This window comes from Rhizobium sp. NZLR11 (assembly GCF_019685115.1).
In the GTDB taxonomy this organism is placed as follows: domain Bacteria; phylum Pseudomonadota; class Alphaproteobacteria; order Rhizobiales; family Rhizobiaceae; genus Rhizobium.
Genome location: NZ_JABDWD010000006.1, coordinates 171,299 through 228,473 on the forward strand (window position 1 = coordinate 171,299; position 57,175 = coordinate 228,473).

A 57,175-nucleotide genomic window follows, 5' to 3' on the forward strand; every position below is an offset into this window, starting at 1 on the left:
TCATTCCGGATTACGGCCGCATCACCGCCTATCGCTCGGCGTCGGGTTTCGGCATCCGTCTCGACGGCGGCACCTCCTATTCGGGCGCTATCATCACCCGCTATTATGATCCGCTGCTCGTCAAGGTCACGGCCTGGGCGCCGAACCCGTCCGAAGCGATCAGCCGCATGGACCGGGCGCTGCGCGAGTTCCGTATTCGCGGCGTCGCTACCAACCTGACCTTCCTCGAAGCGATCATCGGCCATCCGAAGTTCCGCGACAACAGCTACACGACACGTTTCATCGACACGACGCCGGAACTCTTCCAGCAGGTCAAGCGCCAGGACCGCGCGACGAAGCTCTTGACCTATCTGGCCGACGTCACCGTCAACGGTCATCCCGAGGCCAAGGACAGGCCAAGGCCGCTTGATAACGCTGCCCAGCCGGTGGTTCCCTACGCCAATGGCAACACGGTCAAGGATGGAACGAAGCAACTGCTCGACACGCTCGGTCCGAAGAAATTCGGCGAATGGATGCGCAATGAAAAACGCGTGCTTCTGACCGACACGACGATGCGCGACGGCCACCAGTCATTGCTCGCCACCCGCATGCGCACCTATGACATCGCCCGCATCGCCGGCACCTATGCGCATGCACTGCCGAGCCTTTTGTCGCTCGAATGCTGGGGTGGCGCCACCTTCGACGTCTCGATGCGCTTTCTGACGGAGGATCCGTGGGAACGCCTGGCGCTGATCCGCGAGGGCGCGCCGAACCTTCTGTTGCAGATGCTTTTGCGCGGCGCCAACGGCGTCGGCTACACCAACTATCCCGACAATGTCGTCAAATACTTCGTCCGCCAGGCAGCCAAGGGCGGCATCGATCTCTTCCGCGTCTTCGATTGCCTGAACTGGGTCGAGAACATGCGGGTGTCGATGGATGCCATTGCCGAGGAGAACAAGCTCTGCGAGGCGGCGATCTGCTATACCGGCGATATCCTGAACTCGGCCCGTCCGAAATACGATCTGAAATACTATACCGACCTTGCGGTCGAGCTTGAAAAGGCCGGCGCGCATATCATCGCGCTCAAGGATATGGCCGGCCTCCTCAAGCCTGCGGCTGCGAAGGTTCTGTTCAAGGCGCTGCGTGAAGCGACCAGCCTGCCGATCCATTTCCATACGCATGATACATCAGGTATTGCGGCCGCGACCGTGCTTGCCGCCGTCGATGCCGGCGTCGATGCGGTCGATGCGGCGATGGATGCGCTATCCGGCAACACCTCGCAGCCCTGTCTCGGCTCGATCGTCGAGGCGCTGCGCGGTACGGAGCGCGATCCGGGCCTCGATCCGGAGTGGATCCGCCGCGTCTCCTTCTATTGGGAAGCGGCGCGTAACCAATATGCCGCCTTCGAAAGCGACCTCAAAGGCCCGGCCTCGGAAGTCTATCTACATGAAATGCCGGGCGGCCAGTTCACCAACCTCAAGGAACAGGCCCGCTCACTCGGCCTCGAGACCCGCTGGCATCTGGTGGCGCAGGCCTATGCCGATGCCAATCAGATGTTCGGCGATATCGTCAAGGTGACGCCGTCCTCCAAGGTGGTCGGCGACATGGCGCTGATGATGGTCTCCCAGGACCTGACAGTTGCCGATGTCGTCAGCGCCGACAAGGAAGTCTCCTTCCCGGAATCGGTGGTGTCGATGCTGAAGGGTGATCTCGGTCAGCCGCCCTCAGGCTGGCCGAAAACGCTGCAGAAGAAGGCCCTGAAGGGCGACAAGCCCTATACCGTGCGGCCCGGCTCCTTGCTCAAGGAGGCCGACCTCGATGCTGAGCGCAAGGTCATCGAGACGAAGCTGGAACGTGAGGTCAGCGATTTCGAATTCGCCTCCTACCTGATGTACCCGAAAGTGTTCACCGACTTCGCGCTTGCCTCCGATACCTACGGCCCGGTTTCGGTGCTGCCGACGCCGGCCTATTTCTACGGGCTTGGAGATGGCGAGGAACTGTTTGCCGATATCGAACGCGGCAAGACGCTGGTCATCGTCAACCAGGCGATGAGCGCGACTGACAGCCAGGGCATGGTGACCATCTTCTTCGAACTCAACGGCCAGCCGCGCCGCATCAAGGTGCCGGACCGGGCCCATGGGGCAACAGGTGCAGCCGTCCGCCGCAAGGCGGAACCGGGCAATGCCGTCCATGTCGGTGCGCCCATGCCGGGCGTCATCAGCCGTGTCTTCGTCTCTCCAGGTCAGGCGGTCAGTGCCGGCGACGTGCTCGTCTCCATCGAGGCCATGAAGATGGAAACGGCGCTGCATGCGGAAAAGGACGGGACGATCTCGGAGGTGCTGGTGCGGGCCGGCGATCAGATCGACGCCAAGGACCTGCTCGTCGTCTATGGCGCTTGAGCAACGGGCGGGCGATCGTCGCCGAGAGGCTTCGTTCTGCTGTCCAACGACTGCGGCCAATCACCCGATTGTGTATGATCGGGCGGTGAAAAGCAGATTTTTCGACGAGTTGGCAGTCTCCTTGCCTTGCCCGGCGAGGAGACTTTCTCATAGACTTGCGCTCCCACCATCCGCCCCCAAGACCCATCAGGAAATCATCTCCATGAGCAAGTTGAAGATTGCCGTCATTGTCGGCAGCACGCGTATTGGCCGTTTCGCCGAACATCCGGCCAAGTGGATTGCCGAGCTGGTCGGCCAGCGCTCCGATCTGGAAGTCGAAGTTCTCGATCTTATCGACTATCCCATGCATTTCTTCGGCGAAGCGCGCGCCACCACAGCGGAAAGCGACTCCGCCGAGCGCTGGAAGAAGAAGCTGCGCGAATTCGACGGCTTCATCTTCACCGCCGCCGAGTACAATCATGCTCCGACGGCCGTTCTGAAAAACGCGATCGATCTCGGCGAATTCATCCAGAAGCCGGTCGGTTTTGTCGGTTACGGCGGCGTCGGCGGCGCACGTGCGGTCGAGCAACTGCGTTTGATCTTCGTGGAAATGGGCGCTGCTTCCGTCAAGACCGGTGTCCACATCGCATTCAGCGAATATCTTGCCGTTCTCAAGGAAGGCAAGAGCCTTGGCGATTACGCCCATCTCAACGAGGCTGCCAAGAACCTGCTCGATCAGATCACATGGTGGGGCAATGCGCTGAAGGCTGCGCGCGCCGTCGTCACGGCCTCCTGATTGGAGTTCCAGCAATGCCGGGATGGCCGCATCCCGGCATTGCTTCAAATGTCGTAGGTATGCGCCGCGTTGATCGTCGAGATGAAGCGCTTGGTGCGTTCGCGCTCCGGCGCAGTGAAGATCGCCCTGGCGCTACCCGTTTCCACCACGCTTCCGGCTTCCAGAAAGACGACGTCATTGGCGATCTTCGAGGCAAGCCTGAGATCATGAGTCGCCATCACCATGGTCGTGCCTTCGCGGGCAAGCTGACCCAGCACATCGACCACTTCTGCCGAGAGTTCCGGATCGAGCGCCGAGGTCGGTTCGTCACAGAGAAGCACGCGCGGCGACGGCGCCAAGGCGCGAGCGATCGCCACACGCTGCTGCTGACCGCCCGAGAGCGTCGAAGGCCATGCATCGGCCTTGTGGGTCATGCCGACCTTGGTCAGCAACTCCATCGCCCGCTCGCGCGCCCTTTCCCTCGGCCATTTCAGGACTGTCACCAGGCCCTCCATAACATTCTCAATCGCGGTCTGATGCGGGAAGAGCTGGAAGTTCTGGAAGACCATGCCGGTCTGGCGGCGGATCTTCTGGATCGCCTGCCAGCTCGTTCGTTTGCCCGGCGCAAAGGCCAGCGTTTCCTCTCCGAGGCGGATGGAACCGGCGGTCGGAATTTCGAGCAGGTTGATGCAGCGCAGCAGCGTGCTCTTGCCGCCGCCCGAAGGCCCGACCAGGGCGGTGACGCTGCCTTCGGGAATGCGGATGCTGATATCCTTGAGGATGACGGCGTCGCCGAAGCGCTTTTCGATGTTGGAAAGCTCGATCATGCATTTGCCTCCAGCATGCCGCCATAACGCGCGAAGCGGCGTTCCAGCCGCACCTGCAGCTGCGAGAGGACGGAGCTTAGGGCAAGATAGATCAGCGCCGCCTCGATATAGAGGATCAGCGGCTCATAGGTGGTGGCCACGATGCGCTGCGCCGCCTGGAAGAGCTCCGGCACGGTGATTGCGGCGGCAAGCGAGGTGTCCTTGACCAGCGAAATGAAGGTGTTCGACAGAGGCGGCACGGCGACGCGGGCGGCCTGCGGCAGGATGGTGCGGCTCATCGCCTGGCGCCAGCTCATGCCGATCGAATAGGCGGCTTCCCACTGGCCCTTCGGCACCGAGGAAATGACGGCGCGGATGATCTCGGAACTATAGGCGCCGATATTCAGCGTGAAGCCGATCAGGGCGGCTGGAAAGGCGTCAAGCAGGATGCCGAGGCTCGGCAAGCCGTAGAAGATGACGAAGAGCTGAACGAGCAGCGGCGTGCCGCGGATGACCCATACATAGAAACGAGCGATGGCGGAAAGCGGCGCCGGCCCGAAGAGTCGGGCGATTGCGGTGGCGAGCCCGAGGGCCAGGCCGAAGACGAAGGACAGCAGCGTCAGCGGAATGGTGAAGATCAGCCCCGCCCAGAGGAGCGAGGGCAGCGAATCCGCCATGAGTTGGAGCCAGTGCGGCAAGGGGCGTTCCCTCTCGTCAGTTGGGTGGTGATATCTCGAATACCCCTCCCCAACCCCTCCCCACAAGGGGGGAGGGCCATTCTTGAGTGGGACTTACTTCGAAACGTCCTGGCCGAAATACTTGTCGGCGATTTTCTTGTAAGTGCCGTCGGCCTTGATGTCGGCAAGCGCCTTGTTGATTTCGGCAAGAAGCTCCGGCTCGTTCTTGCGGATGATGATGCCGGAATAATCGGCATTTTCCTGCTCTGCGGCGATCTTCACCGGCGCGTCCGGCTTGTGCTTCTTGAAATCAAGGAAGGAGAGGCTGTCGTTGATCGTGGCGTCGGCGCGCTTGGTCAGCACGAGCTGGATCGATTGATCGAAACCGTCGGTGCCGACGAGTTCGGCACCGGCTTCGGTTGCGATCTTGCCGAAATTGCTGGTCAGCGATTGGGCGGATTTCTTGCCCTTCAGATCGGTGAAGGTCTTGATGCTGTCGTCGCCGTCGCGGATGATCAGCACGGCCTTGGAAGCGATATAGGGTTCGGAGAAATCATATTTCTGTTTGCGGGCTTCGGTGATGCCGACCTGGTTGATGACGGTGTCGTAGCGCTTGGCGTCGAGGCCGGCGATCAGGCCATCCCACTTGCCCTCGACGAACTCGGCCTTGACGCCGAGTTTGGCAGCGATCGCTTCGCCGATCTCGACGTCGAAGCCGACGAGCTTGCCGCTTTCGTCATGAAAGGTGAAGGGCGCGTAAGTGCCTTCGGTGCCGATCTTGAAGACGCCGGCCGATTTGATGGCGGCGAGGTTCTCGCCGGCATGGGCAGGCAGGAGGGCAGCAGCATGAATGAGGGCAGCGGCGGCGACGGTTTTCAACCAGTTCATTGTTTTATCCATCCTTGGGAGGTTGTCATCGGATGAGCGATAGTTCGCAGAAAATTAGGGCGTCGGAAGCGTAAAAAACTGCGAATAAAAGCAGCAACTGCAAATATTTTTCTCAAGCGGCCGGTTAAACCGTGAATCCTGTAGAAACCGGCTCCATCCGCCAACCAGGCTGTCCGGATTCCACTCTGGTCGGAGAGCTTTGTTTCAGACCGTCAGGAAACGTGTGTTTATGCATGTTGTGCGCATGATCATAAGTGTTTATGCACGTTTCTGGTTCCAATGATTTCGACCCGGTAAAAACATGCAGGATTTCCTATTGCGCGAGCGCCAAGGCGTGATTTCCGACAGGCTGCGGATCAACGGCCGCGTCCTGGCGACGGAACTTGCCCTCGAATTCGGCGTCTCCGAGGATACGGTGCGCCGCGATCTGCGGGAGATGGCCGCTGCAGGGCTCTGCGAGCGGGTCTATGGCGGCGCACTGCCGGTCTCGCCGGCGCACGGGAACCTGACGCAGCGGATGGGTTTTGCGGCTGACCGGAAACAGGCATTGGCGCGCGCTGCGGCACAGCAGATTGCCGCCGGTTCGACTGTGTTTTTCGATGCCGGCAGCACCAATCTGGCGATTGCCAACGCATTGCCGGCCGAACTGGCGCTGACGGCTGCGACGAATGCGCCGGCGATTGCCGCCGAGCTGATCGATAAGCCTGCCGTCAACGTCATCCTGATCGGCGGAATGGTGGACCGGCAGACGGGCGGTTCGCTCGGCGCCAAAGCCTTGCGGGATATGGAACAGCTTGCGCCCGATCTCTGTATTCTTGGTGCCTGCGGCGTCGATCTTGAGGCCGGCATCACGGTGTTCGGTTTCGAAGATGCCGAGTTCAAGCGGTATGCGGCGTCGAGAAGCAGAAAAGTGCTGGTGGCGGCAACTTCGGAGAAGTTCGGCACGGCTGCCCCGCACAGCATCCTGCCGGTTGCTCATTGTGACTGCCTGGTCGTCGAGCACGATGCCGATCCGGCCATACTCGCCGGTTATCGCGAGCGCGGATGCAGAACTGTTATCGCCGAGAAAACGAACTAGGCGGTTGTCATAGAGTTTAGGGAAACCGGGCGCGTATAAGCCCGGCAATGAGGAAGACCGAGAAATGGATAGTCATGTGAATGCGTCGCCGGGAGCGCGGAGCGGCTTCGTTACCAAAAGCAGGGCGGCGGTTTCCCTGCTTTTTCTGATGAACGGCTTCGTCGTCGGCTGCTGGGCGCCGAAGATCCCGGATTTTGCCGAGCGCCTGGCGCTCTCCAAGTTCGAACTTGGGCTGATGATCCTGGTCTTCGGCGTCGGCTCGCTGGTGATGATGCCGATCGCCGGGGCGCAGATTGCCAAACACGGCTCGCGTGTCGTCGTTCAGGTCCTGGCTGTCTGCGTGCTGCCATTGCTGCTGGCATTGACGCTGGCGCCAAATGTCGTCACCGCGGCAATTTCGCTCTTCCTGTTCGGCGGCTTCATCGGTGCCATGGATGTGGCGATGAACGCCAATGCGGTGTCGGTGGAGAAATCCATGCGCCGCTCCATCATGTCGTCCTGCCACGCTTTCTGGAGCCTTGGCGGGCTGATCGGCTCAGGCCTCGGCGGCATCGCGATCTCCAAGCTCGGCATTCTCGGTCATGCCGAACTGGCGACGGTGCTGGCGGCGATCTTCCTGGCTATCTCCTGGCCTATGATCCTTGCTGATCCGCCGCATCCCGACACAAGGAACGAAAAGACAAGACTGCCGATGGTGCCGCTGCCGTGGCTGCTCGGTTTGATGGCCTTGTTCAGCATGGTGCCGGAAGGCGCGGTACTGGACTGGGGTGCGCTCTATCTCCGGCAGGAAATGGATGCATCCGTGGCGCTTTCCGGCCTTGGTTTCGCAGCCTTTTCGGCGACGATGGCGATTATGCGCTTTGCCGGCGACCTGGTGCGCGACCGCCTGGGCGGCGTCAAGACGCTGCGGATCTGCACCTTGTTTGCCATCGTCGGCATGCTGTTTGCAGGCCTGGCACCCAACGCCGAGATCGCCATTCTGGGCTTTGCCTTTTGCGGCATCGGCATTTCCAACATGGTGCCGATCGCTTTCTCGGCGGCGGGCAACATTCCCGGCCTCAAGCCCGGCATCGGCATCTCTGTCGTGACCACCATGGGCTATTCCGGCATGCTGGTTGCGCCGTCCTTGATCGGCTTCGTCGCCGAGCATATCGGTTTCGCCATCGTTTTCATGGCGCTGCCGGTGCTGCTCCTTGTTGTTCTCCTGCTTTCTAACCTGGCCCATTATGCCGATGGAGTCTCCGGAAGCGGCCACTAGACCAGAATGATTTTAGGTCGGGACGGCCTAAAATCTGAATCCTGTTCTGAGCCGCCTCCCAACAAAAGTGATATCAAGGGCGGTTGACAAGAAAGCGGTCATGATCCACCTGAAAGACACTGTTTCTAAAGCGCGTCGCAATCTCTCGGATTCGCTTCTTGCGCTTTAGGTTCTTATTTTTACGCATGTCGTTATCGCAAAACCGCTGCACACTTTTGCGCGACATGCTTTAGGGGTGCAAAAACTCTTCATGTCCTCAGCCGCCGATTTTGATCCGAAACCGCGCCGCGCTTCTATTGCCGTCGATGTCGGCGGCATCATCGTCGGCGGCGGGGCGCCGGTCGTCGTGCAATCGATGACGAACACCGATACGGCCGATATCGATTCGACCGTTGCCCAGGTCGCTGCCCTCCACCGGGCGGGCTCGGAACTGGTGCGCATCACCGTCGACCGTGACGAGAGTGCGGCCGCCGTGCCGAAGATCCGCGAGCGGCTGTTGCGGCTTGGCATGGACGTGCCGTTGATCGGCGACTTCCATTATATCGGCCACAAACTGCTTGCCGATCATCCTGATTGTGCCGAGGCGCTGGCGAAATACCGCATCAACCCCGGCAATGTCGGCTTCAAGGACAAGAAGGACAAGCAATTCGCCGAGATCATCGAGATGGCGATCCGCTACGACAAGCCGGTGCGCATCGGCGTCAACTGGGGCTCGCTCGATCAGGATCTCTTGACGGCGCTGATGGACAGGAATGCCGAAGCCGGTTCGCCGCTTTCGGCCCGGCAGGTGACCCGCGAGGCGATCGTGCAATCGGCACTGCTTTCGGCAGCCCTTGCCGAAGAGATCGGCCTGCCGCGCAACCGCATCATCCTGTCGGCCAAGGTCAGCCAGGTCCAGGACCTGATCGCCGTCAATTCCATGCTCGCCGAACGCTCCAATCATGCTTTGCATCTCGGTCTGACCGAAGCCGGCATGGGCACCAAGGGTATCGTCGCCTCGTCGGCGGCGATGGGCTTCGTACTGCAGCACGGCATCGGCGATACGATCCGCGTGTCGCTGACGCCGGAGCCGAACGGCGACCGCACGCGTGAAGTCCAGGTGGCGCAGGAGATCCTGCAGGTCATGGGCTTCCGCCAGTTCATTCCTGTCGTTGCCGCCTGTCCCGGCTGTGGACGCACGACGTCGACGGTGTTCCAGGAGCTTGCCCAGAACATCCAGAACGACATCCGCAAGAACATGCCGATCTGGCGCGAGAAATATCCTGGCGTCGAGGCGCTGAACGTCGCCGTCATGGGCTGCATCGTCAACGGTCCCGGCGAAAGCAAACATGCCGATATCGGCATTTCGCTTCCGGGCACCGGCGAGACGCCAGCGGCGCCCGTCTTCATCGACGGCCGGAAGGCTCTGACGCTGCGTGGCCCCCATATCGTTGCCGATTTCGAGGCGCTTGTCGTCGACTATATCGAGAAGCGTTTCGGTCAGCGGACGGCGGCGGAATGAGCGACCGCAAGTTCGGATGAGCCGGTACTGGTCGCCAATCGTCAGCAAGCTGCAGCCCTACGTCGCGGGGGAGCAGCCCCGTATTCCCGGACTGGTCAAGCTCAACACCAATGAAAATCCCTATGGGCCGTCTCCAACGGCGCTCGAGGCGATCCGGCAAGCTGCGGACGATCGTCTGCGGCTCTATCCGGACCCCGCCGCCACGGAATTGCGCCAGACGATCGCCGCCCGTCACGGTTTGACGGCGGAAGAAGTCTTCGTCGGCAACGGTTCCGACGAGGTTCTCGCCCACGCGTTTCAGGCGCTGTTGAAACACGAGCGGCCGCTTCTCTATCCAGATGTGACCTACAGCTTCTATCCGACCTATAGCCTGCTATACGGCGTCGAGACGGTCGAAGTGTCTGTCGATGACAGGTTTCAGATCCGGCTGGCAGATTACGACAGGCCGTGCGGTGCGATCATCATCGCCAATCCGAACGCGCCGACCGGCATCGGCCTGCCGCTTGCCGACATAGAGGCGCTTATCGCCGCCCATCCGGATGCGGTCGTCGCGATAGACGAGGCCTATATCGATTTCGGCGGTGACAGCGCTATCCCGCTCATTTGCAAATATCCCAATCTGCTTGTCGTTCAGACCTTGTCCAAATCGCGCTCGCTTGCGGGTCTGCGCGTCGGCTTTGCGCTGGGGCGGCGGGAACTGATCGAGGCGCTGGAGCGCGTCAAGGACAGCTTCAATTCCTATCCGCTCGATCGCCTGGCGCAGGTTGCCGCGACGGCGGCAATCAAGGACGAGGCGTGGTTCGAGACATGCCGAAAGATGCTCATTGCCAGCCGGGACGGTCTCGTCCGGGAACTCGAAGCGCTGGATTTCGAAGTGCTGCCGTCTCAAGCAAATTTCGTTTTTGCAAAGCATGAGAGCCAGTCGGGTGCAGCGCTTCAAGCTGCTCTGCGGGAGCGTGGTGTTCTCGTCCGGCATTTCGCCAAACCGCGTATTTCGGAGTTTCTGCGCATCAGCATCGGCACGGATGAGGAATGCGCGCGCCTGGTTTCGGCTTTCAAGGAAATATTGTCGGCGTGATCCGACGATTCAGCTCTTCCGGTCGGCGATGAAATGCGCGGTGGCGATGAGGGTCGAGGCGCGGGCGCCGTAGGGGGCAAGCAGTGTCTCGGCATCGCGGACATGCTGATGGAGTTGGGCTTCGGCCCATTCCATGCCGCGTAGCGCTACAAGCGTTCCCTTGCCGCGGGCTGCATCTTTGCCGGTCGCCTTGCCCATGGTTGCAGTGTCCGAGGTCAGGTCGAGGATGTCGTCAGCCAGTTGGAATGCAAGTCCGATCTTTTCGCCGAAGGCGCGCAGGCGGCGGCGATCGTCCGGCGGGCTGGCCGAGATGAGGGCGCCGGCTTCGCAGGCAAAGCGGATCAGCGCGCCTGTTTTCATCGCCTGCAGGCGGATGATGCCGGCCTCGTCAGGCGCTTGTCTTTCTGCCGCGAGATCGAGCGCCTGGCCACCGGCCATGCCGCCGAGACCGGCGGCGCGAGCAAGAGCCAGCACCAGCGATGCCTTGCTCGTTTCGGGAAGGGCTGTTTCCGGCGTGGCGATAATGTCGAAGGCGTAGGTCAGCAGGCTGTCGCCTGCGAGGATCGCGGTGGCTACGTCGAATTTTTTGTGTACCGTCGGTTTGCCGCGGCGGAGATCATCATCATCCATGGCCGGCAGGTCGTCATGCACGAGCGAATAGCAGTGAACGCATTCGAGTGCAGCGCCGACGCGAAGCGCCGCCGCGGCGTCACCGCCGAGAAGGGCGGCACTTTCGACGACGAGGAACGGGCGCAGTCGCTTGCCACCGTTCAGCACGGCATAATGCATGGCGTCGCGCAGCGTCTCAGGTCTGACGATTTCATCGGAGAGAGGGCTCGGTGACAGCAATGCGTCGAGCAGCGCCTCGATCTCGCGGGCGTTGTTCTTCAGCCTCGTCTCGAAAGTGTCCCGGTTCGCGTCCATGGGCGCTGTTTGGCATGAGCGCCCCGGGGCTTGCAACGGAATTGTCGATGGCGCAGCAAGATTTGCCACGCACTCTGGCATAAGCTCCGTACAGGCGCTATGACAACGACAGGGGCGAAATCGGACTGGGGAACATTGGATATAGCGCCGGAGAGAGAGGACAGCGTCGACATGCCGGCTCGTCGGCAATGGTTCGGAGACCGGCGTCTATTGAAACGCATTGTTCTTTCCGTGCTGATCGTGCTGATCCTTCCCTATGCCCTGATCTTTTTCTATCTGCTGCCGTTCATTCACCCGGTCTCGACGTTGATGCTGCGCGATCTCGTGCTGCTGCGCGGTTACGACAGGCAATGGGTGTCGCTTGATGACGTCGCCCCGGCTCTGGTGCAGTCGGTGATGATGTCAGAGGACGGGCAATATTGCTTTCACGGCGGCGTCGACTGGGCGGAAATGCGGATGCTGGTCGAGGATACGCTGAAAGGTCAGGCGACGCGCGGCGGCAGCACCATCCCGATGCAGACGGCTAAGAACCTCTTTCTCTGGAACGGCCGCTCCTTCGTGCGCAAGGCGATGGAGCTTCCGCTCGCTGTCTCCACGGATTTCGTCCTGTCGAAACGGCGGCTGATGGAAATCTATCTGAACATCGCCGAATGGGGTCCCGGCATTTACGGCATCGAGGCTGCGGCCCAGCATCATTTCAAGGTGCCGGCGTCGAAACTGACGCGACGCCAGGCATCGCTGCTTGCCGTTTCATTGCCGAACCCGATCGACCGCAATGCCGGCAAACCAGGACGAGGCCTTCGTCGGCTTGCCGGCGTGAACGAGAGGCGCGCACAGGGCTCGGGCGATTACATCAAGTGCATCTATAGGTGAGATCGGAGCTTATGGTTACAGCGCCGCGCGTCCTTCAGACGCGTACAAGGGCGCTTTAAAGCCTTGAATTGCTGCATAAGTTTGTCCTTGAATCGATCACGCTTTAAGGAATTATGCAGGAGAAGGACCAAACGTCATCTGACATTCTTGGTTCTGCCATATGGGCGAATGCAGTCCAACTGGAGCCCCTGAGTCGCCCATGACCATTACGACGCTTTCGCAAGAGCTTCTCTGTTACTCGAAGACACACAATCCGAACCCGCCTGCGCACCTCGGCAGCCGCTATCGCAAGGTCGGCGGTTTTCTGCCGGAAGCCGGCAATACCATCGTCTGCCATCTCGACAAGGGCTCGCAGACGCAGGCGGCGTTGATCGAGGCGCGTGAGAGATATCTGGCGATGCCCGAAGCTCCACAGTTCCTGTTCACGCCGATCTCCAGCCTTCACATGACGCTGTTCGAAGGGATCATCGAGACCAGGCGCCGGCAGGATTGCTGGCCGGGCGATCTCCCTCTCGAGACGCCGATAGACGACATGACGGAACTGCTGGCGGCGCGGCTTGAGGGTTTTTCGATGGCCGAGCCCTTCAAGGTGGCGATCGTCGAAGCTCGCCCGTCGGGCCTGCTCGTCGACGGGGTGACGGAGAACGACCGCAAGGTCATGCGCGCCTGGCGCAACGCGTTTGCTGATCTTCTGGGCTACCGCCAGCCGAACCAGGAGGACTACAAGTTCCACGTGACATTCGCCTATGCGATCGAACGGCTGGAGGATGAAGCCTTGCCGCGCTGGCAGGCAATGCTCGACGAGGTCGCCGACGATATCCGCCGCAAGGCCCCTGTTTTAGAACTGGCACCGCCGGCATTCTGCGTGTTCGAAGACATGAACCATTTCCACGAATTGCTGATTTTCGATTTCGACGCCTGAACGGGAGAGGCTCATGACTAGACCGACGCTCTACATCGCCAACAAGAATTATTCCTCCTGGTCGTTCCGACCCTGGATGGCGCTGACGGGCGTCGGCATCGATTTCGAGGAGGTGCTGATCCCTTTCGACGACGCGGGCGGCAATCCGAATATCAAGGCGGTCTCTCCGACCGGGCGCGTGCCGCTTCTGCAGCATGGCGCATTGAAGGTCTGGGAATCGCTGGCGATCATCGAATATGCCGCCGAGCTTTATCCGGACGCCGGTCTTCTGCCCGCGGATCGCGCCCAGCGGGCGCTCGCCCGTTCGGTTTCGATGGAAATGCTCTCAAGCTTCCGGGCTCTGCGCGGCGCCTGCCCGATGAATATCCGCCGGCCGAAGGCCAGGATCGCGCTGCCGGATGGGGTCGAGGCCGACATCAGCCGCATCGAGACGATCTGGCGGGATCTGTTACAGCAATCCGGCGGGCCGTTTCTCTTCGGCGCGTTCGGGGCCGCGGATGCGATGTTTGCGCCTGTCGTCAACCGGTTCGAGATCTATGACCTGGTCAGCGGGGACGACACGCTGGCCTATATGGCGACCATGAAGGCGCATCCGGCCTGGCGCAAATGGGAAGAGGCAGCCCGCGCCGAGGCTTGGATCGTGCCGGAAGACGAAGTCTGATACGGAATCATCGGCTTCGCAAAAAATACGCATGGGGACTGGTCAAGGCCACCCCTTGCATGTATAAGCGCGCGAAATTCCGAAATCGCGACATGTCCGTTTCGGCCGCCGGTGTGGCCGTGGGAATGTTTTGCCCGCAAGTGGAGTAAGAGAAATGGCTGTACCGAAGAGAAAAACAAGCCCGTCTAAGCGCGGTATGCGCCGTTCGGCAGACGCCCTTAAGGCTCCGACCTACGTCGAAGACAAGAACTCCGGCGAACTGCGCCGCCCGCACCATATCGACCTGAAGACCGGCATGTATCGCGGCCGCCAGGTTCTGACGCCGAAGGAAAGCGCATAATTTCCGATCCGGCTTGTCCGATCGAAGTTGCAAGGCCGGCCTCAAGCCGGCCTTTTGCTTTTCGGCGATATGATATTTGCAATGACTTGCAGTGTGGCAGCGGTTTGCGGCAGTATTCTTCCAGCCCGCTACAGCGCCGTGCGTCTTTTCAGGCGCGCAAAGGACGCTGTAGCACTTTGAATCGACGCAATATGCTTTGCGAAAATCGAATCTGATTTGCGCAAAGCATATTGCGCTGGGAGATTGCCGATGATCGCCGCCATGCCTCTGATGATTATCCCGTTTATTCTCTACAATCTGGCGATGCTGGGCCTGATGGGCGATGGCGGCATTCCTGCCCTGCAGCATGATATCATCGTGCTGTCGATGATCTCGGGCGCGATATGGAGCATGGCGCTCGGCGATCTCATTATCGTCATAGCGCTTGTCGTGCTGTTCTTCGAAATCCTGAAGGCAACCAGAACCGGGCCTGGCAACCTTATCAACCACATGCTGTCGATGCTGGTTTTCATCGCCTTCCTGGTCGAGTTTCTACTCGTCCGGGACGCTGCGACGCAGGTATTCTTCATTTTGATGACGATCGCTTTGATCGATGTGATCGGCGGCTTTGCCGTCTCGATCCGGAGCGCCGGGCGAGATGTTTCTATCGGCTTATAGGTTGTCGAGCTTGTTCTGAAGGGCGCGGAGCTGTTCCTTCAGCTCATCGATATCCTTAGCCTCGGCCTTGCGGCTTTCCTTGGCGGGTGGCGTCATGAAGGGCGAGAACATCTGCATGGCCTGCTGAAACAGCTCGGTGTTGCGGCGAACCTGGTCCTCGACCATCTGCATCGGCAGTTGCAGGTTCTTGCCGAGAGGTGTTTCGCCCAAGGCGCGGTTCACCTGCTCGCGCATCTGAGACTGCTGTTCGGCGAAGGCGCGCATCGAATGTTCGAGAAAGCTCGGCACGACCATCTGCATCTGGTCGCCGTAATAGGTGATGAGCTGGCGCAGGAAGGAGATCGGGAGCAAGGTGTTGCCGGTCTTCGATTCCTGTTCGAAGATGATCTGGGTCAGCACCGAATGGGTGATGTCATCTCCGCTTTTTGCATCCTGGACGGTAAAATCTTCGCCCTTCTTCACCATCTCCGCCAGGTCTTCCAGCGTGACGTAAGTGCTGGTGCCCGTATTGTATAGCCGGCGATTGGCGTATTTCTTGATTACGATCTGACCCTCATGCTTCGCCATATCAGTCTCCTGGACCCCCGTCTGAATTATGGATATTCCTCCACTTCAGACTGTAAACGCAAAAGAAGGCCGGTGACAATCTCTTTGTGCGATGCGGCAAACCTTTAACAGAGCAGATGAATCGGGCTTTCGCAGGCTCTGCCGAAAAATGACCGCAGCCGGTCTTCGCGTTTGACTTGCGCTCCAAGCTTTGCCAGTTTCCTCTTATGTAAGTGAGACGAAAACGAGGAGCGTCCCCATGAGCAATTCATCCATCGTCATCGCCAGCGCAGGTCGAACAGCAGTCGGCTCGTTCAACGGCGCTTTCGCAACGGTTCCCGCGCATGAGCTCGGGGCGGCCGTCATCAAGGGTGCGCTCGCGCGCGCCGGCGTCGATGCCGGCGAAGTGGATGAGGTGATCCTCGGCCAGGTTCTCGCTGCCGGGGAGGGCCAGAACCCGGCTCGCCAGGCGGCGATTAAGGCCGGAATTCCGAATGAAGCGACGGCCTGGGGCGTCAATCAGCTCTGCGGTTCGGGTCTGCGCGCCGTCGCGCTCGGCATGCAACAGATCGCCAACGGCGACGCCAAGATCATCGTTGCCGGCGGCCAGGAATCCATGTCGATGGCGCCGCATGCCATGCATTTGCGCGGCGGCGTCAAGATGGGCGACGCGAAGATGATCGACACGATGATCAAGGACGGCCTGACCGATGCCTTCCATGGCTACCACATGGGGATCACCGCCGAAAATGTCGCGCGTCAGTGGCAGCTTTCGCGCGACGAGCAGGATCGGTTCGCCGTCGCCTCGCAGAACAAGGCGGAGGCGGCGCAGAAGGCCGGCCGCTTTGCCGACGAGATCATCCCCTACATCATCCAGACGCGTAAGGGCGACGTTACGGTCGATGCCGACGAATATATCCGCCACGGCGCTACGCTGGAGGCGATGGGCAAGCTGCGCCCGGCCTTCGATAAGGAGGGCACCGTTACGGCCGCGAATGCGTCCGGCCTCAATGACGGTGCGGCCGCAGCGGTGCTGATGAGCGAAGCGGAGGCGGTCCGGCGCGGCATCCAGCCGCTCGCCCGCATCGTTTCCTGGGCAACGGCGGGCGTCGATCCGCAGATCATGGGCACTGGCCCGATCCCGGCTTCCCGCAAGGCGCTCGAAAAGGCCGGCTGGTCGGTCGGCGATCTCGATCTCGTCGAGGCCAATGAGGCTTTTGCAGCGCAAGCCTGCGCCGTCACCAAGGATCTCGGATGGGATCCTGCGATCGTCAACGTCAACGGCGGGGCGATCGCCATCGGCCATCCGATCGGCGCTTCCGGCGCGCGCGTTCTCAATACGCTGTTGTTCGAAATGAAGCGCCGCGGCGCCAAGAAGGGCCTTGCAACTCTTTGCATCGGCGGCGGCATGGGCGTCGCCATGTGCTTCGAAGCGCTTTAAAGTAGCATACGATCCGTCATTGATTGAAAATCTCGCCACAAGGCGGGGCAAAAACAAAAAGGGAGCGGAACATGAGCAGAGTGGCTGTGGTCACCGGGGGTACGCGTGGAATCGGCGCGGCCATATCCATGGCGTTGAAAAATGCCGGATACAGGGTTGCTGCCAATTATGCCGGCAACGACGAGAAGGCCAAAGCCTTCCATGACGTTACCGGCGTCCCGGTGTTCAAATGGGATGTTTCGGATTACCTCGCTTGCGGCGAGGGGATTGCCAGGATCGAAAGCGAGATCGGGCCGGTCGAAATCCTCGTCAACAATGCCGGCATTACCCGTGACGCGATGTTCCACAAGATGACGCCGCAGCAATGGCACGAGGTGATCAATACCAACCTCACCGGTCTGTTCAACATGACGCATCAGGTCTGGACCGGCATGCGCGACCGCAGCTTCGGCCGGATCGTCAACATCTCCTCGATCAACGGCCAGAAAGGCCAGATGGGTCAGGTGAATTATTCGGCAGCCAAGGCGGGCGATCTTGGCTTCACCAAGGCGCTGGCCCAGGAAGGCGCGGCCAAGAACATCACCGTCAACGCCATCTGTCCCGGTTATATCGGAACGGAAATGGTGCTTGCCGTGCCGGAAAAGGTGCTGAACGAACGCATCATCCCGCAGATCCCCGTCGGCCGTCTCGGCGAGCCGGAAGAGATCGCGCGATGCGTCACCTTCCTCGCCTCCGACGATGCCGGCTTCATCACAGGTTCGACGCTGACGGCCAATGGCGGGCAGTTCTTCGCCTAAAGTACATCTCGCAAAACTGTATTGTCGTTTGCGATTACGACATGCGTGACTTTCCGAGTAGATCAGCGGTGGATTGAAGCAAGAGCGCGTCCCGTCGGATGCGCTCTTGCTTATTTCATGCCCCATGCCCGCGCGAGCAGCAAAGAAAAACGGGCGCCGAAGCGCCCGTTGGGAGTCCGATATGCTTTTTGCCGATCAGCAACGGGCCTCGTAGCGGCGGCCGTAACGGTCGCGATAGACGCAGTAGCCGCGGCGTTCGACCGAGTGGCCGATGAGAGCGCCGGTCAGACCGCCGGCAACGGCGCCGACCGCAGCACCACCCCAGCTGTTGGTGACAACACCGCCGATGACCGCACCGGTGCCGGCGCCGATCGCGGTACCTTGCTCGGTCGCTGTGCAGGATGCCAGAGCGCCAACGAGCGCACCAATAAGAACAATCTTCTTCATCATGTCGTAACTCCCCAGGTTTGTTGGCCTTTAGACGCGGCCCATGAGTACAAGAATAATGATAATCACGAGAACTAGCCCCAAACCGCCGGAAGGTCCATAGCCCCAGCCACGGCTATAACCCCAATTCGGCAATGCTCCGATCAAGAGCAGAATGAGGATAACAAGAAGTATTGTGCCAAGCATGGTGTGTTTCCTTCATTTCATCGGCAATTTGAATGGACGAGAAACACGTATTGGCGATTTTTGTTCCCGGTTAAGCCAGGAAATGTCATGCGTCCTGACCTCCGCCTATCGTAAATTTGCTCGTATGGTTAAAAAGGCGTTTAAATACAATATGTTGCGGTGAACAAAGCGAGAAAGTCCCGATGTCGCCGATTCGTCAGCGATTCGTTCCGTTTTTGATCGGTGCGCCGCCATTGACCATCCCGAGTTAACCGCATCTGAATCCGCCTTGCTAAAGCTTAACGCCAACACGACGAGGCGGAACGGGACATCCGCTACCGATCCGCATCTAGCGCGCCGATTGAAATCCGGCCACCAGATATTGCCGTGAACAGAAGGCGAAACCAATACAGTCGGCGATTCGTCGCCGATTTGTTCGGGCTTTGGTCGACAGGTTAATTACGGGCGCAATTTTCGATTGTTCGTCGCAGGACAGACTCGTCTTCTACGACAGCGAAATACAAAAGGGGAGGGAGTCCAGCGATTCAGCATCTAGTGGGAAAAACTGATTCAAAATCAATACTTAGCCGTGAACAAAAGCTGAATCAGCGCGAGTCAGCGATTCGTCGCTGATTCGTTCTCACGCTGTTCCGAATCGGAAATTCGGGTGTTCCGCAAGACTCGCAAAGGTCGTAATCCCAGAAGCAATTTGAAATCTGCCCTTGCGTTTGCGGTGACAGCTGTCCATGTGTTCTCTAGCTTCCATGAGAAGCCGAGATTTTCCTGGGGGCGCCCGCCCTCATTTGCATGGACCCATGATTCTGACTTCGCAGCCGACTATTCTGAGTGGACGCGGTGTGAGCGCGGTGCTCGGGCCGACCAATACCGGCAAGACCCATTATGCCATCGAGCGCATGGTCGCGCATGGGAGCGGCGTGATCGGCCTGCCGCTCAGGCTGCTGGCGCGCGAGGTCTATACGCGGGTGGTGGAGAAGGTCGGCGTCCAGAATGTGGCGCTGGTTACCGGCGAGGAAAAGATTTCGCCGCCCAATGCGCGTTTTTCGGTCTGCACCGTTGAGGCGATGCCGCGCGAGACCAAGGCCGCCTTCGTCGCGATCGACGAGGTGCAGCTCGCCGGCGATCTCGAACGCGGCCATATCTTCACCGACCGCATCCTGCATCTTCGCGGCCGTGAGGAAACGCTGCTGCTCGGCGCGGCGACGATGCGGCCGATCCTGCTGCAGCTTCTGCCCGGCATCAATATCGTCGAGCGGCCGCGGCTTTCGCATCTTTTTTACGCCGGGCAGAAGAAAATCACTCGGTTGCCGCAGCGCTCGGCCATCGTTGCCTTCTCGGCCGACGAGGTCTATGCCATCGCCGAGCTCATACGCCGGCAGCGCGGCGGTGCGGCCGTCGTGCTTGGCGCGCTCAGCCCGCGCACCCGCAACGCGCAGGTGGCACTTTATCAGGCGGGCGATGTCGAATATCTGGTGGCGACCGATGCGATCGGCATGGGCCTCAACCTCGATGTCGATCACGTTGCCTTCGCCCAGGACCGGAAATTCGACGGCTACCAGTTCCGCAATCTCAATCCGGGTGAACTCGGTCAGGTCGCTGGGCGCGCCGGGCGGCACGTGCGAGACGGTACCTTCGGCGTCACCGGACAGGTTTCGCCGTTCGACGAAGAGCTGGTGCAGCGCATCGAGGGGCATGAATTCGACAACGTCAAGGTTTTGCAGTGGCGGACGACCGAGATGGACTTCTCCTCGATTCCATCGCTGCGCGCCAGCCTCGAGGCAGGGCCGCGCGTGCCGGGGCTGACGCGGGCGCTGCCTGCGGTCGACCAGCAGGCGCTCGAACAGCTTTCGCGCTACCCCGAGATCGTCGGTCTTGCCGACAGGCCTGCCCGCGTCGAAAAACTCTGGGAGGCTTGCGCGCTTCCCGACTATAGGCGTATCACCCCGGCACAACATGCCGATCTTATCTCGACCCTCTTTTCCGATCTCGTCCGCTATGGCACGGTGAACGAGCAGTTTCTCGCGGAGCAGGTTCATCGCTCCGATCGGACAGATGGGGAAATTGACACGCTTTCGGCGCGAATCGCGCAGATAAGAACCTGGACCTATGTTTCGAATCGGCCGGGTTGGCTTGCCGATCCGACACACTGGCAGGAAAAGACGCGGGAAATCGAAGATCGATTGTCCGACGCGTTACATGAAAGGTTGACGAAACGCTTTGTTGATCGCAGGACATCTGTGCTCATGAAGCGCCTGAGAGAGAATGCGATGCTGGAAGCTGAAATCAGTGTGAATGGCGATGTCTTCGTTGAAGGACATCATGTAGGGCAATTGAGCGGATTCCGTTTCACGCCGGTGACGGGAACGGACGGGCCGGACGCCAAGGCGGTTCAGGCTGCGTCGCAGAAAGCGCTCGCGCTCGAATTCGAGGCCCGTGCGGCTCGAATCCATGCCGCGGGCAACAGCGACCTGGCGATCGGCTCGGATGGGTTGATCCGTTGGATCGGCGACCCGGTGGCGCGGCTTTCGGGCAGCGATCACATCATGCGTCCGCGCGTGATTCTGTTGGCCGACGAGCAGTTGACGGGCAATGCCCGCGATCATGTCGCCGCCCGGATCGAGCGCTTCGTCAATCATCATATTAGCACGGTGCTGAAGCCGCTCGATGATCTGTCGCGCGCCGAGGACCTGCAGGGTCTTGCCAAGGGGCTGGCCTTCCAGCTCGTGGAGAATCTCGGCGTGCTGTTCCGCCGCGACGTGACCGAGGAAGTGAAGTCACTCGACCAGGAGGCGCGAGCCTCCATGCGCCGTTACGGCGTGCGTTTCGGGGCTTATCATATTTTCGTTCCGGCACTTCTGAAGCCGGCGCCGGCCGAGCTCATCACCCTGCTCTGGGCGCTGAAGAACGACGGTTTGGACAAACCGGGCTACGGCGATCTCATTCCGGTGCTTGCCGCCGGCCGTACCTCCGTCGTCACCGATCCGAGTTTCGAGCGGATGTTCTACAAGCTTGCCGGCTTCCGGTTCCTCGGCAAGCGTGCCGTGCGCATCGACATCCTCGAACGGCTTGCCGATATCATCCGTCCGCTGCTGCAGTGGAAGCCGGGTCAGAACAACCGTCCGGAAGGCGCCTATGACGGCCGCCGCTTCACGACGACGACAGCCATGCTGTCGATCCTCGGTGCGACGCTCGAAGACATGGAAGAAATCCTCAAGGGCCTCGGTTATCGCGCCGATGCCGTGAAGGCGGAAGAGGCATCGGCACATCTTGCGACGCAGGATGCGGTTTCGGCACCGGCTGCCGCCGCCGAAACGCCCGCGGACGAGGCGGAAAAGGCCGATCACGACGACGCCGACGGGGCAGCGGACGAGATTGCCGCCGAGCCATCGGCAACCGAGGCGGTTTCGGCTGACGTCGACACGGCTGTGGCAGAAGCGGTCGAAACCCCCGCTCCTGATGAAGCGATCGAGACGTCCGCTCTGGCGGAAGCCTCCGTTCCCACAGATGCGGCTTCCGCGTCTGTGGAAGCGGTATTGACTCCCGAGGAAGCGGCATCCGCTTCCGGGGAAGCCGGCGAGCCGGCGGAACCGAAGCCGGTTCTTCTGTGGCGCCTCGGCGGCCGCAACGACAATCAGCGCCAGGCGCGCGGCGGGCATGGCGAACGCCGTGGCGGCCAGGGCCAGGAGCGCGGTCAGAACCAGGAGCGCGGCGACCGCAATCGCCGGCCGGGCGGTGGTGAAGGCGGCGAAAGCCGCGACAACAATCGTCAAAACCGCGGCAAGGACGGCGGCAATCGCGATGGCGGCCGGCCGCAGCAGGCAAGAGGCGATCGCAACCAACCACGGGGCGACCAGCCGCGCAGCGACCGGCAGGACCGCAAGGATCGCGGCGAGCGAAATGACCGCAACGATCGCAACAACAATCGCGGCGGTTCGCAGCCGTTGCGCTTCGAGGCCAAGCCGCCGCGCAAGGAAAAGCCGATCGATCCGGATTCACCTTTCGCCAAGCTCGCGGCTCTCAAGGAGCAGATGAAGAAGTAGTCATGAGCGGGGAGACCCAGCCGACAAGCGGTTCGCGCCAGCGCATCGATAAGTGGCTGTTCTTCGCGCGCATGGCGAAGTCGCGCTCGCTGGCGCAGAGCCACATCCAATCGGGCCACGTGCGCATCAACGGCGAGCGCTGCAAGCATCCGAGCCAGATGGTCAAGCCGGGCGACCGTATCGAGATGACGCTGGAGCGGCGCGATCTCGTTCTTCTCGTGCGCCTCGCCGGCGAGCGGCGAGGGCCCTACGAGGAGGCACGACTGCTTTACGAAGACCTGTCGCCGCCGCCCGATGAGGCAAAACGTCTCACGCCCTACGAGCAGGCGATCCGGGCGACCGGCACCGGCCGTCCGACCAAAAAGGAAAGACGGGCAATCGACAGGCTGATGTCGGACGAGGATTAGAAAACTCTGTCTGCGGCGGCGGCTTTTGCAGGTCGTTTATCCTTGAAATCCGGCGTTAAAGCCGATACGTCACTGACAACCTGCCGGAAGCGTGCTTGCCTCCCAAGCCTGCCCACGATTTTCCTCCGGCACGGGGATAGGCGCGACGTTCCAGGTTGCCCGGCCCCATTCGCATGGAATCCTGGAGTTCTTCATGACCTATGTCGTGACCGACAATTGCATCAAGTGCAAATACACCGATTGCGTGGAAGTCTGCCCTGTCGACTGCTTCTACGAGGGCGAGAATTTCCTCGTCATCCATCCTGACGAATGCATCGATTGCGGCGTCTGCGAGCCTGAATGTCCCGCCGAGGCAATCAAGCCCGACACCGAGCCGGGCCTCGACAAATGGCTGAAGATCAATACCGAATATGCCACCATCTGGCCGAACATCACGGTCAAGAAGGACCCATTGCCCGAGGCCAAGGACATGGATGGCGAGACCGGAAAGTTCGAGAAATATTTCTCCGAGAAACCCGGTTCCGGCGATTGAGACGGCGGCCATATTCGGTCGCCGGATTCGGGCGGCCGCGGGGCGAAACGTTTTAAAAGCTGCGGGAGGCATATGGGTGACATGTGTTGCCCGCATGACTCAAGCGAAGCAAATTATTGATTTCCTCATATTTTTATGATAGGTTTTGGCTACTGTTCCATTTGTGGCATGACGCATGCCCAAAACCATCACGAAAGCAAAACCAATCCGCACGCGGTTTCCGTGACATATCAACGCTTTGAGCGCCGGGTCCCAAGATCGTGCGCAAGAAGTTCTTTGCTTTTGCCCGATGGGACCAGAGTGAAGTCACCCGACGGATACTACCGTCTCACCCGGGCCTGACTGACCCGGCTCCGGCCGCCGCCGGGAGCGTAACAGGGAGTTTTTGAATAGAATGACGACTCAGCAGAAAAAGCCTTCCATCGCACGCCATGGCTTCAAGACCGGTGAATCGATCGTCTACCCCGCCCACGGCGTCGGTACCATCACCGCTATCGAAGAGCAAGAAGTTGCCGGCATGAAGCTCGAACTTTTCGTTATCGATTTCGAAAAGGACAAGATGCGGCTGAAGGTTCCGGTCGCCAAGGCGATGAGCATCGGCATGCGCAAGCTTTCGGAAACGGATTTCGTCGAGCGTGCATTGAAGGTCGTGCAGGGTAAAGCGCGCGTCAAGCGCACCATGTGGTCGCGCCGTGCCCAGGAATATGATGCCAAGATCAATTCCGGCGACCTGATTTCCATCGCTGAAGTCGTGCGCGATCTCTATCGTGCCGAAAACCAGCCCGAACAGTCCTATTCCGAGCGTCAGCTTTATGAGGCTGCGCTCGACCGCATGGCGCGCGAAATCGCCGCCGTCAACAAGATGTCGGAAACTGAAGCCGTCCGCCTGGTCGAGACCAATCTCAACAAGGGTCCGAAACGCGGCAAGGCGATAGAAGAAGACGACTCACAGGACGAAGCCGCATAAGGCGACCCTGTTTTTCCCCTATCAAAAAACCCGGCTTGCGCCGGGTTTTTTTTGGAACTTTTTTTCGACTGCCGCGTTTAACACACGTAATTGCGGACTGCTCGCAGGGCAAGGGGCCTCGACGGGCGAACTGTCATTCCGTCAATGTTCGATGAGGAGCGGATCATGCCTTTTCAATATTGCCCATCCGGCAACGTGAAGAAACAGGTCCGGCCCGGCCGTCTTAACGGTACATGATGAGAAATAGGGCCTCCCCCTGAAAAGTCCAGGGGCGAGGCCTTCATGCATTCAGAACCCCATTCAGTCCGGACAGCGATGTTCCGGAAGGTGCGTTTTATTGTTCATTTAGGGCGAGAGGCCTGTTTCAGGAGATCGAAATGAAGAACATGTCTGCAGATCGGCGCATGATCAAAATCGCGATGGCCGCCCCCTATCTCGCCCGTCAGGAAGAGCACGATCTCGCCATTCGTTGGAAGGATCACGATGATCGCGGCGCGCGCAACCAGATCGCCATGGCCCATATGCGCCTCGTCATATCCATGGCGGGTAAGTTCCGCAATTTCGGCCTGCCGATGAGCGATCTCGTGCAGGAGGGCTATGTCGGCCTTCTGGAGGCTGCCGCTCGCTTCGAGCCGGAACGCGACGTACGTTTTTCCACTTATGCGAGCTGGTGGATCAGGGCTTCGATCCAGGATTATATCCTGCGCAACTGGTCGATCGTGCGCGGCGGCACGAGTTCGGCACAGAAGGCGCTTTTCTTCAATCTGCGTCGTCTGCGCGCCAAGCTCGCCAAGGGTGACACGCAGCTGACTCTGCAATCCATTCACCAGGAAATCGCCGCGGCGCTCGGCGTCAGCCTCTCCGATGTGCAGACCATGGACGCCAGGCTTTCCGGCAATGATGCCTCGCTGCAGGCGCCTTCGGTCTCCGGCGATGCCGAGAGTGCGGAGAAGATGGACTTCCTCGTCAGCGATGATCCCCTACCGGACGAGCAGGTTTCCAACATGATCGACGGAGAGCGGCGCCGCGTCTGGCTCGCCTCGGCGCTGACACATCTCAACGAACGCGAAATGAAGATCATCAGCGCCCGGCGTCTGGCGGAAGACGGTGCCACGCTCGAAGAACTCGGCGCCGATCTCGGCATTTCCAAGGAACGTGTGCGGCAGATCGAAAGCCGGGCGATGGAGAAGCTCCGCAGCGCGCTTGTCAGCGCCGATCCGCATATGGCGGCTTACGCCTGAACCGAAACTATTCCCTGCAGCAGCACAGACTGGCCCGGCGCAAGCCGGGCTATTTTTTTACTCGGCGATGATCTTGACGCGATCGCCTGGTGAAACGGCTGCACCCGTGGGCAGGGCGTTGATGAGTTTGAAGAGATCGAGCTTGCGGTCGGTACCCATCATGCGGGCGGCGAGCGTCGAGATGTTTTCACCCAGACGGACGGTGACGACGCGGATGCGCAGCGGCTTGAGCGAGGCTGCCTCTGCCGGCGTCATGCGTCGGAAACTCGCACGCAGGACATTGGCCGTTGGCTCAAGGGCGTCGCTGCCTTTCGGCACGGCGGTGAGGAAGCGGAAGATCTGCGAATTGTTGCGGATCACGGTGACATCGAAATCCCAGCGGTCGGCGCTTGCCCGCGCTGTGGCTGCTTCCATTCCGTTGATGGTGACCGGCTGGATGGTCGACGGGTCGAGGCCGGTCACCCAGCCGCTGGAGATATAGTTGGTGAGGCTCTGGTTCTGATTGTCGGCGACGCCGTCGAAGCGGACGGCGATGTCGTTCGGGCCGGTGGCCATTACGGCTTCGACCTTGTTGTCGATGTGGAAGTCCGGCGGCACGTCGAAGCGGATGCCGAGGCCGCCGTGCAGGAAGGTCTGGCCGCGCACGTAGCCTTCCTCAGGGCTGTCGCCATAGAGCAGGCCGTCGATGCCGTCGAGATAATAGTCGCGGCCCTTGTCCCCGACCGAACCCTCCTGGCCGAAGGCCCGGGCATGGGTGCGGGCAAGCTCGATGCGCTGCGCCGAATTCGGATGGCTCGACAGGAAGTCTAGGCTCTGGTCGGCTTCGGGATCGACCGACATGAAGCGACTGTAAGCCGCCATGGAATCGAGGAAACGCGCAGCGGAATAGGGGTCGTAGCCGGCTTCGCCAAGCATGCGCACGCCGATGACATCGGCCTGCAGTTCCTGCTGGCGTGAGAAGGCGGCGAGCCGCAGCTTGCCGCGGGCCAGCGCCTGCTTGCCGGCGATATCGCTGGAGAGAACCTCGGCGACGACGCGGCTGGCGATGACCTCAGCCTCCTCGCGCTTCTGCCGCTCGATGCCGTGGTTCGCCGTCACGTGGCCCATCTCGTGCGATAGCACGGCGGCGACTTCCGAAGCGTCGTTGGCAAGGGCAAGCAGGCCGCGGGTGACGTAGAGATAACCGCCGGGCAGCGCAAACGCGTTGATCGCCGGCGAATTCAGGATGGTAATGCGGTAGGATTGGCTCGGATTTTCCGACACCGCCGTCAGCGCGCCGGCGATGCGGGCGACGAGGCGCTCGGTCTTGGCGTCCTTGTATTCGCCGCCGTAGCTTGCGACGATGCGTGGATGCTCACGGGCGCCCATCGCCGCGCGCGGATCGTTCTTCTGCACCTCGTCGACGATCTGCGGATTGGAAGAAGGCGAGACGCTCGGCTGGTAGGATTGGTCGATCAGCGTTTGACAGCCATTCAGCGCCATTGCGACGGCCGAAAGCAGCATCAGGCGACGCGCGAAACGCCGCGGCGCGGAGATGGCATCACTGGAAAGCGCGGGCGATTTCCACGTCGTCAAGCTGTCCAGTCTGGTTCTCCGCATCATGTCGCTGTCTTGCCGGTTTGCCGCAGATTGGCACCGACCGTGGCAAGGGGAATTCAACAGGTGCGCACCCCTGATCTCGCGCTGCACAATCGGCCGATACAAGTCCTTGCTGTAGCTGATTTATGCATCGGTTGCATAGCGAGACTCTGTTTAAATGTGGCGCCGTTGCATTTTAGCCAGCCTCGATCGTGAGGCCTTCCCTTCGCTCGGATGAAATTATGGCGAAAGTTCCGTCACAACGCGGAGATTCGTCGGTGGCGAAGAAAAAGAACGGGCCGATTGAAGTAACCGAGCTGATAGCGACAGCGATGCGAGAAAATTGCAACCACCGATAATATCATCGCGGAAGGAACTCCTCCCGATGAGGTATTCTGCGGGGTCGATCCGGTTACTCCGCCGCATTCGCCGTCGTCGGTTGCGGCATCTTCGCTTCACCGGCGCGGGGCAGCTGCACAGGTTTCAGCATGATGGCCGCCACAAGGCCGATCAGGGCAATAGCACAGGAGGTCATGAAGAGCGGAGAGAAGGCGGCGGCATAGACATCGGCGACAGCCTGGCGGCTTGCTTCGGGAAGGGCGGCCATCATCTTCGGCGTCAGCTGCTCGATATCGATAACACCGGGAATGGAGACGCCGACCTTGTCGAGCTGAGAGGCGATGATGGCGCCATAGATGGAAATGGCGATCGATGCACCTCCCATGCGCGACAGCGTCACCGAACCGGTGGCGGCGCCGACATCGCGGGCCGGCGCTGCATTCTGTACGCCGATGATGGGAACCTGCTGGGCAAGGCCGATGCCGATGCCATGCAGCATCATGATCGCCCCGATGAAGGCGATCGGCGTTCCCGCGTGGATCTGCGACATCAGCGCAAAGGCGATGGCGCTGCAGGTCAGGCTTGCGATGGCAAAGGGCTTGTAACGCCCCGTTTTTGAGATGATGCGGCCTGCGGACAGCGATCCGCAGACGAGGCCGCCCGTCAGAAGAATGAAGAGCGCGCCGGCGGCAGAGGGCGAAAGGCCGGTGGTGGTCTGCAGGAAGAGGGCGAGATAGTTGACCATGCCGATGGCGATGGCGCCGCCCATGATCGACATCACCAGGAGCAGGCTGAATGTCGAATTGCGAAAGAGCTGTAGGGGAACGATCGGTTCCGGCGCGCGGCGTTCGACGAGCACCCAGGCGACGGCGCAAACGATACCGAAGGCGATGATGACGATGCTCTGTGGCGAGACCAATGCGCCGAAGAGTTCGCTGCTGTCGGTGGCAAGCACGATGCTGGTCGTCGTCAGGGCGAGAAGCAGCGCACCGGCATAATCGATCTTGGGCCGGCGATGCGGTTTGCGATAGGGCAGCATCACGGCAAGGCCGGCAAGTGCGATTAAGCCGATCGGCACGTTGACGAGGAAAATCGAGCGCCAGCCGAAAAGGTCGCTCATCGTGCCGCCAAGCACCGGTCCGATCGCACCTGACGCCATCAACACGAGGCTGGAATAGCTTTGGTAGCGGGCCCGCTCGCGCGGCTCGAACAGATCGGCATTGACGGAGAAGATCGACACCATGATGCCGCCGCCGCCAAGGCCCTGTAGCACGCGGGCGGCGATCAGCGTGTTCATGGAGACCGCAAGGCCGCAGACCGCCGAGCCGACAGTGAAGATCATGATCGCCGTCATCATCACGTATTTGCGCCCGAAGAGATCGCCAAGCTTGCCATAAACCGGCATGACGGCGCTCAGCGACAGCAGATAGGCCGAGCCGATCCAGCCGAAGCGCTCCAGATGGCCGAACTCGCCGACGATCGTTGGCAGCGCCGTGGAAACGATCTGATTATCTAGTGTCGCCATGAACATGGCCGTCATCAGGAAGAAGAAGAGGATGAGCCGGCGACGAGGATCCGTCACGAGCGGCGCAGGCGCGAGTTGCATATCCATGGAGCATCATTCCGGGTTGGGTAGATTTTTATGTGCTAACAGCATGTATTTGTCAATGGCACATTAATGACATCGGCATATTCAAATTCCGCCGCGGCTCTGTTATGGTCCCGGCATGAACGAAGTGCTGACCAAGACCATTTCCACCGAGCCAGAGCCGGTTGAGGAAAACGTGCCTCGCATCGGCCGGAGCATGGGGCGCATGCGGTTGATGACCGGGCGGCGATTGATCGGCCGGCTGGCGATCCAGAGTGCTGCACCGGGCCTTGAACTTTCGCATCTCGACGTGCTCGATGCGGTGCGGAGGGCAAAGCCTGCCGGCGAGGTCACCGTCGGCATGATCGCGGAGATGCTGCGCATCGATCCGTCACGGGCTAGCCGGGTGGTGGCCGACATGGTCGGGCGGAACGTGCTGCGCCGCGAAGCTTCGCAGGCCGATGCGCGACGGATTGTCGTTGTCATGACCGAGGTCGGCCAGAATCTGCTGGCCGAGATCGTCGCGCAGAAACTCGCGATCATCTCCGAGATCGTCTCCGACTGGCCTGAGCAGGATGTCGCTCGTTTCGCAATGCTTTTCGAGCGTTTCATCGGCGGTTACGAGGCGGTCTTCCGGTCGCGCGACAAGGATACGCCGGGCTAGAGCATGATGCCGAAAAGTGTGTGCGGTTTTCGGGCGACATCCTGTTCTAGTGGCGCTCGAAGGGAAATGGCGCCGATCCGCCGGCGCCCCTTCCCCTCGACCCCCGGTTTGCGCTAAGGGCAATGCCCATGAGCCCATCCACCTTCACCATTCTCCTCGGCGGCGAACTCAGCCTGACGGAGCGCCTGCGCCAAGCCATCGGCGGCAGCCGTTCCATCGCGGCCGATGGCGGCATGCGGCATGCGGTGGCACTCGGTATCGAGCCGGAGCTCTGGGTCGGCGATTTCGATTCGACGCCTGATGATCTCGAGGGTGCCTTTCCCGATGTGCCGAAACAGCCCTATCCCGCGGCAAAGGCGGCGACGGATGGCGAAATCGCCGTGTCGGAAGCGATCGCGCGGGGTGCGCGGCGGCTGATTCTGGCCGGTGCGCTTGGCGGCGAACGCTCGGACCACGCGCTTCAGCATCTGCTGTCGGCCGTCAGTCTGGCGGAGGAGGGTTTCGACGTGCTGCTGACCTCGGGCAAGGAAGAGGCTGTGCCGCTGCTTGCCGGGACGGTCGAGCTGGATCTTCCCAAGGGCAGCCTGTTTTCCGTGCTCGGGTTCAGCGAGCTGACCGGGCTTTCCATCGAGAATGCGCGTTATCCGCTGGCCGATTTCCATCTGCCTTTCGGCTCGTCGCGCACCATTTCCAATGTTGCGGAAAGCAAGATTCGCTTTTCGCTCCGCAGCGGCCGGGCGATCGTGCTCGCCAGGCCCTATGATCTTTCCGGAGTCTGATTTTTGGCCCCTCCCATTCTGAAACTCGACGATATCTTCCTGAGCTTCGGCGGCGCACCGCTGCTGGCGGGTGCTAGCCTGCAGATCGAGCCCGGGGACAAAATCTGCCTGGTCGGGCGCAACGGCTCGGGAAAATCGACGCTGCTGAAGATCGCCGCCGGCCTGGTCGAGGCGCAGTCTGGCGAAGTCTTCCGTCATCCTTCCTCGACGGTGCGCTATCTCGAACAGGCGCCGGATTTTGCCGGCTTCAACACCGTCCAGGCCTATGCCGAAGCCGGTCTCGGGCCGGGCGACGACCCTTATCGCGTCACCTATCTGCTGTCGCATCTCGGGCTGACCGGCGAGGAACATCCGAGCATGCTGTCCGGCGGCGAATCGCGCCGGGCCGCCCTTGCCCGCGTGCTGGCGCCGGAGCCCGATATTCTCCTGCTCGACGAGCCGACCAACCATCTCGACCTGCCGACCATCGAATGGCTGGAAGGCGAGTTGCAGAAGACGCGCAGCGCCCTGGTGCTGATCTCGCACGACCGACGTTTTCTCGAAAAGGTCTCGACGGCAACCGTCTGGCTCGACCGCGGCACCTCGCGCCGGCTCGACAGGGGATTTTCGCATTTCGAGGCCTGGCGCGACCAGGTGCTGGAGGCCGAGGAGCTGGAGCAGCATAAACTCGGCAAGGCGATCGAGCGCGAGGAGCACTGGCTGCGTTATGGAGTCACGGCGCGGCGCAAGCGCAACATGCGCCGCCTCGGCGAGTTGCAGACGATGCGCTCGAATTATCGCGGCCATAAGGGGCCGCAGGGCTCGGTGCAGGCGACGGCTTCGGACGCGCAGGAATCCGGCAAGCTGGTGATCGAAGCTCACAAGATCACCAAAAGCTTCGGCGACCGGGCAATCGTCACGCCCTTCTCGATCCGCGTGCACCGCGGCGATTGCATCGGTCTGGTTGGGCCGAATGGTGCCGGCAAGACGACGCTCTTGAAGATGTTGACAGGTCAGCTTTCCCCGGATAGCGGCACGATTAAGCTCGGCACCAATCTGGAGATCGCCACACTCGACCAGAAACGCGAGGATCTCGATCCCGAGGATACGCTCGCCAACTACCTGACGGATGGGCGCGGCGAAAACCTGCTCGTCAACGGCGAACAGCGTCATGTCACCGGCTACATGAAGGAGTTCCTGTTCCAGCCGGAACAGGCGCGGACCCCGATCAGAAGCCTTTCCGGCGGCGAGCGCGCCCGGCTGATGCTGGCGCGGATTCTCTCGCGCCCTACGAACCTGTTGATCCTCGACGAACCGACCAACGATCTCGATATCGAGACGCTCGACCTGCTGCAGGAAATCGTCGCCGGTTTTCCCGGCACCGTCATTCTCGTCAGCCATGACCGCGATTTCCTCGACCGCACCGTGACCTCGACGATCGCACCTGCCATGGCGGACGCACCTGACGGCCGCTGGATCGAATATGCCGGCGGCTATTCGGACATGCTTGCGCAGCGCAAGGGCGCAATCGAGGAGCGCAGGCGGGCCGAGAAGGCGGCGGAGAGGCCGAAGACCCAGGAGGCAGCGTCTTCTGCTGGAAGTTCGAGGGGCAAGCTTTCCTTCAAGCAGAAATTCGCGCTGGAAAACCTGCCGAAGGACATGGCGAAAGCCGAAGCCGAGATCGCCAAGCGCGAACAGGTGATGGCCGATCCCAATCTTTTCACGCGCGATCCCGCAGCTTTCAACCGGCTTGCCGTCGAGATGGAAAAACTACGCGCCGGCCTGATGAAAATGGAGGAGGAGTGGCTGGAGCTCGAAATGCTGCGCGAAGAGCTGGAAGGCTGAGGCTTCGCAAACTCGCAGTCTCACCTTTCCTTGATTGGCCAGTGTATCGACGCGCGGCATAGAGTGTCGCCCGGCAGCTGGGGATAGCGCCGATAGCAATGGCGACAAGGAAAAGTCATATGTCTCGCAAGGCCTATTCCAAGATTTTCACAGCACTTGCCGCCGGCGGTCTTGTCGCGATTGCGCTATCGCAGGCCGCACAGGCGCAGGATGGCAACCGCGTTCGCGTTCGTGGCACCATCGAAAGCCTCAGTGGCGATAGTCTCGTCGTCAAGACGCGCGAAGGCAGCGATGCGATAATTACGCTGAAAGCCGGCTGGAAAGTCGGCGGTATCAAAAAAGCCTCGGTCGAGGATATCAAGCCCGGCGATTTCGTCGGGGTCGCCTCGTTTCCGAAGGGCGCCGGCCCTGACGGGGCGATCGAGGTACTAATCTTTCCGGCGTCGATGAAGGGGACCGGCGAGGGCAACCGTCCCTGGGATGCTCAGCCGAACAGCCAGATGACCAATGCGACCGTCAGCAATGCCGTCAAATCCGTCGACGGCCACACGATCACCCTGACCTATCAAAGCAAGGAAAAAACCATCACGATTGCCGACGGCACGCCGATCGTGACCTTGGCGCCGGCGACCAAGGACGATCTGAAGGCCGGCGCCAGCGTCATCGTCACCGGCGAGAAGGCGGCAGACGGCAGCATCTCGGCCAGCCAGGTGGCCGTCGGCCTGAATGGCATCACGCCGCCGATGTGACCAGCGTGAAATTCAAAGTGATATAGTGTCTATCGGACGCACGGCGCTCTACAGCGCCGGCGCGGGCATGGCGGCAGCGCCGGTACTGGCGCTGGTGCCGGTCTGAGCGAATTGCTGTTGCTGCTGCGGTTCCTCAGATCTTGCCGGCAGCGCCTGCAGATGCAGCACGCGCGGCTTGAGCGCCTCGAGATAGGCCTCGGAGCGGCCGATGTAAATCATGCCGCTTTCCGGCATGGAGGTCAGCAGTTTGGCCATCATCTCCTGCCATTCCGGCTCCATGCCTTCCAGCACTTCGTCGAAGATGATCCAGCGCGGGCGCACAAGAAGCAGACGGGCAAAGCCGATCGCCTTCTGTTCATCGCTGTCGAGCAGCTTGTCCCAACGGGCGCGGGTATCGAGCCTTGCGATCAGCGAATGCAGGCCGGCTCTGTCGAGGGCCGTCTCGACAGCGGCTCGCTCGTAGGCATCAGGACTTGCGGGAAAGGCCAGCGCCTCGCGCAGCGTGCCGCCGGGAACATAAGCGATCTGCGGGACGAACAGCATGTCGTCGATCGGCGGCAGGCCCATCGTGCCGCTGCCGCACGGCCAGAGGCCGGCCATCGCCTGGAAGAGTAGCTTGCGGTTGACGCTGTGATCGCCGTTGATCATGATTTTTTCGCCGGCCTTGATCACGACATCGGTTTCACGCAGGCGGAAACCGCCGCATTCGTCGATCTCTTCACCGATCTTGGCAACGATCACCACATCCTTCAACGTCAGCGTGTCGGGCGCGGTGTTTTCATAGGCGATGCCGTCCTTCTGGGCGAATTCCTCCTCCATGTCGAGCAGCGCCTGGCGGAAATCGGTGACGCGCATCAGTGTCGCGCGCCATTCGGCGATCGGGCCAAAATTGGCGACATACCAGCGCAGCGCCGTGTTGACCTGATTGAAGGCGCCGACCGACATCATCAGCTGGCCGAGGGTGAGGCCGCCGGAGAAATAGGCGGGGGCGGCGACGATGATCGGGATGACGATCACCAGCCAGCCGTAGCCGGCCGAAACCCAGGTGAGGTTGGTATTGGCCATGGCGAGCCGCTTGACGACCCTCAGTACCGAGCTGATATCGGTGTTGATGCGCCGGCGCTCATTCTCCTCGCCGCGGGCAACGGTGATTGCCGGCATGTTCTCGTTGGCGTGCATCAGCGTGAAGCGAAGCTCGGCCTCCTTCGAGAAGCGGTCGGCATTCAGCTTGACCAGTTTGCGGCCGACGACCTGGCTCAGCACCGAGGCGGAGGCGGCGTAGAAAATCGCCGCCCAGACCATGTAGCCGGGAATGGAGAAGCTGTGGCCGCTGATGTGGAAGATGAAGCCGCTGGAAAGCTCCCAGAGCACGCCGATGAAGCTCACCAGAAGAATGGTCGACTGCAGCAGGCCGAGAACGAGCCCTGTCGTGCTTTCGGCGAGGTTGCGGGAATCCTCATGCAGGCGCTGGTCCGGATTGACGCCGATCAGACCGCTCGAAGCAAGCCGCAGTGCCCGCTTGCGCTTCAGCCACTGATCGACGAGGTCGCGCGACAGGCCCTCGCGCATATAGAGCGCGGTCATCTGATTCAGCCATGCCTGCAGCACGTTGAGCAGCAGCAGCGTGCCGGCGATCATCGCGAAGATTTCGAGCTGGTGGAAGAATTCACCGAGATCGCGGCGCTCCAGCGAGTCGTAGAAGGGAGCATTCCACTGATTGAGGATGACCTGGCCGTAGGACGTCAACAGGATGACGAGGATCAGCACGGTCGCCAGAAACAGCACCTTGCCACGCACTTGCGAATTCCAGAATGCGGAGAACATAACCCCGAGGCGATTCGTCAGGCTGAGATCATACCCCACCCTATCGTGCCTTCGGATGCCCGGCCTCCCCTCGATCTTATCTGCCATTACGCTTTTCCAACATCGCCCATGCTTACCATTATTAACATGGTGGCGTTACCGGTCTATCAACAGATTCTATCAGTCATTAAACTGTGATGATGCTTGCATGCATCGCTCCTGCGTGCATTCGGCAGTTGATTCGCGGTCCGACTGGGGCTAATTAAAGCTCCGTGGTGATTTGGCCGGCCGGCTTGCAGCCACGTTAAAAAAGTCGCTAAAGGGCCGCGTGCGGACCGGTAGCGATTTTTTTCGCCGCCGGTTTTTTGTTTTTTTGATCGAGTGACCGCAATGCCCATCAAGATCCCCGATACGCTGCCCGCCTTCGAAACCCTGGTTCAAGAGGGTGTGCGGGTGATGACCGAGACGTTGGCGATCCGTCAGGATATCCGACCGCTGCAGATCGGGCTGCTCAACCTTATGCCGAACAAGATCAAGACCGAACTACAGATAGCCCGACTCGTCGGCGCCTCGCCACTGCAGGTCGAGCTGTCGCTGATCCGCATCGGCGGCCACAAGGCGAAGAACACGTCCGAAGATCATCTGCTCGCCTTCTACCAGACCTGGGAGGAAGTGAAGCACCGCAAGTTCGACGGTTTCATCATCACCGGGGCGCCGATCGAGCTTTTGCCCTATGAAGACGTCACCTATTGGCCGGAAATGCAGCAGATTCTCGACTGGACGGAAACGAACGTGCATTCGACGATGAACGTCTGCTGGGGCGCGATGGCGGCGATCTATCATTTCCACGGTGTTCCGAAATACGAGTTGAAAGAAAAGGCCTTCGGCATCTACCGCCACCGGAACCTGAAGCCATCCTCCATCTATCTCAACGGCTTTTCCGACAATTTCGAGGTGCCAGTGTCGCGTTGGACCGAGGTGCGCCGCGCCGATATCGAGCCATCCGAAAGCCTGGAGATCCTGATGGAATCAGGCGAGATGGGTGTCTGCCTCGTGCACGAAAGGAGGGGGCGGCGGCTCTACATGTTCAATCATGTCGAATATGATTCCACATCGCTTTCCGACGAGTATTTCCGCGACGTCAACGCCGGCGTGCCGATCAAGATGCCGCACAACTACTTCCCGCATAATGATCCGGCGCTGACGCCGCAGAACCGCTGGCGCAGCCATGCGCATCTCCTGTTCGGCAACTGGATCAACGAGATCTACCAGACGACCCCCTTTGATGTGGAGGAGATCGGCACGGACCTCTGAAGCGTCGGACTGCGCCTCGGCCGATGCCGGGGCGTTTCTTCTGATCCGACCGGTTGCGGTTTGGAGCAAATGCGGGCAGGTTCCGCTCCTGAAACCGAAAGCGTTGTGGGTCTTTGTGACGCACAACGCTGAAAAACTTTGAATGAGAATGGACGGTCGATCATGTCGGATAAGTTGGAGCGGGAAGTTTTCGGGCAGACGAAGGCAGGCGAGACCGTCTATCGCGTCGAGATCAAGGGCGGCGGGCTGACGGCCAAGATCATCACCTGGGGCGCGGTCATCCAGGATCTGCGTCTTAAGGGACATGAGGCCCCACTGCAGCTCGGTTTCGACGATTTTGACAGCTACCCGCTCCATTCGGCCTATTTTGGCGCGACGCCGGGCCGCTGCGCCAACCGTGTCGGTGGCGGCGCCTTCACGCTCGACGGCAAGGACTGCCAGCTCGAGCTGAACGAAAATGGCGTCACCCATCTGCATGGCGGCAGCGACAATATCGCCAAACGCAACTGGACGGTCGTCGAGCATGAGGTCGACCGGGTGGTGCTGAAGATTGTCGATCCCGATGGCCGCGCCGGCTATCCCGGCAATTGCACCATCCAGGCAACCTTCTGGGTGCACGGCAACGGCGAACTGTCGGTGATCTATGAATCGACCAGCGACCAGCCGACGCTCGCCAATGTCTGCCAGCACGCCTATTTCAATCTCGACGGCCGTGAAGATGCGCTTGGCCACGACATCATGATCGCTGCCGACCACTATCTGCCGACCGACGAGAAACAGGTGCCGACCGGCGAGATCCGTTCCGTCGAGGGCACGGAATTCGATTTCCGCGAGATGGCGCCGATGAAGCGTTTCGTCGGCAGCGAACAGGCCTTGTACGACCATAATTTTTGCCTGTCCGGCGAGCGCACCGCCAAGCGCAGCGTCGCGCTTGCCCGCAGCCTGTATTCCGGTGTGTCGCTGGAAGTGCGCAGCACCGAGCCGGGCGTGCAGTTCTATGCCGGTTTCAAACTGGATACCGGCGCTCCCGGCATCGGCGGGCGCAAGTACGGCCCGTTTGCTGGCTTCTGCCTGGAGACGCAGGTCTGGCCGGATGCCGTCAATCACCAAGGTTTCCCGAATGCGGTGCTGCGCCCCGGCGAAGTGTTGCGCCAGGAGACGGACTATATCTTCACCAAGAGCTGACGTCTTTTTCAGACGCACGGCTCTATGGACGCACGGTTGTCAAATTCTAAAGCGCGTCGCATCAAATTTGATTCATGCGACGCGCTTTAGTCCTTTGTTTTTATGCATGTCGTTATCCCGGAACCGCTGCGCCCTTCTGGGCGACATGCATCAGTGCTATGAACCTCTCCGGTCTCCGGGGAGGTTTTTTCTTGGCCGGGTGCGATTCCGCCTTGTGGATTGGTTCTAGATAGGTTCTATTGTGTGCTTATGGATAGAACCAGTCTGATAGCGGAACTGAACAACCGCGGCCTGCGTGACGAGGCGTTGTCCGGCCCGCTCTATAAGCGGCTGGCGCAGGCGCTGACCGGCCTTATTCAGGAAGGCCTGCTGAAGCCTGGCACGGCGCTGCCAGGGGAGCGCGACCTTGCCGAGGCCTTGAAGCTCGGCCGTGTCACCGTGCGCACCGCCTATCGCGATCTGATGGCTTCAGGTGCACTGGAATCGCGCCACGGAAGCGGTACCTTCGTATCGAGCAGAGTGGAGCGTATGGAGCAGTCGCTCTGGCGGCTTTCCTCCTTCTCCGCCGACATGCGTTCGCGTGGGCGTCTGCCAGCCGCGCGGATCTTGTCGCGGGCGGTCAATACGCCGTCGCCGGAGGAATCCTTCCTGCTGGGCCTTGGCGGCGACGAGCCGGTGTTGAGGCTTGACCGGCTGCGTCTCGCCGACGGCCTGCCGCTTGCGATCGAACGCGCCGTGGTGCCGATCAAATTCTTAGGCGGCGATCCCGGCGGCGAGGGGTCGCTCTATGATGCGCTGGCGGCCAACGGTCACAAGCCCGTACGTGCGCTGCAGCGGCTGACCGCAGTTACGCTCGATCCGTCCTCAGCGGCGATCCTGAACGTCAAATCAGGCGCGCCGGCGCTGCTGATCGAACGCGTCTCGCGCCTGGAAGACCAGCGCGTCGTTGAGTACACCCGCTCGCACTATCGCGGCGATGCCTATGATTTCGTTGCCGAATTGAGAATCGGAGATGACCTATGAATGAGAACCAGTCGTTGATGCTGCAGGAAGCCGGCCAATCCCCAGAGGTGGTGGCCACGCTTCTCGAAAAGGAAAAGCCGGCCTTTGCCGAGATCGCCCGGCTGTTTTCGTCCTCCCGCCCGAGCGTGGTAACGACGGCGGCGCGTGGCTCCTCGGACCATGCCGCCACCTTCTTCAAATACCTCTTCGAGATCACCTGCGGCGTCCCGGTCGCCTCGGTCGGCCCGTCGATCGCTTCGGTCTACGGTGCCGCGCTGCATCTGAAGGGGGGTGTGCATTTCACCGTCTCGCAGTCGGGTGCAAGCCCCGACATCATCGCATTGCAGGATGCGGCCAAAAGGGGCGGGGCGACGACGATTGCCGTTGTCAACGTCGCCGACAGTCCGCTTGGCAAGCAAGCCGATATCGTTCTCGGGCTTAATGCCGGCGCGGAAAAGAGCGTCGCGGCGACCAAATCCTTTATCGCTTCCGTCGCCGCCCTTGCCGGCGTGACCGTTGCGGTCGGCGGCGCGTCCGACCTACAGGCTGCGCTTGGCAGGCTGCCGGAGGCGCTTTCGGCAACCGCCGGGATCGACACGGCGGCAGCCGAGGAGGTGCTTTTCAATGCGACCTCGCTCTATATGGCCGGCCGCGGCCCGGCCTTTGCAATCGGGCTCGAAGCGGCGCTGAAGGCCAAGGAAACCTCCGGCCTGCATGCCGAGGCCTTCTCGCTGGCGGAACTGATGCACGGCCCGATGCGCCTGGTGCAGCCGGGCTTTCCGATCATCGCCTTTGCGCCCGACGATGCGGCCTTCGTCAACAACGTTCAAGCGCTGGAGCGCCTGCAGAAGCTCGGCGCCACCACCGTCGGTTTCTCCACGCAGCCGCTTTCCGGGGTCAATCTGCGCGTGCCGACGACGGGCAATGGCCTTATCGATCCGCTGGTGTCGCTGCTCGTCTATTACCGGCTGATCGAGTCGGTGACGCGCCGCAAGGGCTTCGATCCCGACAAGCCGGCGAACCTGCTCAAGGTGACGGAGACGGTCTGATGGTCCGCAAGATCTTCATCGGCGCCCGCATCTTCGATGGCGAGCGCTTCCATGACGAGAAAGCACTCATCGTTGCCGACGGCCGCGTCGAGGCGATCGCTGCTGGAAACGATCTGCCGGACGGCGAGACGGTGACGCTTGCCGGCGGGGTTCTGTCGGCCGGCTTCATCGATGCGCAGGTCAATGGCGGCGCCGGGCGGATGCTGAACGACGAGCCTTCCGTCACCTCGATGGAGATCATCGCTGCTGGACACCGGCCCTATGGCACGACATCGCTCTTGCCGACGCTGATCACCGACACGTCCGAGGCATCCATTGCCGCAATCGAGGCCGCCAAGGAGGCGGTGAAGGCGAACCGTGGCGTCGCCGGCTTGCATCTCGAAGGCCCGCATCTGGCGCCTGCGCGCAAGGGTGCGCATCTGGCCGAACTGATGCGGCCGGTCGAGGATCGAGACGTCAAGGCCTTCATCCGGGCACGCGAGGCGATCGGCACGCTGCTCGTCACCATGGCTGCCGAGCAGGTGACGGTTGCCCAGGTGCGTGAGCTTGCCGAAGCCGGCGTCACCGTCAGTATCGGTCATTCCGATTGTTCGAGCGAGGCAGCGGAACAACGTTTCGATGCCGGAGCGCGCGGCGTCACGCACCTCTTCAACGCCATGAGCCAGCTCGGACACCGTACCCCCGGTCTCGTCGGCGCGGCGATCGATCATCCCTCGATCTGGTGCGGCGTCATTGCCGATGGTCACCATGTCGATCCGAAGGCTTTGCGCACGGCGCTGCGTGCCAAACGCGGCGAAGGCAGACTGTTTTTCGTCACCGATGCGATGTCGCTCGTCGGGTCGGAGAAGGATTCGTTCACGCTGAACGGGCGCGCCGTCCGGCGCGAACGGGGCGGGTTCTGCTCGAAGCTGGTACTATCCGACGGCACGCTGGCCGGTTCCGACGTCGACATGATCTCGACGATTCGCTACGGCGTCACCTATCTCGATCTGACGCTGGCCGAGGCTTTGCGCATGGCAACGCTTTATCCCGCCCGCTTTCTCAGACTGGGCGATCGCGGCCATCTCGCACCAGGCGCGCGCGCCGATCTCGTGCATCTCACCGATGCGCTCTCGGTCACCGCCACCTGGCTCAGCGGCGAAGCGGCTTGACTCAAGGAGAAGTGGGATGACTGACATCACGGATGCCTATTTCTCCAACCTGATCGGCCGGCTGGAAGAATTGAAGCAGACGCTTGCCGAGCCGATGGCGCAGGCGGCGGCGGTTATCCTCGATGCTGCCCACGGCGACAAGCGCGTCTATGTCTTCGGCACTGGCCATTCGCATATGCTGGCGGAAGAGGTGCACTATCGTGCCGGCGGGCTCGCCTTCACCGTGCCGGTGCTCGTCGGCTCGGCGATGCTGCATGAGGGTGCGGTCATCAGTTCGGTCTATGAACGCACGCAGGGCCTGGTTCGGCCCATGTTGGAGCGTTACGGCATGCAGCCGGGCGATGTCATCATCATCGCCTCCAATTCGGGCGTCAATGCCGCGCCGATCGAAGCCGCCGACTACGCGCGAGAAATCGGCGCAAAGGTGATTGCCATCACTTCGATCGCCTATTCCTCAGCGATCGCCAATGGCCGCCGGCGGCTCGCCGACGCGGCCGATGTGGTGCTCGACAATGGGCTGCCACCGGGTGACGCCGTTCTCGACCTCGAAGGCACGGGGCTTCGGGTCGGGCCGGTCTCGACGGCGGTCGGGGTGACGGTCATCAATGCGATCTTCGCCGAGGTCGCCTCCGAGCTTTCGAAATCCGGCGATGCGCCGGTTTATCTCAGCGCCAACATGCCGGGTGCAGCCGAGATCAACCAGAAGCTTGTCCAGAAATACCGGCCGCGCAACCCGCATCTCTGATCAGCATTGTTGGCGGCGGACACAAAAAAGCCGGTCGGAACCGGCCTTTTGTATGGAATGAACCAGGGATCAGTCCTTGGCGCGTTCGACGTAGGAATTGTCTTCCGTCGCGATGACGACGCGAGTGCCGGCATTGATGTGCGGCGGCACCATGGCGCGCACGCCGTTCGACAGGATGGCCGGCTTGTAGGAGGACGATGCCGTCTGGCCCTTGACGACCGGTTCCGTCTCGGTGATCTCAAGCGTGACGTGGCGAGGCAGCTCGAGTGCCAGCGGAAGGCCTTCATAGATCGAGAGGATGCAGGACATGCCTTCCTGCAGATAGACCTTCTGATCGCCCATAGTGTCGACATCAACCACGACCTGATCGTAGTTGCTCGGGTTCATGAAGTGGAAGCCTTCGCCGTCTTGATAGAGGTACTGGAAGGACACGTCCTCGACGAAGGCGCGCTCGACCTGTTCGGTGGTGCGCCAACGCTCAGCAACCTTCACGCCGTCAACGATGCGGCGCATGTCGACCTGGGTGACCGGCGTACCCTTGCCCGGATGAAAGTTCTGAGCGGTGAGAACGACGTAAAGCTTGCCGTCGACGTCGAGAACGTTGCCCTTGCGGACCGAAGAGGCGATGACCTTGACCATAAGACTTCCTTGTAACTCGGCTTTCGGCGTCGTAGAGAACTGCCGAGACGCCTCGAAGACGCAAATATTTTTCTTTGGGGGCGCAACTAACCTAAAATCCGGGAAATAGCCATCCCCATACCGGCTTCTCCGGCGAAGAAAGCTTGGAATGAACTCTTCGGCGAAAGTGTCCCCCTGGTGGAACCCGTCCGTACACGCCGATCGCCGTCCGTTCCTGATCGGGCGCAATGCGATCCAGGCGGCGTTGCGCGGGTTTTTCGCGCGCGAGGATTTCATCGAGGTGGATACGGCGGTGCTGCAGATCTCCCCGGGCAACGAGGCGCATCTGCATGCCTTCGCCACCGAAGCACTGACGACGGACGGGCAAAAGGCGCCATTCTATCTGCACACCTCGCCGGAATTCGCCTGCAAGAAGTTGCTTGCGGCGGGTGAGGAGCGCATCTCGTGTTTTGCCCATGTCTATCGCAATCGCGAGCGCGGGCCGCTGCACCATCCTGAATTCACCATGCTTGAATGGTATCGGGCCGGCGAAAGCTACGAGAGCCTGATGATGGATTGTGTGCGGATCCTGGCGCTCGCGGCCGAAACGGTAAAGACTGAAAAACTTGCCTATCGCGGTGGCGAAAGCGATCCCTTCGCCGGTCCGGAGCGGATTGGCGTTGCCGAAGCATTCGAGCGTCATGCCGGCATCGATCTTCTCGCCTCGGTCGCCGCCGACGGGTCGACCGATCGCGATCATCTGGCGGCAGAGATGAAGCGCGCCGGCATGCGTGTTGCCGATGACGATGGCTGGGCCGATCTGTTCAGCCGGGTGCTGGTCGAAAAGATCGAGCCGCATCTCGGCTTCGGCCGCATCACCATCCTCGACGAATATCCGATCTCGGAGGCTGCACTTGCGCGTCCCTCGCCACGCGATCAGAGGGTTGCCGAGCGGTTCGAACTCTACGCCTGCGGCGTCGAGCTTGCGAACGGCTTCGGCGAGCTCACCAATGCCGCCGAACAGCGCCGGCGGTTCGAGATCGAAATGGCCGAGAAGGCGCGTGTCTACGACGAAACCTATCCGATCGACGAGGATTTCCTTGCCGCAGTTTCGCTGATGCGTGAGGCAAGCGGCATCGCGCTCGGCTTCGACCGGCTGGTGATGCTCGCGACGGGAGCATCGCGCATCGATCAGGTGCTCTGGGCGCCGGTTGCGGAGTACGGAAGATGAATGCCGTCAAACCGCTCAAAAGCGTCGACGATCTGGTGATGGCAGGGCTGGTCGCGCCCGCCGATCGCGCAACGCTCGAGCAGGTTGCGGCGCGTTACGCGATCGCGCTGACACCTGTGATCAGCGAGCTCATCGACCTCACCGATCCTGATGATCCGATCGCACGGCAATTCGTGCCTGACATAGCCGAACTCACGATCGCCCGAGAAGAACGCGCCGATCCGATCGGCGATCATGCCCATAGCCCCGTCGAAGGCATCGTTCACCGTTATCCCGATCGTGTGTTGCTCAAAGCCGTGCATGTCTGCCCGGTTTATTGCCGCTTCTGCTTCCGGCGCGAAATGGTCGGGCCGCAGGGCCTCGGCACGCTCGATGCGGCGGCGATGCGGGCAGCCTTCGATTACATCAGAGATCACGAGGAGATTTGGGAGGTCATCCTCACCGGTGGCGATCCGCTGGTGCTTTCTCCACGCCGCCTCCATGACATCATGGAGGCGCTTGCCGGGATCGCCCATGTCAAGATCGTGCGATTCCACACTCGTGTTCCTGTTGTCGATCCCGGGAAGATCGATGCGGCAATGATCGCCGCGCTGAAGGCTAGCGGCAAAACGGTCTATGTGGCGCTGCATGCCAACCATGTCAGAGAACTGACGGCGGAAGCGCGTGCTGCCTGCGCCCGCCTCGTCGATGCCGGTATCGCCATGGTCAGCCAGTCGGTGCTGCTCAAAGGCGTCAACGACGATCCCGACGTGCTTGCGGCGCTGATGAAGGCCTTCGTCGAAATCCGCGTCAAACCCTATTACCTGCATCATCTTGATCTGGCGCCCGGCACCGGCCATTTCAGAGTGACGATCGAAGAGGGACAGAGGATCGTCGCCGCGTTGCGTGGGCAGATTTCCGGTCTCTGCCAGCCGGCCTACATCCTCGATATACCGGGTGGTCACGGCAAGGCCGTTGTTAGTGGAAGCGCCATCCGGGCTAGCGGTGACGGGTGTTATTCCGTCTCGGATTATCGCGGCGGCGAACATTCCTATCCGCCCGCGGATTGACGCAAACGGGTGCTTTTCGTGTCATTTCTGTACTCGCTGCGCTCCAAACTGCGGCGTCCGTCGCGCTCGAAACGAGTTTAAACGACTGATATAAAACTATTATTGCCGCTTGCATCGAAATGGTCGCTAAAATTCTAACTGTGAGCGCTAATCATATTTAACCCAATAAATTAGCGGAATTTTCTGTTTTCCGCACTAAAAGAACGCTCATGACAAGGCGATGAACGCCGGTTCGGGATCATGAGAATCTTGGAGTGATGGGATGCATAAGACAATCCGCGACCTCGTAGCCAAATACGGCAAACTTCCTGCGTCGATCGACCAGGTCGCCGACGATGCCGATCTTTATGCGGCCGGTCTGACATCCTTTGCTTCGGTGCAGCTGATGCTCGGCATCGAAGAGGCGTTCGACATCGAATTTCCCGACAATCTCCTGAACCGCAAATCCTTCGCGAGCATCTCGGCCATCGCCAGGACCGTCGATCTCATCCGGGACAGCCGGAAGGTCGCCTGATGAACTTCCCCGTCAAGATCATGCAGGACGGTCTTGTCGCTCGGGTCGCACGCGTCGCCGAAATCGCAGCGAAACACGCCGATGCGGTCGACGTCGAAGCCCGCTTCCCTAGCGAAGCCGTGGATGCGATGAAGGCCGAAAGGCTGCTCGGCATCCAGGTGCCGCGCCAATTCGGCGGCGAATCCGCCTCGATCACCGAGATCGCCGAATTGTGCTCGATGCTCGGCCAAGCCTGTGCGGCAAGCGCCATGGTCTTCGCCATGCATCACATCAAGCTGTCGAGTATCGTTGAACACGGCGCCGACAGCGAATGGCACCGCGGCTTCATGCGCCGCATTGCCGCCGAGCAGTTGCTGATCGCATCGGCCACCACCGAAGGTGGTATCGGCGGAAACCTTCGCAACAGCATTTGCGCGGTCGAGGTCGATGGTGACACCTGCCGCCTCGAAAAGGATGCGACCGTCATTTCCTACGGTTCACATGCCGACGCCATTCTCATCACCTCGCGTGCCCATGCGCAGGCGGCTTCCTCCGATCAGGTGCTGACGGCCTTCCTCAAGGACCAGTACACGCTCGAGAAAACGCATGTCTGGAATACGCTCGGCATGCGCGGCACCTGCTCCGACGGATTCCTCTTCAAGGGGCAAGCGTCGGCGCATCAGATCCTGCCGAAGCCTTTCGCGGAGATCGCCGCGCAATCCATGCTCGCCTCCTCGCATCTGTTGTGGAGCGGCGTCTGGTACGGCATCGCGGTCGACGCCGTCGTCCGCGCCCAGGCTTTCGTGCGCGCTGCCGCCCGCAAGGCGCCGGATGCGCAGCCGCCGGGCGCGCTGCGCCTGGCCGAGGTTTCGAACCTGCTGCAGATGGTGAAATCCAATGTGGTTGCCGGCCTCAAGGCCTATGAGGATGCCAAGGTCGATGTCGACCGGCTGTCTTCGATGGGATTTGCGGTGGCGATGAACAACGTCAAGATCGCCTCGTCCGAGACGATCCTGGAGATCGTCAACCACGCCATGCTGATCTGCGGCATCATGGGCTACAAGAATGGCACGCCCTTCAGCCTTGGACGCCATCTGCGCGACGCGCACTCCGCACAGCTGATGATTTCGAACGACCGCATCCTCGGCAATACGTCGAGCATGCTTCTTGTCCATAAGCAGGACACTAGCCTACTGGGGTGACAGTCATGGATATGCAGACCTCGTTTCTGGACCGGCTTTTCGAAGCCGGGCTGCTGATCGATACCGGCATCGATGGGCTCTATGGCCGCAGCGGCCAGTTCGAAGAGGTGATCGCTGCCTTCGAGCGCCTAATCGACACGTTCGGCGGCGCCGACGGCGCGGAGGCCATGCGCTTTCCGCCCGGCATGAACCGAGCCTTCTTCGAGACGAGCGGCTACATGAAGAGTTTTCCGCAGCTCGCCGGCACGGTGCACAGCTTCTGCGGCAGCGAACTGGATCATGTCAGTCTGCTGCAATGCATGGAGGTCGGCGAGGACTGGACCAAGGGGCAGGAGGCGACCGACATCGTGTTGACGCCGGCCGCCTGTTATCCACTCTATCCAACGATCGCCAAGCGCGGCAACCTGCCGAAGACGGGCGGCCTCTTCGACCTGCAATCCTATTGCTTCCGCCACGAACCGTCGAAGGATCCGGCCCGCCAGCAGCTGTTTCGCATGCGCGAATATGTCTGCATGGGCACCGAAGAGCACGTTACCGATTTCCGCCAGCGCTGGATGGATCGCGGTGTCGAGATGATGAAGGCCGTCGGCCTCGAGGTGACGATCGATATCGCCAACGATCCGTTCTTCGGCCGCGCCGGCAAGATGCTCGCCAACAACCAGCGCGACCAGAACCTGAAATTCGAACTGCTGATCCCGATCACCTCGACCGCCAATCCGACCGCCTGCATGAGCTTCAACTACCATCAGGATGCCTTCGGGACGAAATGGGGTCTCAATCTTGAAGACGGCAGTGTCGCCCACACCGCCTGCGTCGGCTTCGGACTGGAGCGCATCGCGCTGGCTCTCTTCCATCATCACCGGCTCGATGTGAAGGAATGGCCGGCCAGCGTACGGAAAGCGCTGTGGGGTTGAGCCGGTCGATGACATCGGTATTTTCGGGAATCGACCCGGAGACCTATCGTCAGCACGCGCTGCATTCGAGCGAGCGTACCTGGCCGGAAACCAATTGCTATGTCGATCTCTGGATCGAGGTGCTGGCGACCTCAGGCGTTGCGCCCGAGGCGATGCTCGGTTTCACCCTGACGCAGGATTTCGAGGGCGACCATTTCACCTTCTTCAAGGTGCCGCTCGAAGATCTCGAAGCGCTCTACGGCATTCGCGCGACCGAGCTTGCCATTTACGACCGCGTCGAACGCCATGTCGAAGTTCAGATCGCGCGGGGTCGTCTTTGCCTGATCGAGATGGATTCCTTCTACATGCCGGATACGCGCGGGACCGCCTACCTGTTGGAGCACGGCAAGACGACGGTGGCCATCAACCGGCTGGATGTTGCCGCCAAGCGTGTCGATTATTTCCACAATGCCGGCTATTTCCGCCTCGAAGGCGAGGATTTCAACGGGCTGTTCCAGCTGCAGCTGACGGAGAATGAGCCGCCGTTCCTGCCCTATGCGGAATTTGCCCGGTTCCCGGAAAAGCCCGCTGATGAAAAGTATCTGCGCGCGACCGCCCGGCGGCTTGCCGGCGTTCATTTCAACAGGCGTCCCAGCGAAAATCCGATCCGTGCATTTGCAAGCGTTTTTCCGCAGCAGGTCGAAGCGGTGGCGGAGCGGCCGTTCGGCTTCTTCCACAAATATGCCTTCAATACGCTTCGCCAGGTGGGCGCCAATTTCGAGCTGGCGGCCGATTATCTGGTCTGGCTTTCTGCTGATGAATTCGCCGCGGCCGCCGAGCATGCCCGGCGCATTTCGGATACGGCGAAATCCGTGCAGTTCCAGCTTGCCCGTGCCATCGCTCGCCGGAAGTTCGAACCGCTGCAGGCAGCCCTTGATCCGGCTGCCGATGCATGGGATTCCATGATGGCGTCGCTTGCGGGGCGAATCTGAGGCCGGAGATCTGACCATGCGGGGGCGTTTGGCAAGCATCGGTGCCGAGGAAAGTCTGCTTTCCGAAGGCTGGAACCTGATCCTGACGGAGCCGGGCGCCTGCGCCGTGCCGCACGATATCCCGCTCTCCGCGCGGCTCATCCCAGCGCCCGTTCCCGGAACCGTCGCCGCAGCGCTGGAAAAGGCCGGGCTGTTCGATCGGGAAAATCCCGAACCGTTGAACACCAGGGACGCCTGGTATCTCTGCCGGCTCTTCGATGCCGAGCCCGGCGAGGCAATCCTGCGTTTTGCAGGGCTCGCGACGCTTTGCCATGTCTTCCTGAACGGCCAAGAAATCCTGTTTTCCGAGAGCATGTTCACGGCGCACGAGATTCCGGTGACGCTTTCGGGCGGCGACGAACTGGCGCTATGCTTCCGGGCGCTCGGCCCCCGGCTGTCGGAGCCGGGCCCGCGCGCACGCTGGCGGCCGCAGATGATCACGCCGGCGGGGCTGAAGAATTTCCGCACGACGCTGCTCGGTCATATGCCGGGTTGGTGCCCCGATATCCATGCCGTCGGGCCATGGCGGCCGATTTCGATGGTGCGGCGCAATCCCGTCTCGATCGACAATGTCTCCATCCGCGCGGTGTTGGAGGAAAGCGGCGTCGGCCGCCTCAGCGTTTCCCTGCATAGCAATGCCGAGCATCCCGCGATGCTGCTGCACTGCGGCGGGATGGAGCAGCCCTTCGAGAAGATCGGCGACAATCATTACTCGGCTATCCTCAAGCTTTCCGACATCGAGCCCTGGTGGCCGCATACACATGGCGCTCCGCGCCTCTACGAGCTGACGCTGATTTCCGACGGCGTTGAATATCCGCTGGGCAGGACCGGCTTCCGGCGGATCGACGTTGACCACGGCGAAGACGGCGACGACTTCGCGCTCACCGTCAACGGCGAACGCATCTTCTGCCGCGGCGCGGTCTGGACGACAGCCGATATCGCGCGTCTGCCGGGCGGGCGGGCGGATTATGAGCCGTTCCTGCGGCTTGCCGCTGGCGCCGGCATGAACATGATCCGCATCGGCGGCACCATGGTCTACGAGACGCCCGATTTCTTTACGCTCTGCGACGAGCTCGGCCTGCTGGTGTGGCAGGATTTCATGTTCGCCAATTTCGACTATCCGCGCAACGACAAGGCTTTTCTCGGCCATGTGCATGCCGAGGTCGAGGAATTCCTGCACGGCGTCCAGGCGTCGCCTTCCCTCGCAGTGCTCTGCGGCGGCAGCGAAATCCACCAGCAGGCGGCGATGCTCGGCCTGCCCATGGAATTCTGGAGCGGGCCGGTCACCGATGAAATCATCCCGGCGGTCGTCGCGCGCATGCGTCCGGACGTGCCCTATGTCCCGAACTCGCCCTATGGCGGAGCGATGCCGTTTTCACCCAATGCCGGTATTGCCCATTATTACGGCGTCGGCGCCTATATGCTGCCGATTGCCGATGCGCGTCGCGCCAACGTGCGTTTTGCCTCCGAGAGCCTCGCCTTCGCGCATGTGCCGCAGCAAAGGACGCTGCAACGCCATCTCGATGTGCCGGCTGTGCACAGCCCACTGTGGAAGGCCCGTGTGCCGCGCGACCGCAGCGCATCTTGGGATTTCGAGGATGTTCGCGATTTCTACCTGCAGCTTCTCTACGACCTCGATCCGGCCCAGCTGCGCCGCGAAGATCCGGGGCATTATCTCGACCTCTCCCGCGCCGTCACTGGCGAGGTGATCGAAGAGACCTTTGCCGAATGGCGGCGCAAGGGCTCCTCCTGTAACGGCGCGCTCGTCTGGACGTTGCAGGATCTGCTGCCCGGTCCCGGCTGGGGCGTGATCGATTCCACCGGTGAGCCAAAGCCGGCCTGGTATGCGATGCGCCGTGCATTCCGGCCGGTTCAGGTGGTTTTCACCGACGAGGGAACCAATGGTCTCGACGTGCACATCATCAACGAGACGGATGCCGCCCTCGATGTGGAACTCGAAGTCGTCTGCCTGCGGGATGGAAAACAGCAGGTGCTCAGCGGCAGCAGGGCTTTCAAGCTGGACGCAAGGGACACGGAGCGTATTGCCTGCACCGCGCTGTTCGGCGCCTTTTTCGATACGACCTATGCCTTCCGTTTCGGGCCGCCGTCGCATGATGCGAGTGTTGCGCGCCTGCGTTCGCTGGCAGATGGCGACACCCTCGCGGAAAGCTTCCACTTCCCGTGCGGACGGGGGAAGGCGCTGCATGATGCCGGCATCGAAGCATCGCTCGGCAGGGACGGCGACGACTGGTTCGTCGATCTGAGGACCGACCGGCTGGCGCAGTCGGTGCATATCGACATCGAGGGCTACCGGGCCGACGACGACTGGTTCCACCTTGCCCCCGGCGCGATGCGGCACGTGAAGCTCTCGGCGCTGCCCGGCACCGAAAGCGATATCGCGCCCACAGGCGAGATTAGAAGTCTGGGAAGTTCGCATCGTGTCGCCCTCTCGGGCTGAATCTCGCGAAAAACGATGCCGATCCATTGAGAAAGACCGCGATTTGAGAACGACATACCGCTTTTTGCGTGCCCATGTGCTGCAGCGGCTGATCCCGCGATCGCGGCTTGCCTTCAATCCGCGCAAGCCGGTGGAAATCGTCGGCTATCTCTCGATGGCTGTCGGCGTCGGCGAATCGGCAAGGCTTTGCGCCGGCGCTCTGTCGGAGGCGGGAGGGGCGATTTCGCTTTCGGACGTCAGCACGCATCCCGACGAAGAGTCCTTCGCCGGATGGACACCGTCGCCTCTCTCGATCGAGGCGCCGGGAAGCCGTATCTGGCATCTCAATCCGCCGATGCTGCCGCGCGCCATTCTGAAGAAGGGCGTTGCGAATTTCACCCGCGCCTTCAATATCGGGTATTTCGCCTGGGAGCTCGAAGTCGTGCCGGCCGAGTGGCGCAACGCTATGCACTATATGAATGCCGTCTTCGTGCCGTCGGAATTCACCCGGCGGGCGATTGCGCCGCTCACCAAGGCACCCGTTATCGTCGTTCCGCATCCCGTCACCGCGGCGCCGGCAACGGAAGGCATGCGGGAGAAGTTCGGCATCGAGAAGGACGCCTTTCTCGTCAGCTTCATTTTCAGCGCCGGCTCCTCGATCAACCGGAAAAATCCGCAGGCGGTGATCGAAGCCTTCAGGATATTCGCCGCCGAGGCCCCAAGCGCTTTCCTGTTGATGAAGGCCAGCGGCGATGTGAACAAGGACAAAGGCCTGCGCGCACTGGTCGCTTCGGTCGCGGGTGACGCCCGGATCAGAATCGTCACTGACAGGCTGTCGAACGCCGAGATCAACGGCCTCATCCGCTCTTCCGACGCCTATCTTTCGCTGCATCGTTCCGAGGGGTTCGGGCTGACGGTTGCCGAGGCGATCATGCAGCGCACGCCGGTTATCTCAACCGCCTGGTCGGGCACGGCGGATTTCTGCGATCCGGACAATACATGGCTGGTCGACTCTCCCCTCATTCCGGTCGTCGATACCCATCCGGAATTTGCCGGGCTCGAGGGCGCGGTCTGGGCAGATCCTTCTCCGGAAGCCGCGGCCGCGCGCCTCGGGGATATCTTCCGCGCGCCCGAGCTTGCGAGAGAGAAGGCTGAAAAGGCGCGGGCCTTCCTGCTGCGCTACCTCGCTGAGAACAGCTATGAGAAAGCGCTTCAGAAGCTATCGGCGATGCAGGCAAGCTAAGGTGAGGTCGCCACTCCGCTTTATTTTAACATTTTTGCATTAGAGGTGGCGGGTATCCGGTTTTAGAGCATGTCGCGCAAAGGTATGCAGCGGTTTTGCGATAACGGCATGCGTAAAAACAAAGGCCCAAAGCGCGAGGAGCGAATCTGAAAGATCGCGACGCGTTTTAGGCCGATCCTGGCGGATGGACAGATGTCGAAGGGTATTATCGCAAATTCGATGATGAATGCGGCGGCAGGCATGTTGCTCTTGCTGACGGGCTTCATTTCATCGATCATAACGGCGCGGCTGCTCGGACCGGAAGCCAACGGCATCGTCGCCTTCTCGCTCTGGCTGGTGGTCACGGGCGCCTCGATCGCCGAACTCGGCTCCAGCATCACGCTGTTGAAGACCCTACCGCAACTTTCTGCGGAAGGATACGACGCGCGCCGCCGGCGCGGTTTTGCCGCCATCCTCGTCAGCTTCATGATGTTCTCGACCGTCGTGCTGCTGGCGCTCTACGCTCTGTTTTTCCTGACCTCCGAGGAGATGCACTGGGCCGATACCGCGCCGTCCGTCGCCCTGGTTACCGGCGTGCTGTTCTTCGTCCAGGCGATCGGATCCTTCGTCAAATTTTACCTGATTGGCGAAAAAAAGCTTGGTGCCTTCTTCCGGCTGACGGTCGCAGTCTCGATTGTGCAGCTCGCCGGTGTTGCCGTCGGCGCCGTTTTCTATGGCGTCGAGGGTGTTCTCGTCGGTTATGCGCTCGGCCAGCTCGTGCTGTTTTTCGCTACGCTGCCGATCCTTCTTTCGCGACGCGACTGGTGCGGGGTTTCGCTGAAATCTCTCGCTTCCTCCTCCGTTATCCTGTCGATCCAGTTCATTATCGATTCCATCTTCCTCAATCGGCTCGAACTGCTCTTCCTGCAGCAGTTCTGGTCGGTGGAGATGGTCGGCTACTACGCCGTCGGACTGTCGATCGCCAATATCGCCCTTCAACTGCCGATCCAGATGACCGGCAGCCTGCTGCCCTATTATTCCGAGCGGCGTCACAACAGCGACGATTCGACCTTGCCGGTCGAGGTCTTCGCAGCCGTTACCCGCAGCATGGCCTATATCGTGTTGCCGATGAGCCTCGGGCTGGCAGCGATCTCCAGCGAGCTGGTGCTTGTGGTGTTCGGCGAGGCGTTCCGCCGCAGCGGCACGGTGGTGGCGCTGCTGGCGCTCGTCGCGCCCGCCTATACCTTCATGCAGATCCTCAGCCTCTATCTGTTGTCGATGGACCGGGCCCGCTCCCGCCTGAACATCAGTGTGATAGGTGGCCTTCTCATGGTAGCGGGTTGTTTACTGATCGTACCTAGGCTTGCAGCCGAGGGTGCCGCACTCGTGCGCATCCTCGTTTTCGTTGCGATGTCGGTGATGATGATCAGACAGACAGGATTCGGATCCCAGCTTTCGGGTCTCTACGCAAGCCTGACGAAGGTGACACTCGCCTCCGTGCTCTGCGCTTGCGCGGCGATTTCCGTGCTGGAATTCCTCCATGGCCCGGTCGGACTGGTCGCTGCAATCGTCGCCGGTACAGTCTGCTATTTCGCGGCGCTCCGCGTGCTGCGCGCCGTGCCGGGCGAGGATGTCGACGTCATGCGCTCCATTCTCGACAAGATGCCGTCGCTGTTGCGCCGGCCTGTGGGGCACGCAATCAATTTCATTGCACCGCGGCTTCCCGGCGATCCCGATCGTGCCAAGGTCGCGCCCGGCGAATTCTCGCTCGATCCGGCTGCGGGTGCCGGACGCAGCGCTGCCCTGCCTGTCGTGTTCGACGGCACGGTCGGGCTGTTCATGCCCGAGAATCCTCTAGTGAAGAAACGTTCGGCGGCCGTGCTCTTTGTCAGCCCGTGGGGTTTCGAGGAGATGTGCAGCCGCAAATTCTTCCGCGTTGCGGCCGAGCATTTTTCCGATATCGGCGTACCGAGCCTGCGCTTCGACTATCGCGGCACCGGCGATGCGCTCGATTTCGGCGCGCTGCCGGCAAGGCTGGAGACCTGGGAAAATTCGATCCGTGCGGCCGCCGTCAAGCTGAAGTCGCTGAGCGGCTGCGACCGCGTCATCCTTATCGCCCAGGGCCTTGGGGCAACACTTTCCCAGCGCATCGGCTCCTCGATCGACGGTGTCGACAGCCTGGTCATGCTGGCCCCGGTGCTGAGCGGCCGGGCCTATCTGCGTGAACTCAACATGTGGTCCAGGATTATCGATGCCGATCTCGGCCTCGGCAAGGAGCACGTCCAGACGGCAAAGGTGCAGATCGCCGGGTTGGTCATGCCCGAGGAGATCGCTGCCGAGCTCGGCAAGCTCAGCATCGCTTCACCGCAGGGGCTTGCAGCCCCGCGCTATCTGATCCTCGAACGTCCTGCGAAGGCCGAGGATACCGGCTTTGCCGATGCGCTGAGGGCGCTTGGCGCCGATGTCGAGCAGAGGGCTTTCGAGGGCTATGACGAGCTCGCCACCAATCCGCTGTTTGCCAAGACGCCGATTGATGTCATCGCGCTGTTGACGACGTGGCTGGAGGCAAGGACGACGGAGACGTCCGCAGCCCATTCATCGGCAGCGATCGAGAACCCGCCGCTTGCAGGTGACGGCTTTACGGAAATGCCGGTGCGTTTCGGAAGCCATGATCACCTGGTCGGCGTCGTCAGCCGGCCGCTGGGCGAGATCAAGGGCAATGCCGTGCTGTTCCTGTCGACGGCCTATGACCGGCATGCCGGCTGGGGACGGACGACGGTTGATATGGCCCGCGAGCTCGCGCGGCAAGGCGTCGTTTCGCTGCGCTTCGATTCCGCTAATGTCGGCGACAGCCCGCCGCGGCCGGATGCACCGGAACAGGTGCTTTACTCCGATACGCAGACCGCGGACGCGGTCGCCTCGCTCGATCTGCTCGAAAGCATCGTCACCGGTCCGGTCATGGTCGCCGGCCGATGCAGTGGCGGTTATCTCGCCTTCCGCGCAGGGGTCGCCGATGAGCGTTTGAAGGCCGTCGTGTCGATCAATCCCTTCGTCTACTACTGGGATCCGAAGATCCCGGTGCGCAAAGAGCATGTCGTTTCCGTTCCCCGCAGCCTGGATGACTACGGCCAGCGCCTGGCGCGGCTCGATACGCTGAAGCGGCTGCTGCGCGGCCAGGTGGATGTGGTTTCGGCGCTGCAGAATGTCGTCATCGCCGCCGGCCGCCGGTTGTCGCCGTGGATCGCGCCGCTGCTCGAGCTGCTTCCCGACCGACGCCATATCGCCCGCGAGGTCAGGCATTCCTTCGCGCTGTTCGGCAAACGCAAGGTGCCGCTGACGCTGATTTACAGCGAAGGCGATGTTGGGCTCGATCATGTCTATTTCCATTTCGGGCCGCGCGGCGCAAGGCTTTCCCGCTATCCGAACGTCCGGCTGCTGATGCTGCCGGATGCCGACCACAATCTGACGCCGCCGCAGTCGCGCAAATTCGTGCTGGACGAGATCATTCGTCTCGCAAGAGCGTGACGGGAATTTCAGCAAGCAGAATCAGATGTTTTCGACGGCGACGATATCCAACGATCTGTAGAGATCGATATAGCGTCCGGCGACGATATCCCAGGAATAGCCGCGCGTAGCGTCGAGAAGCCCAGCGCGAATGGTCTCAGGTTGGCGCGAAAGACCTTCATAGGCCGCTTCGATTGCGGTGGCGGCGGCCCCAGGATCGGTGAAATCGGCAAGCATGATAGCAGGATGCCGGCCGGCAAGTGTCGCGAAGGCATCGTTGGCGTTCAGCACCGGCAGCAGGCCGGCGCTCATCGCCTCCAGCGCCACCAGACCGAAACCTTCATATTCAGAGGCGGAGGCAAAGAGCGAGGCATCCGTGATGATCCGTCGGATGGCGCCGTTGTCGGGTGAGACGTGCAGGGTGGCCAGGCCGGAAAGGTTACGGCTTTCGATCGCGGCTTCGACATCCGCCCGGTTCAGGTCGGATTCGGCGCCGACGATATCGAGATGCCATTCCGCATCACGGGTCGTCAGCATGACCATCGCATCGAGGAGATGGTCCAGCCGCTTGTTCACCGAGAACCGGCCGATGGTGACGATGCGGCGCTTTGCCCGGCGCGAAGCGGTGTCGGCGAACTTGCCGATATCGGCGCCGTTTTCGATCAGCAGGCTGTCGGGCACGATTTCCGAAAACTGCTTGAGGTCGGACGCGCTGCAGCAGACGACCCTGCGATAGGCCAGTGCCGAGGCGCGGGTCAACGTCCGGAACCAGATCTTCTTGATCGCCGCGTATTTTCGCGTGTGGAAGAAGCCGCCATGGGTGGTGACGATCATCGGCTTACGATGCAGCAGCCGGCCCCAGGCGAGCGCGTCGAAGAAAAAGTCGATGGCATGGACATGCACGAGATCGGCATCGGCGAGATGACGGAAAACCTTAGGCGCCAGCGGATAACGGCTGCTGCCGGACCAGGGAATGCGCACCACCTCGATGCCGTCGATGTTTTCGCGCGGCTGCAGTTTGTCCTCAGGCGCGGTGAACAATGAATCGAGCGTGACCACGCGGACGCGATAACCGCGCCGGACAGTCTGGCGGGCGAGATTGGCGACCACGTCTTCCAGGCCGCCGCGGTTGGGCAGGAACTGGCGCACGACATGGACGATCAGCGGCGCCGTTTCCGGCTGCGCCTTCTCGCGCACCCTATCTGCCTCGACGATCGCCATTTTCCACCTATAGCTGCGCACGTTGCCCCGAGTTGAGGCGGGACTCTTATAGCAACGACCAGATCTCTCCGGCGTTAAGCCGCGGTTTAAGCGGCGTCCCGAAAGGCGATTCTTCGCGAAAAAGGTTAACCGCGTCTGATTGATTCAGAGCATCTTTGTTTTTACGCAATTCCGGACGTAAAACCGCAGCACACTTTTGTTGGAATTGCTTCAGAAGGCCTTGAAAGTCAAGGTCGTCAGCGAGCGGACGATGCCGGGAATATTGGCGATGTTGTCGTTGATGAACTTGCCGATATCCTGGCCTTCTTCGATGTAGACCTTCAGCAGCAGGTCGTAGTCGCCGCTGGTGGAATAGAGCTCCGAGACCAGTTCGGTCTGGTAGATGGCATCGGCGACCTCATAGGTCTTGCCGGGGGCGCATTGGAGCTGGACGAAGATCGGCTTCATGGGGATTTCCTGCAAAGGGTTGGTTGGTGGCATAATGGTCGAAAGCGCCATGCCGATGCAAGCCGTTCGTCACGCGGCCGGATCGGCGGCCGCTTCCGAGACGATCCAATCGCGAAAAGCGGCAAGCGGCGCATAGTCGGCCCGCTCGGGCGGAAAGGCGAGATAATAGCGTTCGCGGCTTTCCATTTCACGGTCGACAGCGGCGACGAGATCGCCGCGGCTGATCTCCTCTTGCATCAGAAATGTCGGCAGGAGGGCGATGCCGAGGCCGGCAATCGCCGCTTGGGCGGCGGTGGCGAACTGGTCGAAGAGCATGCCGTGCACGCTTTCGAAGGAAACGCCGTTGCCGGCGAACCATTGCTCCCAGGCATCGGGCCGCGTCGTCAGGTGCAGCAGCGGAACCGAAAGCAGATCCTGTGGTCCGGAGATTGCGTAGCGCTTCAGAAACTCAGGGCTGCAGGCCGGCACCGTGCGCTCCGACATCAGAAAAGCCAGTTCGGCGCCCGGCCAGTGCGGGTGGCCGAAATGGATGGCGGCGTCGATCGAATCGAGGCGGAAATCGAAGGGCGAAAGCCGGGTCACCAGATTGATGGTGACGCCGGGATTGGCGGCGAGGAAACGCCCCAGGCGCGGCGCCAGCCAGCGCGTGCCAAAGGTCGGC

Annotated in this window: 51 protein-coding genes and 1 riboswitch (2 of these 52 cut by a window edge); of the genes, 37 read left to right on the forward strand and 14 right to left on the reverse strand. The window is 61.2% G+C overall.

Features of this window, described 5'->3' with window-relative positions:
• Nucleotides 1-2,378, forward strand: the 3' portion of a protein-coding gene (gene pyc, locus HJB83_RS12845; RefSeq protein ID WP_207582240.1) for a pyruvate carboxylase. It extends 1,087 nt beyond the left edge of the window; the window shows 2,378 of its 3,465 coding nt (coding positions 1,088-3,465); the start codon falls outside the window, past its left edge; its stop codon occupies nt 2,376-2,378.
• A 202-nt stretch (nt 2,379-2,580) separates the two neighbouring features.
• Nucleotides 2,581-3,153: an NADPH-dependent FMN reductase gene (locus HJB83_RS12850; RefSeq protein WP_207582239.1), complete on the forward strand. Its 573-nt coding sequence runs from the start codon at nt 2,581-2,583 to the stop codon at nt 3,151-3,153.
• A 44-nt stretch (nt 3,154-3,197) separates the two neighbouring features.
• On the opposite strand, the gene HJB83_RS12855 is transcribed toward HJB83_RS12850, so the two are convergent.
• From HJB83_RS12855 to HJB83_RS12865, 3 genes are all read right to left on the reverse strand, one after another.
• The gene (locus HJB83_RS12855) at nt 3,198-3,959 is read right to left on the reverse strand and encodes an amino acid ABC transporter ATP-binding protein (protein WP_207582238.1); all 762 of its coding nucleotides are present in this window, start codon (nt 3,957-3,959) and stop codon (nt 3,198-3,200) included.
• Nucleotides 3,956-4,636: an amino acid ABC transporter permease gene (locus tag HJB83_RS12860; RefSeq protein WP_164007407.1), complete on the reverse strand. Its 681-nt coding sequence runs from the start codon at nt 4,634-4,636 to the stop codon at nt 3,956-3,958. The genes HJB83_RS12855 and HJB83_RS12860 overlap by 4 nt, the downstream gene beginning before the upstream one ends.
• A 93-nt stretch (nt 4,637-4,729) precedes the next feature.
• Nucleotides 4,730-5,503 (reverse strand): amino acid ABC transporter substrate-binding protein, encoded by a 774-nt coding sequence (locus tag HJB83_RS12865; RefSeq protein ID WP_207582237.1) that lies wholly within the window; start codon nt 5,501-5,503, stop codon nt 4,730-4,732.
• Between the two features lie 301 nt (nt 5,504-5,804).
• On the opposite strand from HJB83_RS12865, the gene HJB83_RS12870 reads away from it, so the two are divergent.
• From HJB83_RS12870 to hisC, 4 genes are all read left to right on the forward strand, one after another.
• The gene (locus tag HJB83_RS12870; protein WP_207582236.1) at nt 5,805-6,581 is read left to right on the forward strand and encodes a DeoR/GlpR family DNA-binding transcription regulator; all 777 of its coding nucleotides are present in this window, start codon (nt 5,805-5,807) and stop codon (nt 6,579-6,581) included.
• Between the two features lie 64 nt (nt 6,582-6,645).
• A complete protein-coding gene (locus tag HJB83_RS12875) occupies nt 6,646-7,839 on the forward strand; it encodes an MFS transporter (protein ID WP_221159559.1) in 1,194 nt (397 codons plus the stop codon).
• A gap of 250 nt (nt 7,840-8,089) precedes the next feature.
• The gene (gene ispG, locus HJB83_RS12880) at nt 8,090-9,340 is read left to right on the forward strand and encodes a flavodoxin-dependent (E)-4-hydroxy-3-methylbut-2-enyl-diphosphate synthase (RefSeq protein WP_221131623.1); all 1,251 of its coding nucleotides are present in this window, start codon (nt 8,090-8,092) and stop codon (nt 9,338-9,340) included.
• Nucleotides 9,341-9,356: 16 nt separating this feature from the next.
• Nucleotides 9,357-10,418 (forward strand): histidinol-phosphate transaminase, encoded by a 1,062-nt coding sequence (gene hisC, locus HJB83_RS12885; protein WP_221115425.1) that lies wholly within the window; start codon nt 9,357-9,359, stop codon nt 10,416-10,418.
• Between the two features lie 9 nt (nt 10,419-10,427).
• Here the strand turns inward: hisC and HJB83_RS12890 are convergent, their stop codons facing one another.
• Nucleotides 10,428-11,342 carry a polyprenyl synthetase family protein gene (locus HJB83_RS12890; protein WP_221131625.1) on the reverse strand — a complete coding sequence of 305 codons (915 nt, stop codon included), beginning with the start codon at nt 11,340-11,342 and terminating at the stop codon, nt 10,428-10,430.
• 135 nt (nt 11,343-11,477) lie between these two features.
• Between HJB83_RS12890 and HJB83_RS12895 the strand changes: the two genes are divergently transcribed.
• The 5 genes from HJB83_RS12895 to HJB83_RS12915 all read left to right on the forward strand — a co-directional run bounded on the left by HJB83_RS12895 (nt 11,478) and on the right by HJB83_RS12915 (nt 14,795).
• Complete coding sequence (locus tag HJB83_RS12895) at nt 11,478-12,215, forward strand: transglycosylase domain-containing protein (RefSeq protein WP_221131626.1); 738 nt, start codon at nt 11,478-11,480, stop codon at nt 12,213-12,215.
• 199 nt (nt 12,216-12,414) lie between these two features.
• Nucleotides 12,415-13,137, forward strand: a complete 723-nt coding sequence (locus HJB83_RS12900; protein WP_221131627.1) for a DUF1868 domain-containing protein — start codon at nt 12,415-12,417, stop codon at nt 13,135-13,137.
• Nucleotides 13,138-13,150: 13 nt separating this feature from the next.
• The gene (locus HJB83_RS12905) at nt 13,151-13,798 is read left to right on the forward strand and encodes a glutathione S-transferase family protein (RefSeq protein ID WP_221131628.1); all 648 of its coding nucleotides are present in this window, start codon (nt 13,151-13,153) and stop codon (nt 13,796-13,798) included.
• Between the two features lie 154 nt (nt 13,799-13,952).
• Nucleotides 13,953-14,138, forward strand: a complete 186-nt coding sequence (rpmF, locus tag HJB83_RS12910) for a 50S ribosomal protein L32 (protein WP_003543812.1) — start codon at nt 13,953-13,955, stop codon at nt 14,136-14,138.
• A 249-nt stretch (nt 14,139-14,387) separates the two neighbouring features.
• Nucleotides 14,388-14,795: a hypothetical protein gene (locus tag HJB83_RS12915; protein WP_164007425.1), complete on the forward strand. Its 408-nt coding sequence runs from the start codon at nt 14,388-14,390 to the stop codon at nt 14,793-14,795.
• Here the strand turns inward: HJB83_RS12915 and phaR are convergent.
• Entirely contained in the window at nt 14,790-15,362 is a 573-nt protein-coding gene (phaR, locus tag HJB83_RS12920) for a polyhydroxyalkanoate synthesis repressor PhaR (RefSeq protein WP_007632334.1), read from the reverse strand. The two genes, HJB83_RS12915 and phaR, sit on opposite strands and share 6 nt — an antisense overlap.
• Nucleotides 15,363-15,600: 238 nt before the next feature.
• On the opposite strand from phaR, the gene HJB83_RS12925 reads away from it, so the two are divergent.
• On the forward strand, nt 15,601-16,782 hold the full coding sequence (locus HJB83_RS12925; protein ID WP_207582228.1) for an acetyl-CoA C-acetyltransferase: 1,182 nt from the start codon (nt 15,601-15,603) through the stop codon (nt 16,780-16,782).
• Nucleotides 16,783-16,853: 71 nt separating this feature from the next.
• Nucleotides 16,854-17,579: a beta-ketoacyl-ACP reductase gene (locus tag HJB83_RS12930; RefSeq protein ID WP_164007429.1), complete on the forward strand. Its 726-nt coding sequence runs from the start codon at nt 16,854-16,856 to the stop codon at nt 17,577-17,579.
• A gap of 195 nt (nt 17,580-17,774) precedes the next feature.
• On the opposite strand, the gene HJB83_RS12935 is transcribed toward HJB83_RS12930, so the two are convergent.
• Nucleotides 17,775-18,029, reverse strand: a complete 255-nt coding sequence (locus HJB83_RS12935) for a YMGG-like glycine zipper-containing protein (protein ID WP_018071981.1) — start codon at nt 18,027-18,029, stop codon at nt 17,775-17,777.
• A 27-nt stretch (nt 18,030-18,056) separates the two neighbouring features.
• On the reverse strand, nt 18,057-18,212 hold the full coding sequence (locus HJB83_RS12940) for a DUF3309 family protein (RefSeq protein WP_007632343.1): 156 nt from the start codon (nt 18,210-18,212) through the stop codon (nt 18,057-18,059).
• Nucleotides 18,213-19,006: 794 nt separating this feature from the next.
• Here HJB83_RS12940 and HJB83_RS12945 point away from each other — a divergent pair.
• From HJB83_RS12945 to HJB83_RS12965, 5 genes are all read left to right on the forward strand, one after another.
• On the forward strand, nt 19,007-22,249 hold the full coding sequence (locus tag HJB83_RS12945) for a helicase-related protein (protein WP_221159560.1): 3,243 nt from the start codon (nt 19,007-19,009) through the stop codon (nt 22,247-22,249).
• A gap of 2 nt (nt 22,250-22,251) precedes the next feature.
• Nucleotides 22,252-22,656 (forward strand): RNA-binding S4 domain-containing protein, encoded by a 405-nt coding sequence (locus HJB83_RS12950; RefSeq protein ID WP_207582225.1) that lies wholly within the window; start codon nt 22,252-22,254, stop codon nt 22,654-22,656.
• 193 nt (nt 22,657-22,849) lie between these two features.
• The gene (gene fdxA, locus HJB83_RS12955) at nt 22,850-23,188 is read left to right on the forward strand and encodes a ferredoxin FdxA (protein ID WP_003543777.1); all 339 of its coding nucleotides are present in this window, start codon (nt 22,850-22,852) and stop codon (nt 23,186-23,188) included.
• Nucleotides 23,189-23,582: 394 nt separating this feature from the next.
• On the forward strand, nt 23,583-24,155 hold the full coding sequence (locus HJB83_RS12960) for a CarD family transcriptional regulator (RefSeq protein ID WP_207582224.1): 573 nt from the start codon (nt 23,583-23,585) through the stop codon (nt 24,153-24,155).
• 377 nt (nt 24,156-24,532) lie between these two features.
• Nucleotides 24,533-25,396: an RNA polymerase factor sigma-32 gene (locus tag HJB83_RS12965; RefSeq protein ID WP_164007435.1), complete on the forward strand. Its 864-nt coding sequence runs from the start codon at nt 24,533-24,535 to the stop codon at nt 25,394-25,396.
• Between the two features lie 57 nt (nt 25,397-25,453).
• Here the strand turns inward: HJB83_RS12965 and HJB83_RS12970 are convergent, their stop codons facing one another.
• Nucleotides 25,454-26,998 carry a M48 family metalloprotease gene (locus tag HJB83_RS12970; RefSeq protein WP_207582223.1) on the reverse strand — a complete coding sequence of 515 codons (1,545 nt, stop codon included), beginning with the start codon at nt 26,996-26,998 and terminating at the stop codon, nt 25,454-25,456.
• 388 nt (nt 26,999-27,386) lie between these two features.
• Nucleotides 27,387-28,925: an MDR family MFS transporter gene (locus HJB83_RS12975; RefSeq protein WP_207582222.1), complete on the reverse strand. Its 1,539-nt coding sequence runs from the start codon at nt 28,923-28,925 to the stop codon at nt 27,387-27,389.
• Nucleotides 28,926-29,040: 115 nt separating this feature from the next.
• Here HJB83_RS12975 and HJB83_RS12980 point away from each other — a divergent pair, with 115 nt between their 5' ends.
• From HJB83_RS12980 to HJB83_RS12995, 4 genes are all read left to right on the forward strand, one after another.
• The gene (locus HJB83_RS12980; protein WP_207582221.1) at nt 29,041-29,565 is read left to right on the forward strand and encodes a MarR family winged helix-turn-helix transcriptional regulator; all 525 of its coding nucleotides are present in this window, start codon (nt 29,041-29,043) and stop codon (nt 29,563-29,565) included.
• A gap of 122 nt (nt 29,566-29,687) precedes the next feature.
• Nucleotides 29,688-30,344, forward strand: a complete 657-nt coding sequence (locus HJB83_RS12985) for a thiamine diphosphokinase (RefSeq protein ID WP_207582220.1) — start codon at nt 29,688-29,690, stop codon at nt 30,342-30,344.
• 3 nt (nt 30,345-30,347) lie between these two features.
• Nucleotides 30,348-32,168 (forward strand): ABC-F family ATP-binding cassette domain-containing protein, encoded by a 1,821-nt coding sequence (locus tag HJB83_RS12990; RefSeq protein ID WP_221131630.1) that lies wholly within the window; start codon nt 30,348-30,350, stop codon nt 32,166-32,168.
• A 119-nt stretch (nt 32,169-32,287) separates the two neighbouring features.
• Nucleotides 32,288-32,917 (forward strand): hypothetical protein, encoded by a 630-nt coding sequence (locus HJB83_RS12995; RefSeq protein WP_221131631.1) that lies wholly within the window; start codon nt 32,288-32,290, stop codon nt 32,915-32,917.
• A 48-nt stretch (nt 32,918-32,965) separates the two neighbouring features.
• Here HJB83_RS12995 and HJB83_RS13000 read toward each other — a convergent pair whose 3' ends face one another.
• Nucleotides 32,966-34,828 (reverse strand): ABC transporter ATP-binding protein/permease, encoded by a 1,863-nt coding sequence (locus tag HJB83_RS13000; protein WP_221131632.1) that lies wholly within the window; start codon nt 34,826-34,828, stop codon nt 32,966-32,968.
• 154 nt (nt 34,829-34,982) lie between these two features.
• A riboswitch (SAM riboswitch) is annotated at nt 34,983-35,060 on the forward strand.
• Between the two features lie 50 nt (nt 35,061-35,110).
• Here HJB83_RS13000 and metA point away from each other — a divergent pair.
• The 6 genes from metA (at nt 35,111) to HJB83_RS13030 (ending at nt 41,166) form a co-directional block, all read left to right on the forward strand.
• Complete coding sequence (metA, locus tag HJB83_RS13005; protein WP_221131633.1) at nt 35,111-36,034, forward strand: homoserine O-succinyltransferase; 924 nt, start codon at nt 35,111-35,113, stop codon at nt 36,032-36,034.
• 162 nt (nt 36,035-36,196) lie between these two features.
• Nucleotides 36,197-37,219, forward strand: coding sequence for an aldose epimerase family protein (locus HJB83_RS13010; RefSeq protein WP_207582215.1), 1,023 nt, complete (start codon nt 36,197-36,199; stop codon nt 37,217-37,219).
• 249 nt (nt 37,220-37,468) lie between these two features.
• Nucleotides 37,469-38,242: a GntR family transcriptional regulator gene (locus HJB83_RS13015; RefSeq protein WP_207582214.1), complete on the forward strand. Its 774-nt coding sequence runs from the start codon at nt 37,469-37,471 to the stop codon at nt 38,240-38,242.
• Nucleotides 38,239-39,270, forward strand: a complete 1,032-nt coding sequence (locus HJB83_RS13020; protein WP_221131634.1) for an SIS domain-containing protein — start codon at nt 38,239-38,241, stop codon at nt 39,268-39,270. The genes HJB83_RS13015 and HJB83_RS13020 overlap by 4 nt, the downstream gene beginning before the upstream one ends.
• Entirely contained in the window at nt 39,270-40,421 is a 1,152-nt protein-coding gene (gene nagA / locus HJB83_RS13025) for an N-acetylglucosamine-6-phosphate deacetylase (protein ID WP_207582212.1), read from the forward strand. Before HJB83_RS13020 ends, nagA begins: the two co-directional genes overlap by 1 nt.
• Nucleotides 40,422-40,437: 16 nt before the next feature.
• Nucleotides 40,438-41,166 (forward strand): SIS domain-containing protein, encoded by a 729-nt coding sequence (locus HJB83_RS13030; protein WP_207582211.1) that lies wholly within the window; start codon nt 40,438-40,440, stop codon nt 41,164-41,166.
• 69 nt (nt 41,167-41,235) lie between these two features.
• Here the strand turns inward: HJB83_RS13030 and efp are convergent, their stop codons facing one another.
• Complete coding sequence (gene efp / locus HJB83_RS13035; protein ID WP_207582210.1) at nt 41,236-41,805, reverse strand: elongation factor P; 570 nt, start codon at nt 41,803-41,805, stop codon at nt 41,236-41,238.
• A gap of 148 nt (nt 41,806-41,953) precedes the next feature.
• Between efp and epmA the strand changes: the two genes are divergently transcribed.
• The 9 genes from epmA (at nt 41,954) to HJB83_RS13080 (ending at nt 54,867) form a co-directional block, all read left to right on the forward strand.
• Nucleotides 41,954-43,015, forward strand: coding sequence for an EF-P lysine aminoacylase EpmA (epmA, locus tag HJB83_RS13040; RefSeq protein ID WP_221131635.1), 1,062 nt, complete (start codon nt 41,954-41,956; stop codon nt 43,013-43,015).
• On the forward strand, nt 43,012-44,064 hold the full coding sequence (locus tag HJB83_RS13045) for a lysine-2,3-aminomutase-like protein (RefSeq protein ID WP_221131636.1): 1,053 nt from the start codon (nt 43,012-43,014) through the stop codon (nt 44,062-44,064). Before epmA ends, HJB83_RS13045 begins: the two co-directional genes overlap by 4 nt.
• Nucleotides 44,065-44,326: 262 nt before the next feature.
• Nucleotides 44,327-44,578 carry an acyl carrier protein gene (locus tag HJB83_RS13050; RefSeq protein WP_209880691.1) on the forward strand — a complete coding sequence of 84 codons (252 nt, stop codon included), beginning with the start codon at nt 44,327-44,329 and terminating at the stop codon, nt 44,576-44,578.
• Nucleotides 44,578-45,759, forward strand: coding sequence for an acyl-CoA dehydrogenase family protein (locus tag HJB83_RS13055; protein WP_221131637.1), 1,182 nt, complete (start codon nt 44,578-44,580; stop codon nt 45,757-45,759). Before HJB83_RS13050 ends, HJB83_RS13055 begins: the two co-directional genes overlap by 1 nt.
• 5 nt (nt 45,760-45,764) lie before the next feature.
• A complete protein-coding gene (locus HJB83_RS13060; protein WP_221131638.1) occupies nt 45,765-46,673 on the forward strand; it encodes an amino acid--[acyl-carrier-protein] ligase in 909 nt (302 codons plus the stop codon).
• Complete coding sequence (locus HJB83_RS13065; protein WP_221115547.1) at nt 46,664-47,644, forward strand: DUF1839 family protein; 981 nt, start codon at nt 46,664-46,666, stop codon at nt 47,642-47,644. The genes HJB83_RS13060 and HJB83_RS13065 overlap by 10 nt, the downstream gene beginning before the upstream one ends.
• Before the next feature lie 16 nt (nt 47,645-47,660).
• Nucleotides 47,661-50,141, forward strand: a complete 2,481-nt coding sequence (locus HJB83_RS13070; RefSeq protein WP_221131639.1) for a glycoside hydrolase family 2 protein — start codon at nt 47,661-47,663, stop codon at nt 50,139-50,141.
• A gap of 43 nt (nt 50,142-50,184) precedes the next feature.
• On the forward strand, nt 50,185-51,363 hold the full coding sequence (locus HJB83_RS13075) for a glycosyltransferase family 4 protein (RefSeq protein ID WP_221131640.1): 1,179 nt from the start codon (nt 50,185-50,187) through the stop codon (nt 51,361-51,363).
• 192 nt (nt 51,364-51,555) lie between these two features.
• Nucleotides 51,556-54,867, forward strand: a complete 3,312-nt coding sequence (locus HJB83_RS13080) for an oligosaccharide flippase family protein (RefSeq protein ID WP_207582203.1) — start codon at nt 51,556-51,558, stop codon at nt 54,865-54,867.
• A gap of 21 nt (nt 54,868-54,888) precedes the next feature.
• On the opposite strand, the gene HJB83_RS13085 is transcribed toward HJB83_RS13080, so the two are convergent.
• The 3 genes from HJB83_RS13085 to HJB83_RS13095 form a co-directional block, all read right to left on the reverse strand.
• The gene (locus HJB83_RS13085) at nt 54,889-56,067 is read right to left on the reverse strand and encodes a glycosyltransferase family 4 protein (RefSeq protein ID WP_221131708.1); all 1,179 of its coding nucleotides are present in this window, start codon (nt 56,065-56,067) and stop codon (nt 54,889-54,891) included.
• A 210-nt stretch (nt 56,068-56,277) separates the two neighbouring features.
• Nucleotides 56,278-56,514: an Lrp/AsnC ligand binding domain-containing protein gene (locus HJB83_RS13090; RefSeq protein WP_003567502.1), complete on the reverse strand. Its 237-nt coding sequence runs from the start codon at nt 56,512-56,514 to the stop codon at nt 56,278-56,280.
• A gap of 69 nt (nt 56,515-56,583) precedes the next feature.
• On the reverse strand, nt 56,584-57,175 hold the 3' portion of the coding sequence (locus HJB83_RS13095) for a LysR family transcriptional regulator (protein WP_207582202.1). The gene runs 317 nt beyond the window's last position; only the last 592 of its 909 coding nucleotides appear in the window; its start codon lies off the right edge, out of view; it ends in the stop codon at nt 56,584-56,586.

Bases quoted from the DNA above. Each gene is read 5' to 3' on its own strand.
- HJB83_RS12905 (WP_221131628.1), top strand. From the start codon at position 13,151: ATGACTAGACCGACGCTCTACATCGCCAACAAGAATTATTCCTCCTGG.
- ispG (WP_221131623.1), top strand. From the start codon at position 8,090: ATGTCCTCAGCCGCCGATTTTGATCCGAAACCGCGCCGCGCTTCTATT.
- HJB83_RS13060 (WP_221131638.1), top strand. From the start codon at position 45,765: ATGGATATGCAGACCTCGTTTCTGGACCGGCTTTTCGAAGCCGGGCTG.
- HJB83_RS13085 (WP_221131708.1), bottom strand. From the start codon at position 56,067: ATGGCGATCGTCGAGGCAGATAGGGTGCGCGAGAAGGCGCAGCCGGAA.
- HJB83_RS13015 (WP_207582214.1), top strand. From the start codon at position 37,469: ATGGATAGAACCAGTCTGATAGCGGAACTGAACAACCGCGGCCTGCGT.
- HJB83_RS12935 (WP_018071981.1), bottom strand. From the start codon at position 18,029: ATGATGAAGAAGATTGTTCTTATTGGTGCGCTCGTTGGCGCTCTGGCA.
- HJB83_RS12985 (WP_207582220.1), top strand. From the start codon at position 29,688: ATGCCCATGAGCCCATCCACCTTCACCATTCTCCTCGGCGGCGAACTC.
- efp (WP_207582210.1), bottom strand. From the start codon at position 41,805: ATGGTCAAGGTCATCGCCTCTTCGGTCCGCAAGGGCAACGTTCTCGAC.
- HJB83_RS12950 (WP_207582225.1), top strand. From the start codon at position 22,252: ATGAGCGGGGAGACCCAGCCGACAAGCGGTTCGCGCCAGCGCATCGAT.
- HJB83_RS12995 (WP_221131631.1), top strand. From the start codon at position 32,288: ATGTCTCGCAAGGCCTATTCCAAGATTTTCACAGCACTTGCCGCCGGC.
- HJB83_RS12900 (WP_221131627.1), top strand. From the start codon at position 12,415: ATGACCATTACGACGCTTTCGCAAGAGCTTCTCTGTTACTCGAAGACA.
- HJB83_RS13045 (WP_221131636.1), top strand. From the start codon at position 43,012: ATGAATGCCGTCAAACCGCTCAAAAGCGTCGACGATCTGGTGATGGCA.
- HJB83_RS13000 (WP_221131632.1), bottom strand. From the start codon at position 34,828: ATGGCAGATAAGATCGAGGGGAGGCCGGGCATCCGAAGGCACGATAGG.
- HJB83_RS13055 (WP_221131637.1), top strand. From the start codon at position 44,578: ATGAACTTCCCCGTCAAGATCATGCAGGACGGTCTTGTCGCTCGGGTC.
- HJB83_RS12980 (WP_207582221.1), top strand. From the start codon at position 29,041: ATGAACGAAGTGCTGACCAAGACCATTTCCACCGAGCCAGAGCCGGTT.
- HJB83_RS12945 (WP_221159560.1), top strand. From the start codon at position 19,007: ATGATTCTGACTTCGCAGCCGACTATTCTGAGTGGACGCGGTGTGAGC.
- HJB83_RS12850 (WP_207582239.1), top strand. From the start codon at position 2,581: ATGAGCAAGTTGAAGATTGCCGTCATTGTCGGCAGCACGCGTATTGGC.
- HJB83_RS13050 (WP_209880691.1), top strand. From the start codon at position 44,327: ATGCATAAGACAATCCGCGACCTCGTAGCCAAATACGGCAAACTTCCT.
- HJB83_RS12870 (WP_207582236.1), top strand. From the start codon at position 5,805: ATGCAGGATTTCCTATTGCGCGAGCGCCAAGGCGTGATTTCCGACAGG.
- HJB83_RS13090 (WP_003567502.1), bottom strand. From the start codon at position 56,514: ATGAAGCCGATCTTCGTCCAGCTCCAATGCGCCCCCGGCAAGACCTAT.
- fdxA (WP_003543777.1), top strand. From the start codon at position 22,850: ATGACCTATGTCGTGACCGACAATTGCATCAAGTGCAAATACACCGAT.
- HJB83_RS12925 (WP_207582228.1), top strand. From the start codon at position 15,601: ATGAGCAATTCATCCATCGTCATCGCCAGCGCAGGTCGAACAGCAGTC.
- HJB83_RS13080 (WP_207582203.1), top strand. From the start codon at position 51,556: ATGTCGAAGGGTATTATCGCAAATTCGATGATGAATGCGGCGGCAGGC.
- metA (WP_221131633.1), top strand. From the start codon at position 35,111: ATGCCCATCAAGATCCCCGATACGCTGCCCGCCTTCGAAACCCTGGTT.
- nagA (WP_207582212.1), top strand. From the start codon at position 39,270: ATGGTCCGCAAGATCTTCATCGGCGCCCGCATCTTCGATGGCGAGCGC.
- HJB83_RS12970 (WP_207582223.1), bottom strand. From the start codon at position 26,998: ATGATGCGGAGAACCAGACTGGACAGCTTGACGACGTGGAAATCGCCC.
- HJB83_RS12930 (WP_164007429.1), top strand. From the start codon at position 16,854: ATGAGCAGAGTGGCTGTGGTCACCGGGGGTACGCGTGGAATCGGCGCG.
- HJB83_RS12865 (WP_207582237.1), bottom strand. From the start codon at position 5,503: ATGAACTGGTTGAAAACCGTCGCCGCCGCTGCCCTCATTCATGCTGCT.
- epmA (WP_221131635.1), top strand. From the start codon at position 41,954: ATGAACTCTTCGGCGAAAGTGTCCCCCTGGTGGAACCCGTCCGTACAC.
- HJB83_RS12940 (WP_007632343.1), bottom strand. From the start codon at position 18,212: ATGCTTGGCACAATACTTCTTGTTATCCTCATTCTGCTCTTGATCGGA.
- HJB83_RS13010 (WP_207582215.1), top strand. From the start codon at position 36,197: ATGTCGGATAAGTTGGAGCGGGAAGTTTTCGGGCAGACGAAGGCAGGC.
- HJB83_RS12915 (WP_164007425.1), top strand. From the start codon at position 14,388: ATGATCGCCGCCATGCCTCTGATGATTATCCCGTTTATTCTCTACAAT.
- HJB83_RS13030 (WP_207582211.1), top strand. From the start codon at position 40,438: ATGACTGACATCACGGATGCCTATTTCTCCAACCTGATCGGCCGGCTG.
- HJB83_RS12890 (WP_221131625.1), bottom strand. From the start codon at position 11,342: ATGGACGCGAACCGGGACACTTTCGAGACGAGGCTGAAGAACAACGCC.
- HJB83_RS12965 (WP_164007435.1), top strand. From the start codon at position 24,533: ATGAAGAACATGTCTGCAGATCGGCGCATGATCAAAATCGCGATGGCC.
- HJB83_RS12855 (WP_207582238.1), bottom strand. From the start codon at position 3,959: ATGATCGAGCTTTCCAACATCGAAAAGCGCTTCGGCGACGCCGTCATC.
- HJB83_RS13070 (WP_221131639.1), top strand. From the start codon at position 47,661: ATGCGGGGGCGTTTGGCAAGCATCGGTGCCGAGGAAAGTCTGCTTTCC.
- HJB83_RS12960 (WP_207582224.1), top strand. From the start codon at position 23,583: ATGACGACTCAGCAGAAAAAGCCTTCCATCGCACGCCATGGCTTCAAG.
- hisC (WP_221115425.1), top strand. From the start codon at position 9,357: ATGAGCCGGTACTGGTCGCCAATCGTCAGCAAGCTGCAGCCCTACGTC.
- phaR (WP_007632334.1), bottom strand. From the start codon at position 15,362: ATGGCGAAGCATGAGGGTCAGATCGTAATCAAGAAATACGCCAATCGC.
- rpmF (WP_003543812.1), top strand. From the start codon at position 13,953: ATGGCTGTACCGAAGAGAAAAACAAGCCCGTCTAAGCGCGGTATGCGC.
- HJB83_RS13020 (WP_221131634.1), top strand. From the start codon at position 38,239: ATGAATGAGAACCAGTCGTTGATGCTGCAGGAAGCCGGCCAATCCCCA.
- HJB83_RS12975 (WP_207582222.1), bottom strand. From the start codon at position 28,925: ATGGATATGCAACTCGCGCCTGCGCCGCTCGTGACGGATCCTCGTCGC.
- HJB83_RS12875 (WP_221159559.1), top strand. From the start codon at position 6,646: ATGGATAGTCATGTGAATGCGTCGCCGGGAGCGCGGAGCGGCTTCGTT.